This is a genomic window from Pseudomonas sp. NBRC 111139 (assembly GCF_001753955.1).
GTDB lineage: Bacteria > Pseudomonadota > Gammaproteobacteria > Pseudomonadales > Pseudomonadaceae > Aquipseudomonas > Aquipseudomonas alloputida.
On the sequence record NZ_BCBP01000045.1, the window covers coordinates 1 to 55,525 of the forward strand.

Annotated in this window: 54 protein-coding genes and 1 pseudogene (1 of these 55 cut by a window edge); 22 read left to right on the top strand and 33 right to left on the bottom strand. The window is 63.0% G+C overall.

Annotated elements, in window-relative coordinates; genetic code table 11:
• Positions 1-1,188: DUF3362 domain-containing protein (locus BJQ17_RS17965; RefSeq protein ID WP_139139794.1), on the top strand; the 1,188-nt coding region annotated here is incomplete at its 5' end.
• A 137-nt stretch (positions 1,189-1,325) separates the two neighbouring features.
• Here the strand turns inward: BJQ17_RS17965 and BJQ17_RS17970 are convergent.
• Positions 1,326-1,913 (bottom strand): TIGR00730 family Rossman fold protein, encoded by a 588-nt coding sequence (locus BJQ17_RS17970; protein WP_003249578.1) that lies wholly within the window; start codon positions 1,911-1,913, stop codon positions 1,326-1,328.
• Positions 1,914-2,263: 350 nt separating this feature from the next.
• Here BJQ17_RS17970 and azu point away from each other — a divergent pair, with 350 nt between their 5' ends.
• A complete protein-coding gene (gene azu, locus BJQ17_RS17975; RefSeq protein WP_003249580.1) occupies positions 2,264-2,713 on the top strand; it encodes an azurin in 450 nt (149 codons plus the stop codon).
• Positions 2,714-2,815: 102 nt separating this feature from the next.
• Here the strand turns inward: azu and nadE are convergent, their stop codons facing one another.
• Together nadE and pncB are read right to left on the bottom strand one after the other, a co-directional pair.
• On the bottom strand, positions 2,816-3,643 hold the full coding sequence (gene nadE / locus BJQ17_RS17980; protein ID WP_003249583.1) for an ammonia-dependent NAD(+) synthetase: 828 nt from the start codon (positions 3,641-3,643) through the stop codon (positions 2,816-2,818).
• A 3-nt stretch (positions 3,644-3,646) separates the two neighbouring features.
• A complete protein-coding gene (pncB, locus tag BJQ17_RS17985) occupies positions 3,647-4,852 on the bottom strand; it encodes a nicotinate phosphoribosyltransferase (protein ID WP_054889015.1) in 1,206 nt (401 codons plus the stop codon).
• A 512-nt stretch (positions 4,853-5,364) separates the two neighbouring features.
• Between pncB and BJQ17_RS17990 the strand changes: the two genes are divergently transcribed.
• The 5 genes from BJQ17_RS17990 to BJQ17_RS18010 all read left to right on the top strand — a co-directional run bounded on the left by BJQ17_RS17990 (position 5,365) and on the right by BJQ17_RS18010 (position 10,459).
• Positions 5,365-6,501, top strand: a complete 1,137-nt coding sequence (locus BJQ17_RS17990; protein ID WP_003249588.1) for a branched-chain amino acid ABC transporter substrate-binding protein — start codon at positions 5,365-5,367, stop codon at positions 6,499-6,501.
• 154 nt (positions 6,502-6,655) lie between these two features.
• Positions 6,656-7,570, top strand: a complete 915-nt coding sequence (locus BJQ17_RS17995; protein ID WP_003249590.1) for a branched-chain amino acid ABC transporter permease — start codon at positions 6,656-6,658, stop codon at positions 7,568-7,570.
• 2 nt (positions 7,571-7,572) lie between these two features.
• Positions 7,573-8,874 carry a high-affinity branched-chain amino acid ABC transporter permease LivM gene (livM, locus tag BJQ17_RS18000; protein ID WP_003249592.1) on the top strand — a complete coding sequence of 434 codons (1,302 nt, stop codon included), beginning with the start codon at positions 7,573-7,575 and terminating at the stop codon, positions 8,872-8,874.
• A complete protein-coding gene (locus tag BJQ17_RS18005; RefSeq protein ID WP_003249594.1) occupies positions 8,871-9,746 on the top strand; it encodes an ATP-binding cassette domain-containing protein in 876 nt (291 codons plus the stop codon). The genes livM and BJQ17_RS18005 overlap by 4 nt, the downstream gene beginning before the upstream one ends.
• A complete protein-coding gene (locus tag BJQ17_RS18010; RefSeq protein ID WP_003249595.1) occupies positions 9,743-10,459 on the top strand; it encodes an ABC transporter ATP-binding protein in 717 nt (238 codons plus the stop codon). The genes BJQ17_RS18005 and BJQ17_RS18010 overlap by 4 nt, the downstream gene beginning before the upstream one ends.
• On the opposite strand, the gene BJQ17_RS31215 is transcribed toward BJQ17_RS18010, so the two are convergent.
• Entirely contained in the window at positions 10,419-11,027 is a 609-nt protein-coding gene (locus tag BJQ17_RS31215) for a hypothetical protein (protein ID WP_139139795.1), read from the bottom strand. The two genes, BJQ17_RS18010 and BJQ17_RS31215, sit on opposite strands and share 41 nt — an antisense overlap.
• Before the next feature lie 25 nt (positions 11,028-11,052).
• Here BJQ17_RS31215 and BJQ17_RS18015 point away from each other — a divergent pair, with 25 nt between their 5' ends.
• Positions 11,053-11,817 (top strand): SDR family oxidoreductase, encoded by a 765-nt coding sequence (locus BJQ17_RS18015; protein ID WP_003249597.1) that lies wholly within the window; start codon positions 11,053-11,055, stop codon positions 11,815-11,817.
• Between the two features lie 48 nt (positions 11,818-11,865).
• Here BJQ17_RS18015 and BJQ17_RS18020 read toward each other — a convergent pair whose 3' ends face one another.
• The 4 genes from BJQ17_RS18020 to BJQ17_RS18035 form a co-directional block, all read right to left on the bottom strand.
• On the bottom strand, positions 11,866-12,114 hold the full coding sequence (locus BJQ17_RS18020; RefSeq protein ID WP_003249600.1) for a hypothetical protein: 249 nt from the start codon (positions 12,112-12,114) through the stop codon (positions 11,866-11,868).
• A gap of 105 nt (positions 12,115-12,219) precedes the next feature.
• Entirely contained in the window at positions 12,220-13,320 is a 1,101-nt protein-coding gene (locus tag BJQ17_RS18025; protein WP_003249601.1) for an AGE family epimerase/isomerase, read from the bottom strand.
• Between the two features lie 52 nt (positions 13,321-13,372).
• A complete protein-coding gene (locus tag BJQ17_RS18030) occupies positions 13,373-14,008 on the bottom strand; it encodes a TetR family transcriptional regulator (RefSeq protein ID WP_070096397.1) in 636 nt (211 codons plus the stop codon).
• 122 nt (positions 14,009-14,130) lie between these two features.
• Positions 14,131-14,583 carry a phage infection protein gene (locus BJQ17_RS18035; protein ID WP_070096398.1) on the bottom strand — a complete coding sequence of 151 codons (453 nt, stop codon included), beginning with the start codon at positions 14,581-14,583 and terminating at the stop codon, positions 14,131-14,133.
• 340 nt (positions 14,584-14,923) lie between these two features.
• Between BJQ17_RS18035 and BJQ17_RS18040 the strand changes: the two genes are divergently transcribed.
• Positions 14,924-16,990 carry an AsmA family protein gene (locus BJQ17_RS18040; protein ID WP_060545173.1) on the top strand — a complete coding sequence of 689 codons (2,067 nt, stop codon included), beginning with the start codon at positions 14,924-14,926 and terminating at the stop codon, positions 16,988-16,990.
• A 38-nt stretch (positions 16,991-17,028) separates the two neighbouring features.
• Here the strand turns inward: BJQ17_RS18040 and BJQ17_RS18045 are convergent, their stop codons facing one another.
• The gene (locus tag BJQ17_RS18045) at positions 17,029-17,559 is read right to left on the bottom strand and encodes a bacterioferritin (protein WP_004576962.1); all 531 of its coding nucleotides are present in this window, start codon (positions 17,557-17,559) and stop codon (positions 17,029-17,031) included.
• Between the two features lie 43 nt (positions 17,560-17,602).
• Positions 17,603-17,944 carry an osmotically-inducible lipoprotein OsmE gene (gene osmE, locus BJQ17_RS18050; RefSeq protein ID WP_004576961.1) on the bottom strand — a complete coding sequence of 114 codons (342 nt, stop codon included), beginning with the start codon at positions 17,942-17,944 and terminating at the stop codon, positions 17,603-17,605.
• Between the two features lie 123 nt (positions 17,945-18,067).
• Here osmE and BJQ17_RS18055 point away from each other — a divergent pair, with 123 nt between their 5' ends.
• Positions 18,068-18,958, top strand: a complete 891-nt coding sequence (locus tag BJQ17_RS18055) for a triacylglycerol lipase (protein WP_003249615.1) — start codon at positions 18,068-18,070, stop codon at positions 18,956-18,958.
• A gap of 1 nt (position 18,959) precedes the next feature.
• On the opposite strand, the gene BJQ17_RS18060 is transcribed toward BJQ17_RS18055, so the two are convergent.
• The gene (locus BJQ17_RS18060) at positions 18,960-19,841 is read right to left on the bottom strand and encodes a DMT family transporter (RefSeq protein ID WP_070096399.1); all 882 of its coding nucleotides are present in this window, start codon (positions 19,839-19,841) and stop codon (positions 18,960-18,962) included.
• Positions 19,842-20,066: 225 nt separating this feature from the next.
• Between BJQ17_RS18060 and BJQ17_RS18065 the strand changes: the two genes are divergently transcribed.
• The 3 genes from BJQ17_RS18065 (at position 20,067) to BJQ17_RS18075 (ending at position 22,283) form a co-directional block, all read left to right on the top strand.
• Positions 20,067-20,855 carry a helix-turn-helix transcriptional regulator gene (locus BJQ17_RS18065; protein ID WP_070096400.1) on the top strand — a complete coding sequence of 263 codons (789 nt, stop codon included), beginning with the start codon at positions 20,067-20,069 and terminating at the stop codon, positions 20,853-20,855.
• Positions 20,856-20,918: 63 nt separating this feature from the next.
• Positions 20,919-21,206 carry a PsiF family protein gene (locus BJQ17_RS18070; RefSeq protein WP_003249621.1) on the top strand — a complete coding sequence of 96 codons (288 nt, stop codon included), beginning with the start codon at positions 20,919-20,921 and terminating at the stop codon, positions 21,204-21,206.
• Between the two features lie 69 nt (positions 21,207-21,275).
• Positions 21,276-22,283 (top strand): AI-2E family transporter, encoded by a 1,008-nt coding sequence (locus tag BJQ17_RS18075; RefSeq protein WP_070096401.1) that lies wholly within the window; start codon positions 21,276-21,278, stop codon positions 22,281-22,283.
• A gap of 201 nt (positions 22,284-22,484) precedes the next feature.
• On the opposite strand, the gene BJQ17_RS18080 is transcribed toward BJQ17_RS18075, so the two are convergent.
• The gene (locus BJQ17_RS18080) at positions 22,485-23,756 is read right to left on the bottom strand and encodes an Hsp70 family protein (RefSeq protein WP_012053839.1); all 1,272 of its coding nucleotides are present in this window, start codon (positions 23,754-23,756) and stop codon (positions 22,485-22,487) included.
• A 164-nt stretch (positions 23,757-23,920) separates the two neighbouring features.
• Between BJQ17_RS18080 and cbpA the strand changes: the two genes are divergently transcribed.
• Entirely contained in the window at positions 23,921-24,880 is a 960-nt protein-coding gene (cbpA, locus tag BJQ17_RS18085; RefSeq protein ID WP_010955454.1) for a curved DNA-binding protein, read from the top strand.
• Positions 24,881-24,882: 2 nt separating this feature from the next.
• A complete protein-coding gene (locus tag BJQ17_RS18090) occupies positions 24,883-25,188 on the top strand; it encodes a chaperone modulator CbpM (protein ID WP_070096402.1) in 306 nt (101 codons plus the stop codon).
• Between the two features lie 143 nt (positions 25,189-25,331).
• Here the strand turns inward: BJQ17_RS18090 and BJQ17_RS18095 are convergent, their stop codons facing one another.
• From BJQ17_RS18095 to cbiE, 17 genes and pseudogenes are all read right to left on the bottom strand, one after another.
• Positions 25,332-25,847, bottom strand: coding sequence for a GNAT family N-acetyltransferase (locus tag BJQ17_RS18095; protein ID WP_070096403.1), 516 nt, complete (start codon positions 25,845-25,847; stop codon positions 25,332-25,334).
• A gap of 31 nt (positions 25,848-25,878) precedes the next feature.
• The gene (urtE, locus tag BJQ17_RS18100) at positions 25,879-26,577 is read right to left on the bottom strand and encodes an urea ABC transporter ATP-binding subunit UrtE (protein ID WP_003249634.1); all 699 of its coding nucleotides are present in this window, start codon (positions 26,575-26,577) and stop codon (positions 25,879-25,881) included.
• Positions 26,578-26,731: 154 nt separating this feature from the next.
• On the bottom strand, positions 26,732-27,589 hold the full coding sequence (gene urtD, locus BJQ17_RS18105; RefSeq protein ID WP_010955450.1) for an urea ABC transporter ATP-binding protein UrtD: 858 nt from the start codon (positions 27,587-27,589) through the stop codon (positions 26,732-26,734).
• On the bottom strand, positions 27,586-28,665 hold the full coding sequence (gene urtC, locus BJQ17_RS18110) for an urea ABC transporter permease subunit UrtC (RefSeq protein WP_070096404.1): 1,080 nt from the start codon (positions 28,663-28,665) through the stop codon (positions 27,586-27,588). The genes urtD and urtC overlap by 4 nt, the downstream gene beginning before the upstream one ends.
• Positions 28,665-30,152, bottom strand: a complete 1,488-nt coding sequence (gene urtB / locus BJQ17_RS18115) for an urea ABC transporter permease subunit UrtB (protein ID WP_070096405.1) — start codon at positions 30,150-30,152, stop codon at positions 28,665-28,667. The genes urtC and urtB overlap by 1 nt, the downstream gene beginning before the upstream one ends.
• Before the next feature lie 140 nt (positions 30,153-30,292).
• Positions 30,293-31,558, bottom strand: a complete 1,266-nt coding sequence (gene urtA, locus BJQ17_RS18120) for an urea ABC transporter substrate-binding protein (protein ID WP_003249642.1) — start codon at positions 31,556-31,558, stop codon at positions 30,293-30,295.
• Positions 31,559-31,808: 250 nt separating this feature from the next.
• Positions 31,809-32,699: pseudogene (locus tag BJQ17_RS18125) on the bottom strand (amino acid permease); the annotation flags it as partial.
• A 194-nt stretch (positions 32,700-32,893) separates the two neighbouring features.
• Positions 32,894-34,261: a PepSY domain-containing protein gene (locus BJQ17_RS18130; RefSeq protein ID WP_070096406.1), complete on the bottom strand. Its 1,368-nt coding sequence runs from the start codon at positions 34,259-34,261 to the stop codon at positions 32,894-32,896.
• Positions 34,262-34,317: 56 nt separating this feature from the next.
• Positions 34,318-36,384, bottom strand: a complete 2,067-nt coding sequence (locus BJQ17_RS18135; RefSeq protein ID WP_070096407.1) for a TonB-dependent copper receptor — start codon at positions 36,382-36,384, stop codon at positions 34,318-34,320.
• Between the two features lie 66 nt (positions 36,385-36,450).
• Positions 36,451-36,882 carry a DUF2946 domain-containing protein gene (locus BJQ17_RS18140; protein ID WP_070096408.1) on the bottom strand — a complete coding sequence of 144 codons (432 nt, stop codon included), beginning with the start codon at positions 36,880-36,882 and terminating at the stop codon, positions 36,451-36,453.
• Positions 36,883-36,904: 22 nt separating this feature from the next.
• The gene (locus tag BJQ17_RS18145) at positions 36,905-37,390 is read right to left on the bottom strand and encodes a copper chaperone PCu(A)C (RefSeq protein WP_003249653.1); all 486 of its coding nucleotides are present in this window, start codon (positions 37,388-37,390) and stop codon (positions 36,905-36,907) included.
• 47 nt (positions 37,391-37,437) lie between these two features.
• The gene (locus BJQ17_RS18150) at positions 37,438-37,827 is read right to left on the bottom strand and encodes a DUF2946 domain-containing protein (protein WP_010955443.1); all 390 of its coding nucleotides are present in this window, start codon (positions 37,825-37,827) and stop codon (positions 37,438-37,440) included.
• A gap of 222 nt (positions 37,828-38,049) precedes the next feature.
• The gene (locus tag BJQ17_RS18155) at positions 38,050-38,904 is read right to left on the bottom strand and encodes an SPFH domain-containing protein (RefSeq protein ID WP_010955442.1); all 855 of its coding nucleotides are present in this window, start codon (positions 38,902-38,904) and stop codon (positions 38,050-38,052) included.
• Positions 38,905-38,930: 26 nt separating this feature from the next.
• Positions 38,931-39,368 carry an NfeD family protein gene (locus BJQ17_RS18160; RefSeq protein ID WP_049586722.1) on the bottom strand — a complete coding sequence of 146 codons (438 nt, stop codon included), beginning with the start codon at positions 39,366-39,368 and terminating at the stop codon, positions 38,931-38,933.
• A 128-nt stretch (positions 39,369-39,496) separates the two neighbouring features.
• Positions 39,497-40,216 carry a cobalt-precorrin-6A reductase gene (locus BJQ17_RS18165; protein ID WP_070096409.1) on the bottom strand — a complete coding sequence of 240 codons (720 nt, stop codon included), beginning with the start codon at positions 40,214-40,216 and terminating at the stop codon, positions 39,497-39,499.
• Complete coding sequence (locus BJQ17_RS18170; protein WP_070096410.1) at positions 40,213-41,307, bottom strand: cobalt-precorrin-5B (C(1))-methyltransferase; 1,095 nt, start codon at positions 41,305-41,307, stop codon at positions 40,213-40,215. The genes BJQ17_RS18165 and BJQ17_RS18170 overlap by 4 nt, the downstream gene beginning before the upstream one ends.
• Positions 41,300-42,511, bottom strand: a complete 1,212-nt coding sequence (cbiE, locus tag BJQ17_RS18175) for a precorrin-6y C5,15-methyltransferase (decarboxylating) subunit CbiE (protein WP_070096411.1) — start codon at positions 42,509-42,511, stop codon at positions 41,300-41,302. Before cbiE ends, BJQ17_RS18170 begins: the two co-directional genes overlap by 8 nt.
• A 243-nt stretch (positions 42,512-42,754) precedes the next feature.
• Between cbiE and cobG the strand changes: the two genes are divergently transcribed.
• The 7 genes from cobG to BJQ17_RS18210 all read left to right on the top strand — a co-directional run bounded on the left by cobG (position 42,755) and on the right by BJQ17_RS18210 (position 49,325).
• Positions 42,755-44,098 (top strand): precorrin-3B synthase, encoded by a 1,344-nt coding sequence (gene cobG / locus BJQ17_RS18180; RefSeq protein WP_083285078.1) that lies wholly within the window; start codon positions 42,755-42,757, stop codon positions 44,096-44,098.
• Positions 44,091-44,717: a precorrin-8X methylmutase gene (locus BJQ17_RS18185; RefSeq protein ID WP_003249670.1), complete on the top strand. Its 627-nt coding sequence runs from the start codon at positions 44,091-44,093 to the stop codon at positions 44,715-44,717. The genes cobG and BJQ17_RS18185 overlap by 8 nt, the downstream gene beginning before the upstream one ends.
• Positions 44,717-45,448, top strand: coding sequence for a precorrin-2 C(20)-methyltransferase (locus BJQ17_RS18190; protein WP_026031823.1), 732 nt, complete (start codon positions 44,717-44,719; stop codon positions 45,446-45,448). The genes BJQ17_RS18185 and BJQ17_RS18190 overlap by 1 nt, the downstream gene beginning before the upstream one ends.
• Complete coding sequence (cobJ, locus tag BJQ17_RS18195; protein ID WP_070096413.1) at positions 45,436-47,133, top strand: precorrin-3B C(17)-methyltransferase; 1,698 nt, start codon at positions 45,436-45,438, stop codon at positions 47,131-47,133. Before BJQ17_RS18190 ends, cobJ begins: the two co-directional genes overlap by 13 nt.
• Before the next feature lie 118 nt (positions 47,134-47,251).
• The gene (locus BJQ17_RS18200) at positions 47,252-47,935 is read left to right on the top strand and encodes a hypothetical protein (RefSeq protein WP_003249674.1); all 684 of its coding nucleotides are present in this window, start codon (positions 47,252-47,254) and stop codon (positions 47,933-47,935) included.
• Between the two features lie 51 nt (positions 47,936-47,986).
• Complete coding sequence (locus tag BJQ17_RS18205; protein WP_070096414.1) at positions 47,987-48,676, top strand: hypothetical protein; 690 nt, start codon at positions 47,987-47,989, stop codon at positions 48,674-48,676.
• Positions 48,669-49,325, top strand: a complete 657-nt coding sequence (locus BJQ17_RS18210) for a hypothetical protein (protein ID WP_014754583.1) — start codon at positions 48,669-48,671, stop codon at positions 49,323-49,325. The genes BJQ17_RS18205 and BJQ17_RS18210 overlap by 8 nt, the downstream gene beginning before the upstream one ends.
• 10 nt (positions 49,326-49,335) lie before the next feature.
• Here BJQ17_RS18210 and BJQ17_RS18215 read toward each other — a convergent pair whose 3' ends face one another.
• From BJQ17_RS18215 to purH, 4 genes are all read right to left on the bottom strand, one after another.
• Positions 49,336-49,932, bottom strand: coding sequence for a MarC family protein (locus BJQ17_RS18215; RefSeq protein WP_014592545.1), 597 nt, complete (start codon positions 49,930-49,932; stop codon positions 49,336-49,338).
• Positions 49,933-50,007: 75 nt separating this feature from the next.
• Positions 50,008-52,779 carry a hybrid sensor histidine kinase/response regulator gene (locus BJQ17_RS18220; protein WP_070096415.1) on the bottom strand — a complete coding sequence of 924 codons (2,772 nt, stop codon included), beginning with the start codon at positions 52,777-52,779 and terminating at the stop codon, positions 50,008-50,010.
• 135 nt (positions 52,780-52,914) lie between these two features.
• The gene (gene purD, locus BJQ17_RS18225) at positions 52,915-54,210 is read right to left on the bottom strand and encodes a phosphoribosylamine--glycine ligase (RefSeq protein ID WP_070096416.1); all 1,296 of its coding nucleotides are present in this window, start codon (positions 54,208-54,210) and stop codon (positions 52,915-52,917) included.
• A gap of 146 nt (positions 54,211-54,356) precedes the next feature.
• Positions 54,357-55,525, bottom strand: the 3' portion of a protein-coding gene (gene purH / locus BJQ17_RS18230) for a bifunctional phosphoribosylaminoimidazolecarboxamide formyltransferase/IMP cyclohydrolase (protein ID WP_003249687.1). It continues 439 nt past the right edge of the window; only the last 1,169 of its 1,608 coding nucleotides appear in the window; the start codon falls outside the window, past its right edge; its stop codon occupies positions 54,357-54,359.

A 55,525-nucleotide genomic window follows, 5' to 3' on the forward strand; every position in this document is an offset into this window, starting at 1 on the left:
TACGAGATGATCCGTTTCTCGGTCAACATCATGCGTGGTTGCTTCGGTGGCTGTACCTTCTGCTCGATCACCGAACACGAAGGCCGCATCATCCAGAACCGCTCGCACGAGTCGATCCTGCACGAAATCGAAGAGATGCGTGACAAGGTGCCGGGCTTCACTGGCGTGGTCTCGGACCTTGGCGGGCCGACTGCCAACATGTACCGCATCGCCTGCAAAAGCCCCGAAATCGAGAAGCACTGCCGCAAGCCGTCGTGCGTATTCCCGGGTATCTGCGAAAACCTCAATACCGACCACAGCTCGCTGATCGAGCTGTACCGCAAGGCCCGTGCCTTGCCGGGTGTGAAAAAGATCCTGATTGCTTCCGGCCTGCGCTACGACCTGGCGGTGGAATCGCCGGAGTACGTCAAGGAACTGGTCACCCACCACGTTGGCGGCTACCTGAAGATTGCCCCGGAGCACACCGAGCGTGGCCCGCTGGACAAGATGATGAAGCCGGGTATCGGCACCTATGACCGCTTCAAGCGCATGTTCGAGAAATTCTCGAAAGAAGCGGGCAAGGAGCAGTACCTGATCCCGTACTTCATTGCCGCGCACCCCGGTACCACCGACGAAGACATGATGAACCTGGCCCTGTGGCTGAAGGGCAATGGCTTCCGTGCCGACCAGGTACAGGCGTTCTACCCGTCGCCAATGGCCTCGGCTACGGCCATGTACCACTCAGGCAAGAACCCGCTGCGCAAGGTGACCTACAAGAGCGAAGGGGTGGAGATCGTCAAGAGCGACGAGCAACGCCGTCTGCACAAGGCGTTCTTGCGCTATCACGACCCGAAGGGCTGGCCGATGCTGCGTGAAGCGCTGCAGCGTATGGGTCGCGCCGACCTGATCGGGCCGGGCAAGCACCAGCTGATTCCGGCGCACCAGCCGCAGACCGACAGCTACCAGAGCGCGCGCCGCAAGAACTCGACCCCGGCGGGGAGCCACAAGGTGGGCAAGGACCAGAAGATCCTGACCCAGCACACCGGCCTGCCGCCGCGTGGCAGCGATGGCAGCAAGCCGTGGGACAAGCGCGAGAAGGCCAAGGCCGAAGCGTTTGCGCGCAACCAGCAGGCGGCCAAGGAGCGCAAAGAGGCGAGCAAGGGCGGCAAGGGCAACAAGAAGCCGCGTCAGCCTGTCATTCCGCGTTAACTGATCGACTATTGGGGCTGCTTTGCAGCCCATCGCGACACAAGGCCGCTCCCATATTGATCGGCTGTACGCAGTGCTTTTGTGGGAGCGGCCTTGTGTCGCGAAAGGACCGCGAAGCGGTCCCAAAAGTCTCAGCTTCAATCAGGCTGCTTGTCGACCCACTTAGGCGCGACCGGCGCCACAAAGCTGTCCATCCCGTCCAGCAGCTCGTCCGGCTGCTGCCCCAGCAGTAACATCGCCCGGTGTTGCGGGCGCACGAAGCCTTCTTCGACGATATGGTCGAGGAACCCGCCCAGCTTGTCGTAGAAACCGTTCACATCCAGTAGCCCGAGTGGCTTGGCGTGATAGCCCAGTTGCCCCCAGGTCCACACTTCGAACAGTTCCTCCAGCGTACCCAGCCCTCCCGGCAAGGCAATGAAGGCATCGCTCAGCTCGGCCATGCGGGCCTTGCGCGCATGCATACCATCCACCACTTCCAGGCGGGTCAGGCCTTTGTGGCCGACTTCAGCGTCCAGCAGGCTCTGCGGAATGATCCCGACCACTTCGCCGCCGGCCGCCATGGCCGCGTCGGCCACCACGCCCATCAAGCCGACCGCGCCACCGCCATACACCAGGGTCAAGCCACGGCGGGCAATGGCCTGGCCTAGCGCGACGGCTGCTTCACGGTAGGCAGGGTTGGCGCCCATGCTGGCGCCGCAGAACACACAAACGGAACGTACGGGCATTGCTCATCTCCTGTCACTCAGGCGCACAGGGTACGGCGCATGCCCGTCGCTTCCAAGGCCGGGTTCATTCTGGTCGGGAGAATTCGCAGATGGCTCCTGTGGCGCCGTGGGCGTAGGCAGCGAGCAGGCTATTGAGGAAGTTGGAGATGGGCATTTGGTATTGCTCCTAAATGAGAGGTTGTCCCATCGTCTAATAAAAGGGCATGATGTGCCCTTAGATTGGTTGTATACAATCCATTGAACAATTCTACTGGCTGACCGCTTGACACCCCCCTTGACCCATATCAGCAAGGGGCTGAACGGTTTCAGGCAGTCTCGCAATTGATAAAACCCTGCCAAGGAGATTCATGATGTTTGCGAAAGCTGTAGCGGTATCCCTGCTGACCCTCGCCAGCGCTTCTGTCTTCGCCGCCGAGTGCTCGGTCACTGTCGACTCGACTGACCAGATGTCCTACACCAGCAAGGAATTCACTGTCGACAAGAGCTGCAAGGAATTCACCGTCAAACTGACCCACTCTGGCAACCTGCCGAAGAACGTCATGGGCCACAACCTGGTGATCAGCAAGACTGCCGACATGCAGGCCATTGCCACCGAAGGCATGAGCCAGGGTCTGGATAAGGACTACCTGAAGGCTGACAACGCCGCGATCATCGCCCACACCAAGATGATCGGCGCGCCTGAGAAAGAAACCGAAGTGAAGTTCGACACTTCCAAGCTGGAAGCCGGTGGTGACTACAGCTTCTTCTGCACCTTCCCGGGCCACATCTCGATGATGAAAGGCAAGGTCATCGTCAAGTAATCAAAGGCTGACGGCGAACCCTGTAGGAGCGGGTTCACCCGCGAATGCGTCAGTGGGTTCACCCTCGTAATCGCGGGTGAACCCGCTCCTGCAGGCCACTTATCAAGGAGCGAACGGCAGTTCGCGCTTGTGCTGGGTCTTGCGGTAGGTGGCGACGATGATGTCGAACGCTGCCTGGTCAACCGGCTGCCCATGCAGGAAGGCATCGATCTGCGCGTAGGTCACGCCATGTGACGCCTCGTCCGGCTTGCCCGGCTCCAGGTCTTCCAGGTCGGCCGTTGGCACCTTTTCCACCAGTGACTCCGGCGCACCGAAGCTGCGCGCAATCGCCCGCACCTGATTCTTCACCAGCCCACTCAACGGCGCCAGGTCGCAGGCACCATCACCAAACTTGGTAAAGAAGCCCATCACCGCCTCGGCGGCGTGGTCGGTTCCGATCACCAGACCTGCGCGGGCGCCAGCGATGGTGTACTGGGCGACCATTCGGGTACGTGCCTTGACGTTGCCAACCACGAAGTCCACCAACGTCGGCGAGCCATTCTTCAACGCCGCCACTTCAGCTGCCAATGCACGCACTGCCGGGGCGATATCCACCGTGTGAACTTCATCTGCCTTGATCACATCCAGGCATGCCTGGGCGTCATGCTCGTCATGCTGTACCTGGTACGGCAGGCGCACGGCAATGAAGGTGTAGGCCTTGTCGCCGGTCTCGGCGCGCAGCTCGTTGATGGCGCGCTGGGCGAGCAGGGCGGCAGTCAGTGAGTCGACGCCACCGCTGATGCCCAGCACCAAGGTCTTGAGTCGAGCATTGGCCAGACAGTCCTTGATGAACGCCACCCGTCGGGCGACTTCGGCCTCGAGCGCTGCCGCGTCGGCGAACGGCGGCTGTACCTTCAGCGCCTGGGCAATCTCTTGCTGAACCGCTTGCATGGGTTACTCCTTGCTGGGGACTTTGAATACGTGACGCATGTAGGCGACGAAGTTCTCGTCGCGGCACTGGGTCTTGGCGGCTTCGTCAGAGATCTTGGCCACCGGCGCGCCGTTGCAGTCGGTCATTTTAAGCACGATGCTCATGGGTGCCACACCAGGGATGTCGCAGGTCAGGTTGGTGCCGATGCCAAAGCTGACGTTGATGCGGCCGCGCAGGGCGCGGAAAATTTCCAGCGAGCGGGTCAGGTTGAGGCCGTCAGAAAACACCAGGGTCTTGGTCATCGGGTCGATACCCAGTTTCTGGTAATGGGCAATGGCCTTTTCCGCCCAGGCTACCGGCTCGCCCGAATCATGGCGCAGGCCGTCGAACAGCTTGGCGAAGTACAGGTCGAAATCGCCGAGAAAGGCATCCATGGTGATGCAGTCGGTCAGGGCGATGCCGAGCAAGCCGCGGTACTCGCGTACCCAGCAGTCCAGCGCGGCGATCTGGCTGTCGATCAGCCGGGGGCCGAGCTGCTGGTGGGCCATGATCCATTCGTGGGCCATGGTGCCCAGCGGTTTGATATCCAGTTTCCATGCCAGGTCGACGTTGCTGGTGCCGACAAAACGGCCGGGGAAGTCGTCGCGCAGCACCCTTACCACTTCCTCCTGCACGCGGCTGGAAAAGCGCCGGCGGGTGCCGAAGTCGGCCACCTGCAGTTCGGCCAGCTCGTCGTCGCTGGCATGTGCACGCAGCCAGTCAAACTTGCGGTACAACTGATCCCGCGCCTCGGCCAGGCGCATGTGCGGGTGCAGATTGCGGTTGCGTACTTCGCTGATGATGGCCAGCAGCGGCACTTCGAACAGGATCACATGCAGCCACGGACCTTTCAGGCGCAGGAACAGCTGGTCGTTTTCGATGCCGACGTGCACGTAGCGCAGGTTGAAGCGGAACAGTCGCAGAAAGCGTAAAAAGTCGGGCTTGAGGAAGCTGATGCGTTCGAGGAAGGCCAGCTGGCCATCGTCCAGGGTGAGGTCGCCAAGCTGTTCGAGCTGATTGCGAATTTCGCCGAGGTAGGGGCGCAGATCCTCACCGTTGCGGCAGCGGAATTCCCATTCGACGTCGGCGTCCGGGTAGTTGTGCAGCACTCCCTGCATCATGGTGAGTTTGTAGAAGTCGGTGTCGAGCAAGTTGTGCACGATGCGCTCGGCGAATGCGCTTTCGCTCATCAAGGGGGCTCCGGAAGCGGCGATTGGCGGCCATTGTGCCAGCCTTTTACCCCTTGTGTGGCTGTTCCGGCCTCTTCACGGGCAAGCCCGCCCCTACACGGTGCGGGGCCTTGTTCCTATTTTAGGCGCGGGCGTGCCCGCGAAGAGGCCGAAACAGCCAAAACAGAGGTGTTTTTCCGTGCACCAGCTAGCCTTGAAACGGTGCCGCCTGTAGCAGTCGCGCACCAGCGGTGTGCAGTTCGGTGACGTCCGCTGTTACAGGGCGGTTGCACGTAAACACTTGCCAGGGTTGCAATGATGGCACTCGACGGTTGCTCCTTGTCTGTACGTGTGGTGGCGCCTGCCGCGTGGCAGACGGTTGCACGCTCAATAAAGAAAAGGCCGCCCGTCGCCTACAGGCATCCTGCACAGTGTGTTTTCCCGGAAGACAAAACCGATGGCACGGCCCTTGCTCTGAGCACAGGGCTGAGTAGTTGTAGTGCCAACCAAAAAAACTCTAGGAGCACCACCTCATGTCGCAGACGTTTTACAAGAAAGGTTTCCTGGCTCTGGCCGTAGCTACGGCGCTGGGTGTTTCTTCGTATGTTCAGGCCGACGTCAAGATCGGTGTAGCGGGCCCAATGACCGGTGCCAACGCAGCGTTTGGCGAGCAGTACATGAAAGGTGCGCAGGCAGCGGCCGACAAGATCAACGCCGCCGGTGGCGTGAATGGCGAGAAAATCGTCCTGGTCAAAGGCGATGACGCCTGTGAGCCGAAGCAAGCCGTGGCCGTGGCCAACCGACTGGTCGACCAGGACAAGGTGATCGGCGTAGTGGGCCACTTCTGTTCCTCCAACACGATCCCGGCGTCCGAGGTATATGACGAGGCGGGCGTAATCGCCATCACCCCAGGCTCCACCAACCCACAGGTCACTGAGCGCGGCCTGAGCGCCATGTTCCGCATGTGCGGCCGTGACGACCAGCAGGGTATCGTCGCTGGCGACTACATCGTCGACGTGCTCAAGGGCAAGAAGGTCGCGGTGTTGCACGACAAGGACACCTACGGTCAGGGCCTGGCCGACGCGACCAAGGCGCAGCTGGAAAAACGCGGCGTGAAGCCTGTGCTGTACGAAGGCCTGACCCGTGGCGAGAAAGACTTCAGCGCTGTGGTCACCAAGATCCGCTCTACCGGTGCCGACGTGGTCTATTTCGGCGGCCTGCACCCGGAAGCCGGCCCGCTGGTACGCCAGTTGCGCGAGCAGGGCCTGAAGGACGTCAAGTTCATGTCCGATGATGGCATCGTCACCGACGAACTGGTGTCTACCGCCGGCGGCGCGCAATACGTTGACGGCGTGTACATGACCTTCGGTGCCGACCCGCGCCTGCTGCCAGACAGCAAGGCGGTGGTGGAGGAGTTCCGCAAGGCCGGCACCGAACCTGAGGGCTACACCCTGTACGCCTACGCTTCGCTGCAGGCTCTGGCTGCCGCGTTCAATGGCGCGAAGTCGAACAAGGGCGAGGACGCTGCCAAGTGGCTCAAGGCCAACCCGGTGCAGACCGTCATGGGTGAGAAGAAGTGGGACAGCAAGGGCGACCTGACCGTGTCCGACTACGTGGTCTACCAGTGGGACAAGACCGGTAAATACCACCAGCTGGAAAAACAAAAATAACAACGGCCCGCGGCCCGGGCGGTTGCTCGGGCCCAAGCCCCGCGGTACCTGTCTTTATTCGTAGATCTGCACAGTTCTGCGCTGCGAGGGCCCCGCACAGGTGGCCCGCGCCGTGGTCGGCGCTCGTGCAATCTCAATCAGGTGAGATTGCGTTATGGATGGTATTTTCCTGCAGCAACTGGTCAACGGCCTGACCCTCGGGTCGGTCTATGGCCTGATCGCCATCGGCTACACAATGGTCTATGGCATTATCGGCATGATCAACTTCGCGCACGGCGAGGTGTACATGATCTCCGCTTACCTCGCGGCGATCAGCCTGGCATTGCTGGCTTACTTCGGTGTCGAATCGTTCCCCCTGCTGATGCTGGGCACCTTGTTGTTCACCATCGTCGTCACCGGCGTTTATGGTTTCACCATCGAGCGCATCGCCTACAAACCGCTGCGTAACTCCACCCGCCTGGCACCGCTGATCAGTGCCATCGGCATTTCGCTGATCCTGCAGAACTACGCACAGATCAGCCAGGGCGCCCGCCAGCAAGGCGTGCCAACCCTGCTGGAAGGTGCTATGCGTGTCGAAGTCGGGTCCGGCTTCGTGCAACTGACTTATACCAAGATCTTCATCCTGGTGGCGGCCTTTGTCGGCATGGGCCTGCTGACCTACGTGATCAAGTACACCAAGCTCGGCCGCATGTGCCGTGCTACCCAGCAAGACCGCAAGATGGCCTCGATCCTGGGTATCAACACCGACCGGGTAATCTCCTACGTGTTCGTCATCGGTGCAGTGATGGCCGCCCTGGCCGGCGTGCTCATCACCATGAACTACGGCACCTTCGACTTCTACGCCGGCTTCATCATCGGTATCAAGGCGTTCACTGCTGCTGTGCTCGGTGGCATCGGCTCGCTGCCTGGCGCGATGCTCGGCGGGATCATCCTGGGTATTTCCGAGTCGCTGTTCTCCGGCCTGATCAACTCCGACTACAAGGACGTGTTCAGCTTCTCGCTGCTGGTGATGATCCTTATCTTCCGCCCACAAGGCCTGCTGGGTCGCCCGCTCGTGGCTAAGGTGTGAACATGTCGATTGCCAAAATTGCCTCTGCCTCTGAAACCAAAGGTTTCGATATCAAGCGCAGCCTGCTCGAGACCATCGTTGCCGGCTTGCTGGCGCTGATTGTCTTCGGCCCGATCGTCGGCGTGGTGCTCGACGGTTATACCTTCAACGCCGAACCTCGTCGGGTTGCCTGGCTGGTCGGCGGGGTGATGCTCGGGCGTTTCCTGCTCAGCCTGTACGTGCAGACCGCTGCCGGGCGGCGCATGCTCGAGGGCTTCGACAGTGGCGGCTCGGGCGTGCATGTGCGCGCGCCGAACTATGTGTCGCGGCTACGCTACATCATCCCGGCGCTGGTGGTGATTGCCATCGTCTTCCCGATTTTCGCCAACAAGTACCTGCTGACTGTGGTCATTCTTGGCCTGATCTACGTACTGCTGGGCCTGGGCCTGAACATCGTGGTGGGCCTGGCCGGCCTGCTCGACCTGGGTTATGTAGCGTTCTACGCCATCGGTGCCTACGGCCTGGCGCTGGGGTACCAATACCTTGGCCTGGGCTTCTGGAGCGTGCTGCCACTGGCGGCCATCGCGGCGGCGTTGGCGGGGTGCATCCTGGGCTTCCCGGTGCTCCGGATGCACGGTGACTACCTGGCGATCGTGACCCTGGGCTTTGGCGAAATCATTCGCCTGGTGCTGAACAACTGGCTGTCGTTCACCGGTGGCCCCAACGGCATGCCGGCGCCATCGCCAACCTTCTTCGGCCTGGAGTTCGGCCGCCGCGCCAAGGACGGTGGGGTGCCGATCCATGAGTTCTTCGGCTTCGAATACAACGCCAACCTCAAGTTCGTGTTCATCTATGCGGTGCTGTTCATGGTCGTGCTGGCGGTGCTGTACATCAAGCACCGCCTGACCCGCATGCCGGTCGGCCGGGCCTGGGAAGCGCTGCGCGAAGACGAGATCGCTTGCCGTTCGATGGGCCTGAACCACGTATTGGTCAAGCTCTCGGCGTTTACCCTTGGCGCCTCTACCGCCGGCCTGGCCGGGGTGTTCTTTGCCACCTACCAGGGTTTCGTAAACCCGTCTTCATTCACCTTCTTCGAGTCGGCGTTGATCCTCGCCATTGTCGTACTGGGGGGTATGGGCTCGACCGTGGGCGTGGTCATTGCGGCGTTCGTGCTGACCGTGGCGCCAGAGCTGCTGCGCAGCTTCTCCGAATACCGGGTGCTGCTGTTCGGCGTGCTGATGGTGCTGATGATGATCTGGCGACCGCGTGGGCTGATCCGCATCAGCCGTACCGGTGTGACCCCGCGTAAAGGAGTGGCGCCATGAGCGACGATATCATTCTCTCGGTCGACAACCTGATGATGCAGTTCGGTGGCATCAAGGCGCTCAGCGATGTCAGCCTGAAGGTCCGGCGCAACCAGATCTTCGCCCTGATCGGCCCCAATGGCGCCGGCAAGACTACGGTGTTCAACTGCCTGACCGGCTTTTACAAGGCCAGTGGCGGGCGCATCGAGCTGAACGTGCGCGGCAGCCATACCAACGTGATCCAGCTGCTCGGTGAGCGCTTCCAGCCGGCCGACTTCGTTTCGCCTGCGCGCTTTGCCAACCGCATGTACTACAAGATGTTCGGCGGTACCCATTTGGTCAACCGCGCCGGCCTGGCACGCACCTTCCAGAACATCCGGCTGTTCAAGGAAATGTCGGTGGTGGAGAACCTGCTGGTGGCGCAGCACATGTGGGTCAACCGAAACCTGCTGGCAGGTGTGTTCAACACCAAGGCCTATCGCAAGGCGGAGAGCGATGCGCTGGACCACGCCTTCTACTGGCTGGAAGTGGTCGACCTGGTCGATTGTGCCAACCGCTTGGCCGGCGAACTGTCGTACGGCCAGCAGCGCCGCCTGGAAATTGCCCGGGCCATGTGCACGCGGCCGAAGATCATCTGCCTGGACGAACCGGCGGCGGGCCTGAACCCGCAGGAAACCGAAGCACTCAGCCGCATGATCCGTGTGCTACGTGACGAGCACGACATCACTGTGGTGCTGATCGAGCACGACATGGGCATGGTCATGAGTATCTCCGACCATATCGTGGTGCTGGACCACGGCAATGTGATTGCCGAAGGTGCGCCGCAGGACATCCGCCACAACCCGACGGTGATTGCCGCCTACCTGGGTGCAGACGAAGAGGAACTGGTATGAGTGCACCCATTCTCGAGCTGAAAGACCTGGACGTGTTCTATGGGCCGATCCAGGCACTGAAGAAAGTCTCGATGCACATCAACGAGGGCGAGACGGTAAGCCTGATCGGCGCCAACGGTGCCGGCAAGTCGACCCTGCTGATGTCGATTTTCGGCCAGCCGCGGGCGGCATCCGGGCATATCGTGTACCGTGGCACCGACATTACCCGCAAATCCTCGCACTACATCGCCTCCAACGGCATTGCCCAGTCGCCGGAGGGGCGCCGGGTGTTTCCCGACATGACTGTCGAGGAAAACCTGATGATGGGTACCATCCCCATCGGCGACAAGCATGCCGACGAAGACATGCAGCGCATGTACGAGCTGTTCCCGCGGTTGAAGGAGCGGCGTAACCAGCGGGCCATGACCATGTCGGGTGGCGAGCAGCAAATGCTGGCGATTGCCCGGGCGCTGATGAGCCGGCCGAAGTTGCTGTTGCTGGACGAGCCCTCGCTGGGGCTGGCGCCGATCGTGGTCAAGCAGATTTTCTCGACCCTGCGAGAACTGGCCAAGACCGGGATGACCATCTTCCTCGTGGAACAGAACGCCAACCATGCGCTGAAACTGTCGGACCGGGCCTATGTGATGGTCAACGGGCAGATTCGCATGACCGGGACCGGGCAGGAACTGTTGGTCAATGAGGAAGTGCGTAGCGCTTATCTGGGCGGGCACTGAGTTGTATGCAGGGGCTGCAATGCAGCCCCCTTCTCAATGTGGAAAACTTGTCGTTCCCTTCTCCCGAAACACACCCATATTCCTTCGCAAGCCATTGTTTCCACAGGCCAACTCTTTTCCACGGATAGTGTGGAGCCGCCTGTGGAAAACATGGTGGCATATCGCTCAAGCCCTTGAGTATCAAGCCCTGTAGCGATTTGATCATTTTTTGTTCATATCCCCGTTGTGGATGATTTCCCCAAGCTTTCAAAATCTCTGCATGCACTTGAAGTGTTGCGATAATCCTGTGGATAACTCTGTGTAAAAACCTTGGACAGACCGCTGCAGGCGGCATGTTTGAAAGCCTTGCGCCATCACCGCCAAGATATCCACCGACCACAACCCGCTGAAAGGGTTCCGTGCGGTGGACAAGTTGCCCCCAATCCGTGGGGAAAGCCTTGTGGATAACATGCGTATACCTGGCGGCGAGCCCTCTGCCGCAAGGGTTTGCAGAATATGAACAAAAAATGAACAGCCCCTGAACGGCTTGCTGCCAAGGCCAGGCGCGGGCATGCTGCAAAGCTGCCATGACAACCTACCGTGAGGAACACAGCATGACGTCCACCGTATTCATCACTGGCGCGACTTCCGGTTTCGGCGAGGCCACTGCCCGCCGCTTCGCAGAAGCCGGCTGGAAGCTGGTACTCACTGGGCGCCGCAAAGAGCGCCTGGACGCCCTGTGCGCTGAACTGTCGGCCAAGACCGAAGTGCATGGCCTGGTGCTGGACGTGCGTGACCGCAAAGCCATGGAGCAGGCTATTGCCAATCTGCCGGCCGGCTTTGAAAAGATTCGCGGTCTGGTCAACAACGCCGGCTTGGCGCTGGGTGTGGATGCTGCGCAGAACTGCAGCCTGGACGACTGGGAAACCATGGTCGACACCAACATCAAGGGCCTGATGTACACCACTCGCCTGCTGCTGCCACGGCTCATCGCCCATGGCCGCGGCGCGTCGATCCTGAACGTCGGGTCGGTGGCGGGCAACTACCCGTACCCGGGCAGCAACGTGTATGGCGGCACCAAGGCCTTCGTCGGCCAGTTCTCGCTGAGCCTGCGTTGCGACCTGCGCGGTACCGGTGTGCGTGTGAGCAACATCGAGCCGGGTCTGTGCGAGAGCGAGTTCTCGCTGGTGCGCTTCGGGGGTGACCAGGCCAAGTACGATGCTACCTACGCGGGTGCGGAGCCGATCCAGCCACAGGATATTGCCGAGACCATCTTCTGGATCCTCAACCAGCCGGCGCACATCAATATCAACAGCCTGGAACTGATGCCGGTGAGCCAGGACTGGGCAGGGTTCTCGATCGACCGATCAAAAGGCTAAGCAAGAGGCGCGAACCGGAACGATCCGGTTCGCGAAGCAACGCATCGCTCAGTTGATATAGTAAAAGCCGGTTCTTTCTTTAGGAATGATGCCTAACGCTTGAAGGACATCGTTGATGGCGTCATGCCGGCCCATGTCCTCGGCCGTTGCTTCGCAATTGATGACACGGCGCAGGCTTAGCAGGTAGCTGAGTTTGCCATGGGAGTGCTCGTCATAGCGGTGGCCGTGATCGATTATCTTTTGTGCCGCTCGGTTGATCTGCTCTTCGACAAATGCCTTGAAGGCTTCTGCTTCCATGTTGGTTACTCCTGAACGTTCGAGAAAGGAGCACCAACATAGGCGTGGGGAGATGCTTCCGGCAGAGGGAAACGCTCACCCCTGACAGGTTCGTTGTATGGACAGTCAGAAATTCGCCTGATTCAGCCCTTCCAGGCAGGTAGCCAAGTGATAAGGCGTGGTCGATGGCATGTCATCCCTGCTCACCGCGCCGTCACCCCCTCGGCACTCATACCAGCCGGCGTCACGCAGGAACCGCGCTGAAAGGGCGCCCAACTGCCCCGCGAGCTTTGCTTCACTGCCTTCACGCAATGTAAGCGCCCGCAGGTACTCGGCCTGCGCCCAGATACGCTGGGAGGCATCAAGCACCCGGCCATCCACATTCAGCATGGCCAGTACGGCCGCATCCTTCACCCCGAATTGCTCGGCAAAGCCGAAGGCCCGGTCTATCGACGCATGCAGCGGCGTGTCACGCAGCAGCGGGGAGGTATGCAGCAGATAGAACCACTCGAACTGGTGCCCAGGCTCGAACCAGTTATCCACAGCCCCGTGTGGCTTTTCCAGCATCAGGCCATGGGCCGGTTCAATGAAATGCGCCTCGAGCGCCTGACACAATTGCAGCAGCGACTGGCGGACATGTTCGTCGCCACGCACTGCCAGTACTTGCAGGAACGCTTCGGCCAGGTGCATCTGCGGGTTCTGCAGCGGGCCACTGCCGAGGTCGGCCCAGTCTTCGCCCAGGCAGGCTTCGTACAGGCCATCGTCACGGGCGAACTGTTGGTCGATGATGTCCAGCGCGGCATTCAACGTGGACTCCACCAGGCTTTCGCGCACTTTGCCCCAGTAGTGCGCGCAGGCGAACACGATGAAGGCGTGGGTATACAGGTCCTTGCGCCGGTCCAGCGGCTTGCCTTGGGCGTCGATGCTGTAGAACCAGCCACCGTGCTCGGCATCGTGGAAGTGCTTTTGCAGCGAGCGAAACAGGGCTGCGGCACGCTCCGCAGCGCCCGGTTGCCCGATACGGCTGCTGAACACATACAGCTGGCGTGCACAGGCCATGGCGCGGTAGCGCTGCACCGGCAACGGATGGTGCTGGGCGTCCAGCGCTTCGTAGGGCAGAGCCATGTCGGCGTTCCAGCCCGGGCCTTGCCACAGCGGCACGATGCGTTCGGCGAAGTGCTGGTTGAAGCGGGCCAGTTCGGGCAGGGTGGGGCGGGGGTCGGACATTTCGGCGCTCGTCGCTGTCGGGCAGGGCGCCATGGTAGCAGAAGTGGGGTTTTCAGTAGCCTGGGTTGCCGAGCCCCTGCCAATGCCGCGCCCCGACAAAGATGAAGCGCAACTGCTGGGTGATCTTTTCCTGGGGCGTCAGGGCCTGTGGATAACCCGCTTCCGGGTTGTCGATAAGCTCGGGCAGGGTGGCGAACACGGTTTTCACCACCAGGTCGGCCATCACCGCAAGTGCGGCGCTGTCCAGGTGTCGCCAGCGCTTCATCCGAGCAAGGTCGGTGGCAAGGTCGTCGCTGATATCCTGGCGCAGGCGGGCAATGGCCTGGCGCACGGCCTGCGCACCGCCGTATTGCTCGCGGGCCAGGAACAGGAACTGCGCGCGGTGGGCGGCGACCACGTCGAGGAAGATGCGCACCGAGGCGTCGGTGATGCCGCCCAGTTCGAATTCGTTCTGGCGCACCAGGCGGATGGTCTGGCGGAAGGTGGTGTCGATTTCGGCGACAAGGGCCAGGCCCAGAGCGTCCATGTCGGAGAAATGCCGATAGAAGCCGGTCGGCACGATGCCAGCTGTCTTCGCCACTTCGCGCAGGCTGATACTGCCGAAACCACGGCCACTCTCCATGAGCAGGCAGGCGGCATCGAGCAGGGCCTGGCGGGTCTGTAGCTTCTGTTCGGCGCGCGGCAGCATGATGCGGGCTTCTGTAACGGTCAGGCTGGGCACTCTAGATAAAAAAACAAAGCCCGGTCAATGGACCGGGCCTGGAGGGGAGCAAGCGTTGTGACAGAAGTTGTTCTTTTCGGCCATGGCGATCAGCTCACACGGCTGAGTTCAACCAGGCGATCCGAGCCACCTTCGGCAACGCGGCCAGAACGTTCGATCAGGCGATCAGAGCCACCTTCGGCAACGCGGCCGGAACGTTCGATCAGGCGATCGGAGCCACCTTCGGCAACGCGGCCAGAACGTTCGATCAGGCGATCGGAGCCACCTTCGGCAACACGGCCAGAACGTTCGATCAGGCGATCGGAGCCACCTTCGGCAACACGGCCAGAACGTTCGATCAGGCGATCAGCGCCACCTTCGGCAACACGGCCGGAACGTTCGATCAGGCGATCGGAGCCGCCTTCAGCGACGGTTTTCAGCGGCTGGGCGATTTCGGCAGCGCTGGAGCGCGCTTCGGACGTCAGGTGTTGCTCGGACGCCGGCAGGGCGAAAGCGTTGGCGGCCAGAAGGGACAGGGTCAGGGTCAGCAGATGGCGTTTCATGATTTCGGTGCTCCTCTCGGGGGCTGGAAAGTGGGTACGAAGCCAATGCTACGCCGCGTAACGCCAGAGAGAAGTTCATACGGGTAATGGTAACAATCGACCATATTGATAGAGGTTTTAAGGGCGTCTATTCCGGCCATTGCAGCCATGCAGGCAACCCCCTTGCCCGGTTGGCGGTGGGTAACATGTGCAGTCTGGTAAGACAAATTTCTGAGCAAGAGGCCAGGAAAAACTTCGCTATCATGGCGCCACCGATAAAACCTCACGGGTTTTCATCAGTCGGAGTTATTGAGGCCATCGCTGCGCCTGTTTTCTGTCATGCCGCAAGGAGAAATACGCAATGACGCGTCCCGCCAGAATCCTCGTCTGGACCCTCGCCAGCCTGCTTACCGTGCTGGCGATCCTGGTGGTAGTGATTGCCACCTTCGACTGGAACCGCGTCAAGCCACTGCTCAACGAGAAGGTCTCCGAAGCCTTGCATCGGCCCTTCGCGATCAACGGCAACCTCGCCGTGCACTGGCGTACCGAGCCCGAAGAGGGCGGTTGGCGTGCCTGGGTGCCTTGGCCGCACTTTATTGCCGAAGACCTGACGCTGGGCAACCCCGAGTGGCTCAAGGAGCCGAAGATGGTCGGCCTTGAGCGCGTGGAGTTTCGCCTGGCGCCGCTACCGCTGGTGTTCCAGCAGATCAGCATACCCCGCATCAACCTCACCAAGCCCACTGCCAGCCTCACTCGCCTGGCCGATGGCCGCGCCAACTGGGTCTTCGACTTCGGCCCCAAGGATGAAAACGCTGAACCTTCCAAATGGCAGCTGGACATCGGCGCCATCGGCTTTGACCAAGGCAACGTCAGCTTCGACGACCAGACCCTCAAAACCAGCATGAAGGTGCAGATTGACCCGCTTGGCAAGCCAATCCCGTTCAGTGAGATTGTCGGCAAGGCCAGCGCCGAGAAGGCCGGCGGTGCGCAGGACTATGCCTTCGGCCTCAAGGCCCAGGGCCGCTACAAAGGCCAGCCAGTGTCCGGCACCGGCAAGATCGGCGGCCTGCTGGCCCTGCAGGACGCCAGCCAGCCGTTCCCGCTGCAGGCCGACGTGCGCATCGCCGACACCCATGTGGTGCTCGCGGGCACCCTCACCGACCCGCGCAACCTTGGTGCCCTCGACCTGCGCCTGCGTTTGTCGGGTGCCAGCCTGGGCAACCTCTACCCATTGACCGGCGTCACCTTGCCTGACACCCCGGCCTATTCCACCGACGGCCGCCTAAGCGCCAACCTGCAGGCGGCGCAAGGGGCGTCGTTCAATTACCAGGGCTTCAACGGCAAGATCGGCGACAGCGATATCCATGGGGACCTGGCCTTCGTTGCCAGCCAGCCACGGCCCAGACTGTCCGGCAACCTGGTATCGAACCAGTTGCTGTTCAAGGACCTGGCGCCGCTGATCGGTGCCGACTCCAATGCCGAACAGAAGGCCCGCGGCGGTGCCAGCAAGCAGCCTGCAGGCAAGGTGCTGCCAGTGGAGGCGTTTCGCACCGAGCGTTGGCGGGCAATGGACGCTGATGTCACCTTTGCTGGCAAGCGCATCGTGCACAGCGCGCAACTGCCGTTCACTGACCTGTCGGCCCATGTGGTGCTCGAAGACGGCCTGTTACGCCTGGAGCCCCTGCGCTTTGGCGTGGCCGGCGGCAGCCTGGCCTCCAACATCCGCCTGGACGGGCGCAGCGTGCCCTTGCAGGGGCGCGCGAAGTTGACTGCGCGTGGCTTCAAGCTCAAGCAACTGTTCCCTACCTTCGCGCCAATGCAGACCAGCTTTGGTGAGCTCAATGGCGACGCCGACATCAGCGGCCGTGGCAACTCGGTAGCTGCCTTGCTGGGTACAGCCAATGGCGACTTGCGCATGCTGATCAACGATGGCGCCATCAGCCGCAGCCTGATGGAAATTGCCGGCTTGAACGTGGGCAACTATGTGGTCGGCAAGCTGTTTGGTGATGAGGACGTGAAGATCAACTGTGCGGCGGCCGATGTGGGCATCAAGGATGGCCTGGCGACTACGCGGCTGTTCATCTTCGATACCGAGAACGCGATCATCTACATCGACGGCACGGCGAATTTCGCTTCCGAGCAACTGGATTTGAACATCACCCCGGAATCGAAAGGGCTGCGGTTGTTCTCGCTGCGTTCACCCCTGTATGTGCGCGGACCGTTTGCCAAACCGAACGCCGGTGTGCAGGCATTGCCGCTGGCGTTGCGTGGCGCAGGCATGGTTGCGCTGGGGGTGGTGGCTGGGCCGGCGGCGGGGTTGCTGGCGCTGATTGCGCCCAGCAGCGGGGATGACCCGAACCAGTGCACACCGTTGTTGCAGCAGATGAAGGCAGGCAAGGCGCCGGCAGCGGTGAAAGCGCGGAAATAGCAAGGGGCCGCAAAGCGGCCCCATGAGGGTGTCAGAAATCAAAGGCCCTGCAACAGGTCGGACATATCGTCCGCGTGCTCTTCTTCCTGCGCCAGGATGTCTTCGAAGATACGACGGGTAGTCGGGTCTTTATCCCCGATGTACTGAATGATCTCGCGGTAGCTGTCGATGGCAATCCGCTCTGCCACCAGGTCTTCCAGCACCATCTCTTTCAACGAATTGCCAGCCACGTACTGGGCATGCGAGTGCTTGGTCAGGTTGTCGGGGTTGAAGTCCGGCTCCCCGCCCAGTTGCACGATGCGTTCGGCCAGCTTGTCGGCATGTTCGGCTTCCTGGTTGGCATGTTCCAGAAACTCCTCGGCAGCCACACTGGCTTTGATGCCGCTGGCCATGAAGTAATGGCGCTTGTAGCGAAGAACACAGACCAGCTCGGTGGCCAGCGATTCATTAAGCAGGCGCAGGATCTGCTCACGGTCAGCGTGGTAACCCTCGGTCACCGCGCCCTGCTCCACATGCTGGCGTGCACGCTCGCGCAGGGTCTTCACATCGGTCAGTTCAACATTGCTCATGGGTTATCTCCAGCAGGGGTCAGGGTCAGGTTGGGGCGCAGGCTTACGCGCCATGCAGGGCGTCACTGTCCTCTTGGCGTTGCTTGCAGGTCTTGAAGCCTTTGGCATCGACATGGCCGGTGGCGTCGAAGCGCACGTAATAGGGCTGCTGCTTGCCGTCGCGGTTAAGGATGTAGTCGTTGCAGGTACCCCCATGCGGCAGGTCGATCACGTTCGACGGGCTGCCGCCAATGGCGATGACCTTCTGCATGGTCATACCGTTCTCCACCTGCTTGACCAGCGGCTCATCGCGGTAGGTGACGTAATCCACCGGGTTTTCCGGGCGGCTGCCGCAGGCGGCCAGGGTGGCGCTTGCCAGAAGGATTGCCAGGGTCTGCTTGTACATGGTCCCGCTCCTTGCAAAGGGTCTGTGTGGTTTTGAACCACAGCGCGCGCCAGGAGTTCGATTGCGATGGTCATGATGGCCGCTGTAGTGTTGGCCCGTCGTACACGCAAAGGAGCTGCGGCAATGCAGCAGGATTTGGCAACGCGATACCCGCTGGTGCTGGTGCCAGGCATGCTCGGGTTTGTCCGGATGGTGCTCTACCCCTACTGGTTCGGCATTGTGCCGGCCTTGCGCAAGGGCGGGGCGCAGGTGTTTCCGGTGCAGGTTTCGCCGCTGCATTCCAGCGAGGTGCGCGGCGAGCAGTTGCTGGCGATCATCGACGATATCTGCCAACGTACCGGCGTCGACAAGGTCAACCTCATCGGCCACAGCCAGGGCGCCCTGAGCGCGCGTTACGCAGCGGCCAAACGGCCGGAGCGGGTGGCGTCGGTCACCTCGGTGGCGGGGCCCAACCATGGCTCCGAGCTGGCCGACCACCTGGAACGCACGGCACCGGGCCATTCACCCCAGGGGCGCGTCCTCAAGGCCGTGCTGCATGGGTTTGCCGTGCTGCTGGTGTGGCTGGAAACCGGCTGGCGTCGTGATCCGCTGCCGGTAGATGTGCACGCCTCGCACCAGTCGCTGACCAGCGCCGGGGTGGCGCTGTTCAACCAGGCTTATCCACAGGGCCTGCCGCAAACCTGGGGTGGGGAAGGGGCCTATGAGGTCAATGGCGTCCGCTATTACTCCTGGTCCGGCACCTTGCAACCCGGCCTGACAGACCAGGGGCGCAACCGCTTTGACGGCAGCAGCCGCTTCTGCCGCCTGTTCGCACGCAGTTTCATCAAGGAAAAGGGCCATTGCGACGGCATGGTCGGGCGTTTCAGTTCGCACCTGGGGCAGGTGATCGGCGACGATTACCCGCTCGATCACCTGGACATCGTCAACCAGTCGCTCGGTGCCGTGGGCAAAGGCGCGGAGCCGGTGCGGCTGTTCACCGAACATGCCGCCCGGCTCAAGGCGGCGGGGCTTTAGCTCAAGTGCCTTGGCGGCGGATCGGCGTGGTCCAGCGTTCGGCCAGCACTACCCCGGCCAGGGTCAGCAGGCCGCCGACCAGGTGGTAACTGGCCAGTTGCTCATCGAGCACCACGGCGGCGATCAGCGCGGTGACCAGCGGCAGCAAGTTGAAGAACAGTGTGGTGCGGCTGGGCCCCAGGCGGTGCACGGCCTGCATCCACACCAGTGGCGCGATCATCGAGGCCAGTACGCAGGCATACAGGACCAGGCCGATGTTGTGGCTGTTCAGGCCGGTCTTGTCCGACAGCAAGAACAGCGGTAGCAACACGACGATGGCCACCAGAACCTGCAGGTACAGCAGCTGCATCGGCGGCAGGCGCAGCTGCCATTTCTTCAGCAGGAAGCTGTACAGCGCATAGGCCAATGTAGCCACCAGCATCAACAGGTCGCCGCTGTTCAGCCCATGCTGCAGCAGACTGGCGGGGTGGCCGGCACTGACCACTTCAAGCACGCCAAAGAATGACACCACCGCGCCCAGCAGGGCACCGTAGCTCAGGCGCTGGCCCAGCCAGGCGATGGACAGCGCCAGTGACATCAGCGGCATCAGCGAGAGGATGATGCCCATATTGGTGGCACTGGTGATGCCGGCGGCGAAGTAGGCCAGGCTCTGGTACATCGCCATGCCCAGCACGCCGAGCACGAACACCTGGGTCAGGTGCGGGCGGATGGCTGCGCGGTTGCGCCACACGGCGGGCAGCATGAACGGCGTGAACAGCAAGGCGGCCAGCAACCAGCGGTAGAAACCGATCTCCGCAGGGTGGATGGCGCCGGCGGACATCTTGGTGACCACGGTGTTGCCGGCCCAGATGAGGATGGCGGTGAGGGGGAACAGGTAGTTCATGCAGCAGGGTACTCGTTGGGGGCTGGATTGGGGCTGCTTTGCAGCCCTTCGCGGGTGAACCCGCTCCTACGGGGGATACACAGGCCTGGAGGCTGGCGCAGATCCTGTGGGAGCGGGGAGCCCGCGAAGGCCTGCAAGGCAGGCCCTCGATAGGCCTGTATTATCGAATGTCTGTCTACAAGCCTATACTTCTATCCAGACAACCGACCCTGCAAAGCAGACAGCATGCCGCGCAAATACCTCGATATCCCCCAGTTCACCCAACTGCCGGCCCCGGTGTACTTCCGCCACGACGAGTTCGTTGCCGACACCCACAGCGCCGTGCACCAACACGCCTGGGGCCAGCTGAACTACACCGCCCACGGCGTAATGCATCTGGATTTGGCCGGCCAGCGCTTCCTGTCGCCGCCGCACTACGCCGTTTGGGTGCCGCCCGACACCGAGCACGGCTGCTACAACCCCCAGGCCATCGTCTACCGTTCTATCTATCTCGACCGCAGCCTGTGCGCAGCGCTGCCACCGCACCCGTGCAGCCTGATGATCAGTGACATCCTCAAGGCCATCCTCGGTGACTTCGCCCGGCGCAATCTCAAGGTGGCCGAGGACGAGCGTGACCAGCGCCTGGTACAGGTACTGCTTGACCAGTTGCTGCTGGCGCCCACCTTGGCCTGCTACCTGCCGTTTGCCCACAGCGATGGCTTGCGCCAGGTGCTCGACGCGCTCAGCGCCGAGCCGGGGGACAACCGCCCGCTGGCCGACTGGGCCGCACGCGTACACGTCAGCGAACGCACCCTGGCCCGCCAGTTTCTGCGCGAGCTGGGCATCAGCTTTGGCGAATGGCGCCTGCGCCTGCGTTTTCTGCGTGCCATCGAAGCGCTGGAAGCCGGCCTGCCGATTCAGGCCATTGCCTTCGACCTTGGCTACAGCAGCGCTTCGGCGTTCATCGCCATGTTCCAGCGCCAGGCCCGGTGTACGCCCGAGCAGTACCGCCGGCAGGCGCGGGCGGGGCGCTGAACATTCTTGGCTACACTCAGCTCGATCCCCGTGCATCGGGCGCGGAGCCAAGGAGACCACTCCATGAAAGTGCTGCAAATCCCGTTACTGGCGCTGGCGGTGTTGTTCAGTGCCCAAGGTTTCGCTGCCAATACCGCGCAGCAGGAAAAGATGAAAACCTGCAACGCCGACGCCACCGCCAAGGCCCTCAAGGGCGATGAACGCAAAGCGTTCATGAGCACCTGCCTGAAAAAGGATGTGCCACAAACCCAGCAAGACAAAATGAAGACCTGCAATGCTGACGCCACCACCAAAGCCCTGAAGGGGGACGAGCGCAAGGCCTTCATGAGCGATTGCCTGAAGAAGAAATGACCTGCGCCTATGCCTGCGCCGCCAAGGCTGGCAGACTGCGGCATTCCCGCTGTCTGCCGTCGAGGCTGTATGACCTTTACTCCCCGTCAGATCACCCTGGCCAGCCTGATCATCGTCATGGCTGGGCTGCTGCTGGCTTTGCCCCTGAAGTTGCTGCCCAGCCTGCTGGCCGGTCTGCTGGTGTTCGAACTGGTCAACATGCTGACCCCGCGCCTGCAACCGCTGCTTGCTGGCCAACGCGCGCGCTGGCTGGCCGTGGCGCTGCTCGGCACGCTGGTGGTCAGCACCCTGACACTGCTGATTGCCGGTGCCTTCAGCTTCCTGCTGCACGAGGCGGAAAACCCCGGCGCCTCGCTGGACAAGTTCATGGCCTTGGTCGAGCGTGCTCGCGGTCAGCTGCCACCCTTCATCGAGGGCTACCTGCCTGCCAGTGCCGCAGAGTTCAAGGTGGCCATCGGTGACTGGATCAAGAGCCACCTGAGCGATTTGCAGCTGGTGGGCAAGGGCATGGCGCACATGTTCGTGACGATGCTCATCGGCATGATCCTCGGCGCCATCATCGCTTTGCAGCGCATTCCCGATATTTCACGGCGCAAGCCCCTGGCGGCGGCGCTGTTCGAACGTCTTAGCCTGCTGGTGAAAGCGTTTCGCAACATCGTGTTCGCGCAAATCAAGATCTCGCTGCTCAACACGATCTTCACCGGCATTTTCCTGGCCGTGGTGATGCCACTGTTCGACGTACACCTGCCGCTGACCAAGACGCTGATCGTGCTGACCTTCCTGCTGGGCTTGCTGCCGGTGATCGGCAATCTGATGTCCAACACCTTGATCACCATCGTCGGCCTGTCGCTGTCGATCTGGGTGGCGGCAGCGGCGCTGGGTTACCTGGTCGTCATCCACAAGATCGAGTACTTCCTCAACGCGCGGATCGTGGGTGGGCAGATCAGTGCCAAGGCGTGGGAATTGCTGCTGGCGATGCTGGTATTCGAGGCGGCGTTCGGGCTGCCTGGTGTCGTGGCGGGGCCCATCTACTATGCCTATCTGAAGAGCGAGCTGAAGCGGGAGGAGCTGGTCTGATCATGTAGTGGCCTGTACCGGCCCTTTCGCGGGTAAACCCGCTCCTACGACGGCCTATAGCCAATCTCCGATGTGTGTCCACCCCCGATCGGGCGTAGGAGCGGGTTTACCCGCGAATACGGTAGCGGCGGCAACGGTGAACGGCGGGTGAAGATTGGCCAGCAGCCCCAGCCCGTTCGCGGCTACAGGCTAAACGACAAATCAGGCCGCGCCGTAACGCTTGCGCGCCTCGATGGCCAGCCCGCTACCAATGCTGCCAAAGATGTTGCCTTCCACATGCCGCGCATTCGGCAGCATCGCCGAAACACTGTTGCGCAGCGCCGGAATGCCGCTTGAACCACCGGTGAAGAACACCGTATCGACCTGGTCTTCGCTTACCCCAGCCTTGGCCAGCAGTTCGGTCACGCTACCGCGCACGCGCTCCAGCAGGCCTTCGATCGCCTCTTCGAACAGCGCGCGGGTCAGTTCCGCAGTCAGCTCGGGCTCGACGCGCCGCAGGTCGATGTGGCGGCTGTCATGCTCGGTCAGCTCGATCTTGCTGGCTTCTACTTCCATCGCCAGCCAGTGCCCAGCGCGCTGCTCGATCAGTTTGAACAGGCGATCGATGCCGAAGCTGTCCTCGATGTCATAGCGCATGCTACCCAGCGCCAACTGTGATTTCTGCGAATACAAGGCGTTGATGGTGTGCCAGGTGGCCAGGTTGAGGTGGTAGCTGGTCGGCATCAGCGCACCACTCTTCATGCGGCTGCCATAGCCAAACAACGGCATCACGCCCTGAAGGCTCAGTTGCTTGTCGAAGTCGGTACCGCCAATGTGCACACCGCCGGTGGCGAGGATGTCGCTTTGGCGCTCGGCGACCAGGTGGCGCTCGGGCGACAGGCGGATCAGGGTGAAGTCCGAGGTACCACCGCCGATGTCGACGATCAGCACCAGCTCTTCGCGGCTGATGCTCGACTCATAGTCGAAGGCCGCGGCAATCGGTTCGTACTGGAACGACACGTCCTTGAAGCCGATTTTGCGCGCCACTTCGGCCAAGGTGTCCTCGGCCTCCTGGTCGGCAGCCGGGTCTTCGTCGACGAAGAACACCGGGCGGCCCAGCACCACCTGGTCGAATTCACGGCCAGCGGCCGCTTCAGCACGCTTCTTGAGCTCGCCGATGAACATGCCCAGCAGGTCCTTGAACGGCAGGGCGCTGCCCAGCACGCTGGTGTCGTGCTTGATCAGCTTCGAGCCCAGCAGGCTTTTCAGCGAGCGCATCAGGCGGCCTTCGTAGCCTTCCAGGTACTCGTGCAGCGCCAGGCGGCCATACACCGGGCGCCGCTCTTCGATATTGAAGAACACCACCGAGGGCAAGGTGATCTTGCCGTCTTCCAGGGCAATCAGCGACTCGACGCCAGGCCGGTGCCAACCGACCGTGGAGTTGGAGGTGCCAAAGTCGATGCCCAAGGCGCGGGCCGGTGATACGTCAGACATGGGAAATGGGCTTCCGGAGGCAAAACGGCCGCGCAGTGTATGCCAGTTGGCTACAGAATCAAGACCAGTCGTCTGCCTTGAGGCAAACCCAAGTCGGTCTTGAAAGGCTATGCTTGACCCCTATCTTCAGTTGCAACACGCACATTCACATTGGTGATCCACAAATGGACTTCAAAGACTATTACAAGATACTCGGCGTAGAGCCCACTGCGGACGAAAAGGCGATCAAGGCCGCGTACCGCAAACTGGCGCGCAAGTATCACCCCGATGTCAGTAAGGAGCGCGACGCCGAGGAGAAATTCAAGGAGGCCAACGAGGCCTATGAGGTGCTGGGCGACGCGCAGAAACGTGCCGAGTTCGACGAAATCCGCAAGTACGGCGGCCAGCATGGCCGGCCGTTCCAGGCACCACCGGGTTGGGAAAGCCGCGGTGGCGGCGGCGGCTTCGAAGGCGGCGACTTCTCCGACTTCTTCAGCTCGATCTTCGGTGGGCGCAGTGCGGGTGGCAACCCCTTCGGTGGCGCCCGGCAGCAGCAACGCAGTGCCGGCAGGCGGGGGCAGGACGTGGAGCTTGAACTGGCAGTGTTCCTTGAAGAGACCCTGAGCAAGGAGTCCAAGCAGATCAGCTTCCAGGTGCCGCAAACCAATGCCATGGGCCAGCGCACCGGCTTCACCACCAAGACCTTGAACGTGAGGATTCCGGCTGGGGTGACCGACGGCGAGCGCATCCGCCTCAAGGGCCAGGGCGCGCCCGGCAGCGGTGGCGGGGCCAACGGTGACCTGTTCCTGACCATCCGCATGGCACCGCACCCGCTGTTCGATGTCGAAGGTCATGACCTGATCATCACTGTGCCATTGGCACCGTGGGAGGCGGCCCTGGGCGCCAAGGTGGCGGTTCCGACCCTGGATGGCAAGATCAACCTGACCATCCGTCCTGACAGCCAGAGCGGCCAGCGCCTGCGTGTACCGGGCAAGGGCCTGGCGAACAAGCAGGGAGAGCGCGGCAACCTTTATGCGCAGCTCAAGGTGGTGATGCCGCCTGCGTCGGACGAATCTGCCCGCGAACTCTGGACCAAGCTTTCCGAGAAAGCTGCGTTCAACCCGAGGACACAATGGAGTAAGTGATCATGAGCAGCACCCTGATCGTTCAACTGGACATGCGTACCCTGTGTCAGGAAGCCGATGTCACGGCTGAATGCGTGATCGAAATCGTCGAGCACGGCATTGTCGAACCTTCCGGGCGAACGCCGGAGGACTGGCTGTTTGACGATCAGGCGCCGTTGTTGACCAAACGAGCGGTGAAGCTGCACCAGGAGCTGGAACTGGAGTGGGAAGGGGTGGCGCTGGCGCTGGAGCTGTTGCAGGAAGTGCAGCAGTTGCGCAGTGAGAACAGCATGCTGAAGCAGCGGCTGGGCCGGTTTATCCAGATGTAGGTTGCCTTGCCGGCATCTGTGGGAGCGGCCTTGTGTCGCGATGGGCTGTGCAGCAGCCCCAGCTCTTTGCTCCACCGCAAAATTGCCGGGGCTGCTTTGCAGCCCGTTCGCGACACAAGGCCGCTCCCACAATGGACCGCATTTCAGGTTGGTTCGGCGCCCGGGTTCAGCACCAGTTGCATGAAGGTCAGATCAAGCCAGCGGCCAAACTTTACGCCCACCTGCGGCATCTGGCCGGTCACCACGAAGCCCAGCCGCTCATGCAGGCGCACCGACGCTGCATTACCACGCTCGATCGCTGCCACCATCACATGCTTGCCACATCCGCGCGCGCGCTCGACCAGCGCCGCCATCAACACCGGCCCCAGCCCTTTGCCACGCTGGTCACTGCGCACGTACACCGAGTGCTCAACGGTCAGGCGAAAGCCCTCGAAAGGCCGCCAGTCGCCAAACGAGGCATACCCCAGCACGCCGGTTTCATCGACCGCCACCAGAATCGGGTAGCCCTGCTGCGCACGCGCTTCAAACCAGGCCTGGCGGTTGTCGAGGTCCACCGGGGTTTCGTTCCAGATCGCCGTGGTGTTGAGCACCGCGTCGTTGTAGATGTCGAGTATGCCTGGCACATCGGTGGGCAGGGCATCGCGGATTTCGTAGCTCATGACAGCGTCTCGCAAGGTCGTTGCTCGCAGATTAAATGGTTACCAGCCCGCGTACACCTTCGGCTTGCATGTTTTCGCCGCGGCCGCGCTGGATAATTTCGCCGCGGGCCATGACCAGGTACTGGTCAGCCAGCGCTTCGGCAAAGTCGTAGAACTGCTCTACCAGCAAAATCGCCATGTCGCCACGCTCGGCCAGGCGGCGGATGACCGCGCCGATTTCCTTGATCACCGACGGCTGGATGCCCTCGGTCGGCTCGTCGAGAATCAGCAGGCGCGGGCGGCTGGCCAGGGCGCGGCCGATGGCCAGCTGTTGCTGCTGGCCGCCAGACAGGTCGCCACCGCGGCGCTGTTTCATCTGCTCCAGCACAGGGAACAGTTCGTAGATGAAGGCCGGTACCTCGCGGGCTTCACGGGCGGGGAAGCGCGACAGGCCCATCAGCAGGTTTTCCTCGACGGTCAGGCGCGGGAAGATCTCGCGGCCCTGGGGCACGTAGGCGATTCCGGCCTGCACCCGTTGCTGTGGTTTGAACGCGGTGATCGGCTTGCCTTCCCATTCGATGCTGCCGTCGCGGGCGGGCACCAGGCCCATCAGGCAGCGCAGCAAGGTGGTCTTGCCCACGCCGTTGCGGCCCAGCAGGCAGGTCACTTCGCCGACCTTGGCTTCGAAGGACAGGCCGCGCAGGATGTGGCTGCCGCCGTAGTACTGGTGCAGGGTGTCGATCTTGAGCATGTGAGAGTTCCTGAAAGGGATGCTGTGCCTAAGCCGGCCTTTTCGCGGGCAACCCCGCTCCTACGACGGGAACCGCCCCATGGCATTACGCCCCCTGTAGGAGCGGGTTTACCCGCGAAGAGGCCGGCACAGGCGCCAAAAATTTCAAATCCGGTCACCGGCCCAGATACACCTCGACCACCCGCTCATCTGCCTGCACCTGCTCCAGCGAGCCTTCCGCCAGCACGCTCCCCTGGTGCAGCACGGTCACATGGTCGGCAATGCTGCCGACGAAGCCCATGTCATGCTCCACCACCATCAGCGAATGCTTGCCAGCCAGGCCCTTGAACAGCTCGGCGGTAAATTCGGTCTCGGCATCGGTCATGCCGGCCACCGGTTCATCGAGCAGCAGCAGTTGCGGCTCCTGCACCAGCAGCATGCCGATCTCCAGAAACTGCTTCTGCCCATGCGACAGCAAGCCGGCCTGGCGCTGGGCCAGCGGCAGCAGGCGCAAGGTGGTCAGCACGTCCTCGATACGCTGGCGCTGGTCACCGCTCAGGCGCGCGGCCAGGCTGGCCCACACCGACTTGTCGGTCTTCAGCGCCAGTTCCAGGTTCTCGAACACGGTCAGCGCTTCGAACACTGTGGGCTTCTGGAACTTGCGGCCAATGCCGGCCTGGGCGATCTGGTATTCGCTCATGCGGGTCAGGTCGAGGGTATCGCCGAAGTAAGCCGTGCCGCTGTCGGGGCGGGTCTTGCCGGTGATTACGTCCATCATCGTGGTCTTGCCGGCGCCGTTGGGGCCGATGATGCAGCGCAGCTCGCCCACCCCGATGTACAGGTTCAGCGTGTTGAGCGCCTTGAAGCCATCGAAGCTGACGCTGATGTCTTCAAGGCTCAGCACCGTACCGTGGCGGGTGTCGAGGCCGGCCTTGCGGCTTTGGCCCAGGCCGATGGCATCGCGCCCGGCGCCGAGGTTGTCGAATACCGGTTCCAGCATGAACTCCGGGTGGACTGGGGGCACGCCTCTCATGGCTGGCTCCTTTTCTTCAACAGGCCGACCACGCCCTTGGGCAGGTACAGGGTAACGAGGATGAACAACGCGCCGAGGAAGAACAGCCAGAACTCGGGGAAGGCCACGGTGAACCAGCTTTTCATGCCGTTGACCAGGCCGGCACCGAGCAGCGGGCCGATCAACGTGCCGCGCCCGCCCAAGGCTACCCAGACGGCGGCTTCGATCGAGTTGGTCGGCGACATCTCGCTGGGGTTGATGATGCCCACCTGCGGTACGTACAGCGCACCGGCCAGGCCGCACAGCACGGCGCTCAGTACCCACACCAGCAGCTTGAAGCCGCGCGGGTCGTAGCCGCAGAACATCATGCGGTTTTCAGCGTCACGCACGGCGGTGAGCAGGCGGCCGAACTTGCTGCGGGTCAGGCGCCAGCACAGGTACAGGCTGGCCAGCAGCAGGCCCACGGTCAGCAGGAACAACACCGCGCGGGTGCCCTGGGCTGCAATGTCGAAGCCGAGGATGGTGCGGAAGCTGGTGAAGCCGTTGTTGCCGCCGAAGCCGGTTTCGTTGCGGAAAAACAGCAGCATGCCGGCAAAGGTCAGGGCCTGGGTCATGATCGAGAAGTACACGCCTTTGATCCGCGAGCGGAAAGCGAACCAGCCGAACACCAGCGCCAGCAGCCCGGGCGCCAGCACCACCAGGCACAGGGCCCAGGCGAAATGCTGGGTACCGGCCCAGTACCAGGGCAGCTCGGTCCACGACAGGAAGGTCATGAACCCGGGCAGGCCGTCGCCGGCGGCCTGCCGCATCAGGTACATGCCCATGGCATAGCCGCCCAGGGCGAAGAACAGGCCATGGCCCAGTGACAGCAGCCCGGCATAGCCCCAAACCAGGTCCAGGGCCAAGGCGACGATGGCGTAACAAAGAATCTTGCCGACCAGGGTCAGGGTGTAGGCCGACACGTGCAGGGTATGGTCTGCCGGCAGCAGTGAGCACAGTGGCAAAGCCACCAGCAGCAGGACGACGACGGCACCGAGGGTAAGGGTCAGGCGTGGGCCGGCCTTTTGCGTAGCAGTGACAAGCAGTGGCTGGTTCATCAGTCGATTACCCGTCCCTTGAGGGCGAACAGGCCTTGCGGGCGTTTCTGGATGAACAGAATGATCAACGCAAGGATGAGGATCTTGCCGAGTACGGCACCGATCTGCGGCTCCAGCAGCTTGTTGGCGATGCCCAGGCCGAACGCGGCCCAGAGGCTACCGGCCAGTTGCCCGACGCCGCCGAGCACCACCACCAGGAATGAATCGATGATGTAGCTTTGGCCCAGGTCCGGGCCGACATTGCCCACCTGGCTCAAGGCCACGCCACCGAGCCCTGCGATGCCCGAGCCGAGGCCAAAGGCGAGCATGTCGACGCGCCCGGTGGACACGCCGCAGCAGGCGGCCATGTTGCGGTTCTGGGTGACTGCGCGCACGTTCAGGCCCAACCGGGTACGGTTGAGCAGCAGCCAGGTGAGCAGCACCACGGCCAGGGCGAAGCCGATGATGACCAGGCGGTTGTATGGCAGCACCAGGTTGGGCAGCAGCTGGATGCCGCCAGACAGCCAGGCTGGGTTGCTCACCTCGACGTTCTGCGCGCCGAACAGCAGGCGGATGGCCTGGATCAGGATCAGGCTGATGCCCCAGGTGGCCAGCAGGGTTTCCAGTGGCCGGCCGTACAGGTGGCGGATCACCGTGCGCTCCAGCGCCATGCCGACCCCGGCACTGACGGCGAACGCCACCGGCAGGGCAATCAGCGGGTAGAGCTCGATGGCGCCTGGGGCGAAGCGCTGCAGCAGTACCTGGACCATGTAGGTGCTGTAGGCGCCGAGCATCAACATCTCGCCATGGGCCATGTTGATCACCCCAAGCAGGCCGAAGGTGATCGCAAGGCCCAGCGCTGCCAGCAGCAGGACCGAACCCAGCGACAGGCCGCTGAAGGCCTGGCCGAGCAGTTCGCCTACCAGCAGTTTGCGCTTGACCTGGGCCAGGCTCGTTTCGGCGGCTGTACGCACGCCCGGGTCTAGTTCTGCATCGGGCTGCAGCAGGGCTTCGAGGCGGGTGCGGGCCAGCGGGTCGCCGGTTTCACCCAGCAGGCGCACGGCGGCCAGGCGCACTGCGGGCTCGCTGGCGCCCAGTTGCAGGTTGGCCAGGGCCAGGCCGAGGGCGGCCTGTACAGCGGCGTCCGGCTCGGCGGCGAAGCGCCGGTCGAGGAAGGCCATTTGCGCGGGTTGTGCGCTTTTCTGTAATTGCTGGGCCGCGGCCAGGCGGGTGTCGCTGTTGTCGCTGAGCAACTGGTGGCTGGCCAGGGCGTTGTCGATCAGGCCGCGCAGGCGGTTGTTCAGGCGCACCTTGCGGGTGTCGTCGGCAGCGATGCGGCCTTGGCGCAGGTTTTCCAGCAGCGGCAGGCGCGCAGCATCGGGTTGTGCTGCCCAACCTTCGAGCAGGCGGCCTTGCTCGGCGGGCTTGGCGGTGAGAAAGAATTCGCCCTCGCTGGCGTGGGTTGCCAAGGGCATTAGCAGGAGAAGGGTGAGCAGGAGTCTGAGCATGCGGGCAATCCTGAAAATCGGTGTTGGATTCTTCGCGGGTGAACCCGCTCCTACACAGAGACGGTGCAAGGTTTGAAACCTGCGCGGTCCTTGTAGGAGCGGGTTCACCCGCGAATGGGCTGCAAAGCAGCCCCATGCACTCAGTTACCTTTCACGGCGTAATCTGGCCGCTTGTCATTGCCCGGAATGAACGGGCTCCAAGGCTGCGCCCTTAGCGGCTGCTCGGTTTCCCACACCACGCTGAACTGGCCGTCATCCTGAATCTCGCCGATCATCACCGGCTTGTGCAGGTGGTGGTTGGTCTTGTCCATGGTCAGGGTGAAGCCCGACGGCGCCTCGAAGCTCTGCCCGGCCAGTGCTTCGCGGACCTTGTCAACGTCAGTGGACTTGGCTTTCTCGACAGCCTGGGCCCACATGTGGATGCCCACGTAGGTGGCTTCCATGGGGTCGTTGGTCACGGCCTTATCGGCACCCGGCAGGCCCTTGGCCTTGGCGTAGGCCTTCCAGTCGGCGACGAATTTCTGGTTGACCGGGTTGTCCACCGATTCGAAGTAGTTCCATGCCGCCAGGTGGCCCACCAGCGGTTTGGTATCGATGCCGCGCAGTTCCTCCTCGCCCACCGAGAAGGCCACCACCGGCACGTCGGTGGCCTTCAGGCCCTGGTTGGCCAGTTCCTTGTAGAACGGCACGTTGGAGTCACCGTTGACTGTGGATATGACAGCGGTCTTGCCGCCGGCGGAGAACTTTTTGATGCTGGCGACAATGGTCTGGTAATCAGCGTGGCCAAAGGGCGTGTAAACCTCTTCGATGTCCTTGTCGGCCACGCCTTTGCTGTGCAGGAATGCGCGCAGGATCTTGTTGGTGGTGCGCGGGTAGACGTAATCGGTGCCCAACAGGAAGAAGCGCTTGGCGCTGCCGCCGTCCTCGCTCATCAGGTATTCCACGGCCGGGATGGCCTGCTGGTTCGGGGCGGCGCCCGTGTAGAACACGTTCGGCGACATCTCTTCGCCCTCATACTGCACCGGGTAGAAAAGCAGGCCGTTGAGTTCTTCGAACACCGGTAGAACGGACTTGCGCGACACGGAGGTCCAGCAGCCGAACACCACGGCCACTTTGTCCTGGGTCAGCAGTTGGCGGCTCTTTTCAGCGAACAGCGGCCAGTTGGACGCCGGGTCGACCACCACCGGTTCCAGCATCTTGCCGTTAACGCCACCCTTGGCGTTGATCTGCTCGATGGTCATCAGCGCCATGTCCTTGAGCGATGTCTCGGAAATGGCCATGGTCCCGGAAAGCGAATGCAGGATACCGACCTTGATGGTCTCGGCGGCCTGGATACTCCAGCTCAGGCCCATCGCCGCGATCGATGCGCTGAGGGTAAGGGCCTTGATCAGACTGCGACGCTTCATGTGCTCTCTCCGCTGAGTTTTTTATGGTGTTGGGCAAGCGGGGAGGGCGTTGCAAGGGCTGTGCCTAGTGGCGAAAGGTACGGTTTAGAGGGGTTGTGCGAGGTGTTGGGGCGTTTGTTGGATCCAGGTTGGTGCCTGATGGATTTGTGTGCACAGGATTGGGGCCGCGGTGCGGCCCATCGCGACACAAGGCTGTTCCCACATCGGACGGCGTACACCGTTGCCTTCGTGGGAACAGCCCCCGAGGCGATCAGCCGTTATGCACAGCCGTGCGGGGATGGCGCCTGCTGCGTACGAGCTGGTAGGTCACCGCCAGCACGACAAACCAGATCGGTGTCACCACCAGTGCTGAACGCGTATCCGCCTCCAGGCTCAGCAACACCAGGATGAACGCAAAGAACGACAGGCACACGTAGCACATGAAGCGCCCGCCCGGCATCTTGTAGTTCGACGCCTGGTGCAGCGCCGCGCGGTCTTTGCGGTACTTCAGGTATGACAGCAGGATCAGCGTCCACACGAACATGAACAGTACCGCCGACACGGTGGTGACCAAGGTGAATGCCTCGACCACGTTCGGCACGAGGTAGATCAGCACCGCACCGAGCAACAGGCAGGTACACGAGAAATACAGGCCGTTGGCCGGCACCGAACGGCTCGACAGCTTCTCGAAGGCCTTGGGCGCGTCACCTTCCTGCGACAGGCCGTAGAGCATGCGGCTGGTGGAGAACACGCCGCTGTTGGCCGACGAAGCCGCCGAGGTCAGCACCACGAAATTGATGATGCTTGCCGCCGCCGGCAGGCCTGCCAGCACGAACAACTCAACGAACGGGCTCTTGCCTGGCACCACGTCGCGCCACGGGGTTACGGCCATGATCGCGATCAGCGCCAGCACATAGAACACGATGATACGGATCGGGATCGAATTGATCGCCCGCGGCAGGGTGCGTTCCGGGTTCTTCGCTTCGGCAGCGGTGGTACCCACCAGCTCGATGCCGACGAAGGCGAACACGGCGATCTGGAAACCGGCGAAGAAGCCCATCAGGCCATGGGGGAACATGCCGCCGTCATTCCACAGGTTGGCCAGCTGGGCGGTGCGCCCGCTGGGCGAGGTGAAGCCGGTGATGACCATGTACAGGCCAGTCTTCTTGTCAGAGGTAGCCGGCTAGGCTAACACGCGCGTTCCAGATCGGGGCGCGACAGATCGACTCTCCATTTGCAGCTCAGCATTTGGCCTGTACCGGCCTCTTCGCGGGTAAACCCGCTCCTACAAAGGCAACGCGGTCCCCTGTAGGAGCGGGTTTACCCGCGAAGAGGCCAGCACAGGCAACACAAGGCTCAAGCGCTGGCCAAGACCCGGCGGCGCCTCACCACCAAACTATCCACCCCCCACATCACCACCATCGACACCCCCACCAGCGGGAACATCACCCCCAGCACCAGCATCACTGCCACTGCCGCCTTCCAGCGTGGCAGGTCATGACGCAAAGGCGGTACGCCCAGGCCGCCTTCAGGCCGGCGCTTCCACCACATCACCAGCCCGCTCACCGAACCCAGCAGGATCATCAGGCACACCAGCAGGATGATGATCTGGTTCAGCGCCCCGAACATCTTGCCTTCGTGCAGCATCACGCCCAGCTCGGTGGCGCGGGCAACCGGGCTGTAGTCCTGCCAGCGCACATCGGCCAGAACCTTGCCGGTGTATTGGTCGACATGCAGGGTGGCGTCGTTGCGCGGGTCGTCGGCGAACACGGCAATGGTGAACACCCCGTCGGCAGTGGTGGGCAGGGTAATGCTGTAGCCCGGCTCGACCTGACGCGAAGTGGCAATGTCTTCGACTTGCTGCACGCTCACCTGGGGCGCTGCGGGCAGGTCCGACATCATGTGGTGCCCGCCGTGCTCGGCGTGTGCACCGGACTGTGGCATCGGCGTGTTTTCCATGGCCCAGGGCACGGTCTGGCGGTGTGCGCTGTTCAGCTCACGCGCCTGCTGGTCCGACGTGGGCACGTCGTTCCACATGGCTGCCGGGAAGCGGTTCCACAAATCAGCGTACTGCTTGCCCCACAAGCCGGTCCAGGTCATGCCGCTGACCAGCATCAACAACAGCAAGGCCGAACCCCAGAAACCGGTTACCGCGTGCAGGTCTCGCCAGAACAGCCGGCCGCGCGCCGACAGCCGCGGCCAAAGCACGCCAGCGCCACTGCGCCCGCGCGGCCACCACAGGTACAGGCCCGATACCACCAGCACGATGCCCCAGCCCGCCGCCAGTTCCACCAGCCGGTCACCGACCGTGCCGACCATCAGCTCGCCATGCAGGGCGCGGGCGATGGCCTGCAGGTTCTGCTTGCCGTCCTGTTCGCCGAGGACCTTGCCGCTGTATGGGTCGACGAACACGTTCAGTTCGCGCCCGCCGTCATGCACCACGAACTGCGCACTGCGCGCGGCGTTCAGTGGCGGCAAGTACTGGGCGATGTGGCCCTTTGGGTAGGCCTGGCGCACTTCAGCCAGCATCGTGTCTGCACCCTGCCGGTGCTGGCCGGCCTCGACCACCATCAGGTCGCGGTACAGCAGCGGGTCGAGCTGGGGCTTGAACAAATAGATGATCCCGGTGATTGCCAACAGGATCATGAACGGGGCCACGAACAGCCCCGCATAAAAATGCCAACGCCAGGCCAGGTTATAGAAAGAGACGCGTGTTCCTCTCATGGGAACCTCCTTTTTTGACCAGCTGAAAGGCGCAACCGAAGCTGCGCCCGTTGTTGTCAGAAGCTGAAATCGACCTTGGTCCAGAAGGTCCTGCCTGGCTCGTTGACCGGCTGTGGATCTGTAGCCGGGTAGCCGAACCCGGCGTTCCCGGCCAGGTTCAAGTGCTCGGCGTAGGTTTTGTCGAACAGGTTGTCGACCCCTGCGCTGAGCTTGAGGTTGTTGTTCACCTTGTAGGCGCCGTTCAGGGAGAACACGCCGAAGCCGGCGCTCTTGTCATAGTCCTTGCCGACGACGTTCCCTTGGTTTTCGGCAATGCGGTTCTGCGCCGCCACCAGCCGCCACAGTGCGCCGACGCTCCACACATCGCGGCTGTAGGTCAGGCCCAGGCGGCTTTCCAGGGGAGGCATTTGAGGTAGCGCCTTGCCGTCACTGCTGTTCTTGCCCCAAGCGTAGGCAAGCGTGGCGTCGGCCTTCCAGTTGTCAGTCAGCTGGTAGGCGGCGCCCAGTTCGCCACCCATGATGCGGGCGTCGATGTTCTGCGCCTGCGAGGTGCTCATGCCCATCATGCCGGTGCGGTAGTCGAACAGGATGTAGTCGCGAATCTGCCCGACATAGCCCGAAGCCCAGGCCTCCAGGCGCTCGGTGCGGTACTGGATGCCGAAGTCGAGCTGGGTGGTTTTCTCTGGCTTGATGCCGTCGAAGGCGTTGGCTGCCCCGGCGGGTGCCAGCTTGGGTGAGAACAGCTCCCAGTAGTCGGGGAAGCGCTGGGCGTGGCCGAGGCCGATGTAGGTGGTGGCTGGAATGGCTGCAAGGTCGTGCTCGTAGCGGATGAAACCGCTCGGCAAGGTGTCGGCACGGGTGTCGCCTTCGGTGGCGCTGGTTTTGCGGAAGTCACGCGCCGAGGCGCGGTCCAGACGGGCGCCGGTAATCAAGCGGTCCTCGCCGCTGACGTACCAGGTCAGTTCGCTGAAGGCGCCGTAGTTGTGGAAGTCGGCGTCCTTGGTCCAGGCCTGGCCCTTGTGTGCGTCCACACCCATACCGCCACGCTTGCGATGTTCGTTGGTTTGCGCGTCGATGCCGCTGATCAGCTGCACGTCGGCCCAGCGCCAGGTGGCCTTGATGCGTGCACCCATGGTGCGGCGGTCGACGTTGCTGACCATCGGCATGCCCATCATGCCGCTACCCGACGGCGTGCGCAGGCTGTAGTTGTCCATCACATGGTCGGCGTAGTTGTAGTAGACCTGCGCCTCGACCTTGTCGAGCACCTCGCCGAGGTTGGACTTTTCAAAGCGCAGGCCCAGGCTTTCGCGCTTGAACTGCGAACCGTCCATGTCGCGCCCGGCATAGCGGGCTTCGCCGTCACCCTTGCCGGCAGTCAGCTCCAGCAAGGTGTCCTGGTCGGGTGTCCAGCCGAGGGCGACATCGCCGTTCCACTTATCCCAGCGCGACGGCACGGTGTCGTTGTTACCATCGTGGTAGTCGTCCGAGCGTGACTGGTTGCCGACGAAGCGGGCATAGCCCTGACTGTTGCCGGCCGCAGCATCCAGCACCTTGTCGAAGCGGCCGTTGGAGCCGGCCAGCAGGCTTGCGTTGACGCGGCTGCCGAGGGTGCCGAATTTCTCCGGTTCGCGCTCGAAGAGGATGGTGCCGGCCGAGCCGCCGGGCCCCCAGATGACGCTCTGCGGGCCTTTGATCACGGTCAGGCGGTCGTAGGTTTCTGGCGAAATATAGGACGTGGGCGCGTCCATGCGATTGGGGCAGGCGCCAAGCATCAAGCCACCGTTGGTGAGGATGTTCAGGCGCGAGCCGAACATGCCGCGCAGTACCGGATCGCCGTTGGTACCGCCAGCACGGATTGCCGAGAAGCCGGGGATGGTCTTCAGGTAGTCGGCGCCGTCGCTGGCCGGCACTGGCTGGCGCGGGTCTTTCGGGTTGGTGACCACGGTCAGCGGCGAACTGGGGGCCACGGCGGTGATCACCGTCGGGCTCAACTCGGGTGCGTCGTGCACATGGTCTTCATGGCCAGGGTCGGCGGCCAGGGCCATGGGCGCGAGCAGCGAGCCGCACAGGGCGGCGATGGTCCCACGCAGGGACAAGGCAAAAACAGGGGTGCAGCCTGACATAATGATTCCAGTCGATCAGTCATGAGTTAGCGCGAAGCCTCCTGGCTTCGTGCGCAAAATGTGGTTTCAGACGTTGATCGAAGAAGGCGGGGCGCGGCTGCGCGCACCAGGGAATACAGCCTGCCGGGCATGGCCCTGGTGCGTTGGCGCAAGCAGGTGGGTGGTGGGGACGATGCTGCCGGCGCTGAGCGGGCTGAGGGCCTGGGGCAGGGCCGGGCAGTTGAACAACAGGCTGCAGTAACCGCACTTTTCCCACATCACATGCAACTGGCCATCGCCGCCGTGGCCGTGATGGGCGTCGCCGCCATGCTGATGGGCAGCCGCCATCGGTATGTCCATCGGCATGTTCATGCCCGCGTGGTGGTCCATCGGCATCGACTGGGAAATCAGCGGGCCGATGAAAATCATCCACATGGCGAACAGGCTCAGCCATCCGCCACCGGCGCGCCTGAGGTCAGGGCGGGTGGTACGGCCGATGCTGTGGCGCGGCAGGCTCATGGCGCGTGCCTGTCAGCAGGTATCAGTGCGCGTGTTCGTGGGCTTGCGGCTGGTCCGCAGGCGCCTGCTTCTGCACGGCCACTTCGACGGTGATGTCGCCGGCCTTTTCGAAGTGCAGGGTCAACGGGAAGCGTTTGCCGTCGCTGAGCAGGCTGCGGTCCTTGGGCTGCATCAGCATCACATGGTAGGCACCGGGGGCAAAGGTCAGGTCCTTGCCGGCAGGCACTACCACGCTGGGCACCTGTTGCATCTTCATGGCGCCAGTGGCGCTCATGGCATGCTCGTGCAGTTGCGCGTCATCGCTGATGGGGCTGTCGACGCTGAGCAGGCGGTCATCAGCCTGGCCATTGTTGTGCACCACGAAATACGCGGCGACGTTAGGCGCGTTGGGTGGCAACTGCAGCGACCACGGGTGAGCAATGTGCAGGTCACCCACGCTGTATTCGTGGGCATTGGCAAAGGCGCCAGGCAGCAGCAGGGCGGCCATGACGAGGGCGTGCTTGAGCATGGTGAATCTCCGTTTCCGTTCTGGTTCAGGCAGACAGCATGATGAACTCAGGCTAGCGGAGAGGCACGAGGGTTTAGCCCAGGCCAGAGCTGGCGGGGCGTGGGTGTGTACTTGGCAGGTGGCGGCAGCAGCCCGCTGAGCAGTGTCGGCGGGTTGTGCAACTGTGGCGGGTAGCCGGGCAGGGCCAGCAGCGGCACGGCACCGGAGCAGCACCAGCAGTTCATCATGCCGACGCTGTCGTCACTTTGCGGGCCTAGGTCGATCTTGGCCAGGGCCTGAACGTCGACGTTGGCCTTGTTGGCCATGCTGGAACAGAAAGCCCCCCACAGCAACTGCTCGGCCGTGCCCTTGGGCGCAGCAGAAGACAGCGGCATGGCCAGCAGGTTGAACAGCACTGCAAGGCAGGCTATCCAGGCAATGTGCCGACGTGGGGGCATGGAGAGATCCGGTCAGGAATCGTGGTGGCTATTGTACGGCGGAGTATAGGTAAAAATGCCGGGGTGCGGTGAAGTGACGCAGGTGGTCTGGTAATGGGGGCTGCTGTGCAGCCCGTCGCGACACAAGGCCGCTCCCACAGAATTGCGGCAGCCTCGAATACTGCGCTGTCCTGTGGGAGCGGCCTTGTGTCGCGATAGGGGCGCAAAGCGCCCCCGACAATCTCAAATCTTGTTGCGGCCCATCAACCCGCGCACGGTTTCTTGCAGGTCAGCCGGCAACACCACCACTTTGGCATTGCTGCTCCCCGCCAGGTTCTCCATCGCGCCCACATAGCGTTCGCCCAATAGGTACATCGCCGGTACGGTCTCGTTGCCCACCGCTTCCTTCACCAGCGAAATCGACCGCGCCGAGGCCTCGGCCAGGCTGATCTGTGCCTCGGCATCCAGCCTGGCCGCCTGCAGGCGCGCCTCTGCTTCGAGGATCGCCGCCTGCTTGGCCCCTTCGGCGCGGGTAACGTCGGCCTTGCGCTCACGCTCGGCCGCGGCCTGGCGTTCCATGGCCAGCTGCATGTTTTCCGAAGGTTTGATGTCTTGAATCTCCACCGAGCGCACGGTCACGCCCCAGTCTTCGGTCTGCTCGGACATTGCATCGCGCAGGCGGGCCTTGATTTGCTCGCGGCTGGACAGCGCCTCGTCGAGGTCCATTGCACCGACGATGGCGCGCAGCGAGGTCATGGTCAGGCTGGTGACGGCGAACGAGAAGTCCTGCACGCCATACGAGGCTTTCTGCGGGTCGACTACCTTGGCGAAACACAGGGCGTTGGCGACGATTACCGCGTTGTCCTTGGTGATGATTTCCTGCTGCTGCACATCGAGGATGATGTCCTTGGTCGGCAGGCGGTAGGCGACCACGTCCATGTAGGGGATGACAATGTTCAGGCCCGGCTTGAGGGTGCTGTGGTAGCGACCCAGGCGTTCGACGATCCACTCCTCGCCCTGGGGCACGATGCGCACCCCCTTGAACACGGTGATCAGGACGAACAGGGCGATGGCGCCGACGACGATGAGGCTGGTCATGCTGCAAAATTCCTTTTAATGCGGATTCAGGCCCGGATAACGCGGGCGGTGTTCCCCTCGATGGCGGTCAGGCGTACCCGCTCGCCGGCGGCGATCTGGCTATCGGCGACGCAGGTCCACTCTTCGTTGCCGAGGATCGGCTTCTGGAAGCGTACGCGGCCTTTCTGGAACTCCGACACGGGAGCGGTCAGCAGGCCCACTTCGCCGATCACGCTGTCGGCGGTCCAGCGCACATCCGGCTGCTTGCGCCGGAACACTTTGAACCACAGCACAGTGGTGGCCGACGACAGCAGTACCCACAGCAGGACCTGCATGTCCAGTTGCAGGCTGGGTGCGGCGAGCGAGATAAGCGAGACCAGCACGGCGCCGATGCCGAACCAGAGTATGAAGAACGTTGGGAGGACCAGTTCAAGCAGGATCAGCGCGATGCCGAAGACCAGCCAGATCCACCATTGCATTTCCATATGGGGGAAACCTTCCGGGGGAGGGGCGTCGAGTTTAAGGCAGCAGAGCGGCAACGGGCCACTGGGTTAGTTGGAAGAAAAGTCTGAAACCGTTGTAGGAGTGCCTGTGTGTGGCGAAAGGGCAGCGCCTAGAGGGCGAGTGCTGTTGCCAGGTCCGCCAGTGAGTCGAATGCCCGGTCCACCTCCGGCAGTGCCGGACGTTTCAGGACAAGCACCGGCACGCCAAGCTCCCGCGCCACGTCCAGCTTCGGCTCGGTCGCCACACTGCCGCTGTTCTTGCTGATCAGCACATCGATGTGGCGGCGCTGGAACAACGCCCGCTCATCTTCGATATGGAACGGCCCACGTGCGCCAATCACCTCACAGCGCTCGTTGCCAGGGCACGCCTCCAGCGCACGCAAGGTCCAGAACTGCTCTGGCGGAATCTCGTCCAGGTGCTGCAGCGGCTCGCGTCCTAGCGTGAACAGTGGCCTGCGGAACGGCTTCAGTGCTTCGATCAACCCTGCCCAATCCTCGACTTCTCGCCAGTCGTCCCCTGCTTGCGCCTGCCAGGCGGGACGACGCAAGGCCCAGCACGGGATGCCGGCGTTGCGTGCGGCGCTGGCGGCATTGCGGCTGATTTGCGCGGCATAGGGATGGGTGGCGTCGATCAGCAGGGTGATACCCGCCTCGCGCAGGTAACGGGTCAAGCCCTCGACACCGCCATAGCCCCCGACCCGCACCTGGCATTGCAAGCCCTGCGGCACGCGGCCGATACCGGCCAGGCTGTAGACATGTCGAGGCCCGAGTTGGCGGGCCATCGCCAGGGCTTCAGTGACCCCCCCCAGCAACAGGATGCGCGCAGTCATTGCACACCCGCCTGGCCGACGATGCCGCCTTGGCGGTCGATGGCGAACACCTCCACGTGCACCTGCGCCGGCACGACGCTACGGGCGAAGGCCAGGGCGTGGGCACACACCGCGTCACCCAGGGCAATGCCGGCCGCATGAGCCAGGGCGAGCGCTTGCTGGCTGGTGTTGGCGCCGCTGATGGCAGCCTGCAACGCCTCGTCAGCGCCAATGTCTGCGGCCCAACCTGCCAGTTGCGGCAAGTCGATGCTGGAGTGACGACTGTGCAGGTCCATGTGCCCGGCGGCCAGTTTGCTGATCTTGCCGAAGCCGCCGCACAGGGTCAGGCGCGGCACCGGTACCTTGCGCAGGTGCTTGAGCACCGCGCCGACGAAATCGCCCATTTCGATCAGGGCGATTTCCGGCAGACCGTAGACGCGGCGCATGGTGTCTTCGCTGGCGTTGCCGGTGCACGCGGCTATGTGCGTGTAGCCGTTGGTGTGGGCCACGTCGATGCCTTGGTGGATCGAGGCAATGTAGGCCGCGCAAGAGAACGGCCGGACGATGCCGCTGGTGCCGAGGATCGACAGCCCGCCGAGGATGCCCAGACGCGGGTTCATGGTTTTCAGGGCCAGTTGCTCACCACCTTGCACATTGACCGTGACCTCGAAGCCGCCAAGGTAGCCGCACGCGTCGGCCAGGCGTTGCAGGTGTTCACTGATCATGCGCCGAGGCACCGGGTTGATGGCCGGTTCACCCACCGCCAGCACCAGCCCCGGGCGTGTCACCGTGCCCACGCCGCTGCCAGCGACAAAACCAATGCCAGGTTCCGCCAGCAGGCGCACCTGGCTATAGAGCAGGGCACCGTGGGTCACGTCCGGGTCGTCACCCGCATCCTTGAGGGTGCCGGCTTCGGCGCACTCGCCGATCAGGCGGCAGAATTCCAGGCGCATCTGCACGACCTTGCCTTTGGGCAGGGTGATGTCCACCGCATCATCACGCTGCCCGGTGAGCAGCAGCTTGGCCGCTGCCAGGCTGGTGGCGGTGGCGCAGCTGCCGGTGGTAAGGCCGTTGCGCAGAGGCGCGGGCTGTTCGCGGGTTTCTTCACGCATCGGCGGGTTTCAGTACTTCCAGAAGGGTGATCGGCAGCGCCTGGCGCCAGGTGTCGAACGCACCCAAGGGCTGGGCATGAGCGACATGGATACGGGTCAGCTCACCACCGTGCTGTTCGCGAAAGTGCGCCAGGGCCAGTTCGCTTTGCAGGGTGACGGCGTTGGCCACCAGGCGGCCGCCGGGACGCAGGCTTGCCCAGCACAGGTCCAGTACACCTGCGCGGGTAACGCCGCCTCCGATGAAGATTGCATCCGGTTGTTCCAGGCCTTGCAGCGCCGCTGGCGCCTTGCCGCGAATCAGTTGCAGGCCGGGTACACCCAGTGCATCGCGGTTGTGCTCGATCAAACCCTGGCGACCTTCGTCGGCCTCGATGGCCAGGGCGCGGCATGCCGGGTGGGCGCGCATCCATTCGATGCCGATCGAGCCGCAGCCCGCACCGACATCCCACAAAAGTTCGCCGGGTTGCGGTGCCAGGCGCGCCAGGGTGATGGCGCGGACATCGCGCTTGGTCAACTGGCCATCGTGCCGGTATGCGGCGTCTGGCAGCCCGGCCAGTCGGTGCAGGCGGGGCGCATCGGGCGTAGCCAGGCATTCGATGGCGACCAGGTTGAGCGCCGCGATACCGGTGTGCGGCCAGTCCTGGGCGGTGCCGGCCAGTGCACGTTCGTCCACGCCCCCCAAGTGCTCGAACACCTGCAGGCGGCTTGGGCCGAAGCCTTGCCCGCGCAGCTGCGCGGCAATTGCCGCCGGGCTGTCGCCATCGTTGCTCAGCACCAGCAGGCGCATGCCGCTGTGCAAGTGGGCATTGAGCGCTGCCAGGGGGCGGGCCACCAGCGACACCACCTGCAGGTCCTGCAGCGGCCAGCCCAGGCGGGCGGCAGCCAGGGAGCAGGAAGAGGGCAGCGACAGCACGCGCATTTCTGCAGCAGGCACCTGGCGTGCCAGGCTGGCGCCGACGCCGTAGAACATAGGGTCACCGCTGGCCAGCACGCACACCGGCTCGCCGCGAAGGGCCAGCACCGGGGCCAGCGAGAACGGGCTGGGCCAGGCCAACTGTTCAGCGGTCACGCAACGTGGCAGCAAGGCCAGCTGGCGCGGGCTGCCGAAGACCCGCCCAGCGCCCAGCAGGGCGCGCCGGGCCTGTTTGCCCAGGCCGCTGAAGCCGTCTTCGCCGATGCCTACTACTGTCAGCCAGGGTGTCATGTATTTCGATCCGCCATTTTTGGGGCCGCTTCGCGCCCCTTCGCGGGCAAGCCCGCTCCTACAGATACAGGGCAGCCTGTGCAGCCTGCAGTGATCCTGTGGAAGCGGGCGAGCCCGCGAAGAAGGCGACGCGGTCCTGAATTTCTACTTAATCGCCGAGGATGCTCGACCACCGGCTTTTCATGCCGCCGGACAAAGCAGGCATAATACCGCGCCTTCTACACTCAAGCGCATTTTCACAGACTGCCGGATGCCCCTTTGACGCAGGCCCATGCCCCCCACGTATCGCCCCGCCCCTCGGCCTGCCCGGGGTTGTGGCGCATTGTCAGTGCCCGTGATGGCGGTATCTGCCGCATCAAGCTGCCGGGTGGCCTGCTGCTGGCCGAGCAGGCTGAAGCCGTGGCGGCGGCGGCGGAGCGTTTTGCTGGCGGCGTGATCGAGGCCACCAACCGTGGCAACCTGCAGATTCGCGGCATTGGCAGCGAGCATCGCGCTTTGGTCGAGGCACTGCTCGCAGCCGGCCTGGGACCACGCGATGCCGCGGGTGACGATGTGCGCAACGTGATGCTCAGCCCGCTGGCCGGGCATGACCCGCTCATGCTGCTGGACGCCCGGCCGCTGGCCGGGCAGATCCTCGACCTGTTGGAAGGCACCCCGCGCTTTCACCAGCTGTCGGCCAAGTTCGCTGTGCAGCTGGATGCCGGCGAGCGCCTGGCGATGCTCGAACACCCCCATGACCTGTGGCTGTCGCCCCTGCACCTGGATCAGCAGACCTGGCTGGCGTTTGGCCTGGCAGGTTGCCCGGCAGAGGGCCAGGCGCTCGGTGCGGTGCCGCTGGCGCAGGGCCTGATGCTGGTGCGCGCCGTGCTGGAGCGCTTCCTCGATCTGGCATCCCCGACGCAGACGCGCATGCGCCAGCTGCTCGAGGTGTACCCGCCAGCTGATTTTGTCGCTGGGCTCGGCCTGGACATCCGCCGCGATGCCGCCGTACTCACGTGGCGGCGTGAACAGCACCGCGCCTCGTGGTTAGGCAGGTTGCCCCAGGCGCAGGGCGTTGCCCTTGGCGTTGCCCTTGGCGTTGCCCCGCCGCAAGGCCGCCTGACCCCCGCGATGCTGCGTGGCGCCGCACGTATTGCCCGTGAACTGGGCGATGCCAGCATGCGCCTTAGCCCCTGGCAAAGCCTGGTGCTGACCAACCTGCAAACGCAGCACATCGATCAGGCCCTGGCCGAACTGTCTGCGCTGGGGTTGCTGTGCCACGACCGCGAACCCCTGGCGCGTATCAGCGCCTGCACCGGTGCCAGCGGCTGCGCCAAGGCCCTTGCCGAGACCAAGGCTGACGCCGTTGTCCTGGCCGCGCTGCTGGGCCCTGGCGTGCCGGCCAGCGTGCACCTGTCTGGCTGCCCCCGTTCCTGTGCTGTGGCCCATGTTGCCCCGGCCACCTTGCTGGCCCGTTCGCCGGGCCGTTACGACTTGTACCTGCGTGATGCGCGCCAGCCGGGTTTCGGTGCCCTGCGCGCCACCGACCTTACCTTGAATGAAGCAGGCGCCATGCTCGACCTGCCGACGGAGCACCTTGATGATTGACTACATCCGCGATGGTCAGGAGATCTATCGCAACTCCTTCCGGATCATCCGTGAGGAAGCCCGACTCGAGCGGATCCCCGCAGACCTTGAAAAGCTCGCCGTGCGTGTGATCCACGCCTGTGGCATGGTCGACGCCATCGATGGCCTGCAGTTCTCAGACGGTGCCGGCCGGGCCGGGCGCGAGGCGCTGCTCAACGGCGCGCCGATCCTCTGCGATGCGCACATGGTGGCCGAAGGGATCACCCGGGCGCGCTTGCCAGCTGACAACAAAGTCATCTGCACCCTGCGTGACCCCAGCGTGCCGGGCCTGGCCAAAGACGCCGGCAACACACGCTCCGCCGTAGCCCTGGAGCTGTGGCGCCCTTACCTGGAGGGCAGCGTGGTGGTCATCGGCAATGCCCCTACCGCGTTGTTCTACCTGTTGGAGATGCTCGATGCCGGTGCGCCCAAGCCGGCGCTGATCCTCGGGTTCCCGGTCGGTTTCGTCGGTGCTGCCGAGTCCAAGGCCATGCTCGCCGCCGACAGCCGTGGCGTGCCGTTCGTGATCATGCAAGGCCGCCTGGGCGGCAGCGCGATGGCCGCCGCGGCGGTCAACGCCCTGGCCACGGAGGTGGAATGATGGCCCCGCGCGGACGACTGCTTGGCCTGGGCGTGGGCCCTGGCGATCCTGAACTGATTACCCTCAAAGCCCTGCGCCTGTTGCGTGAGGCGCCGGTGGTCGGCTACTTCGTGGCCAAGGGCAAGCGTGGCAATGCCTTCGGCATTATCGAGGCGCACCTGCAGCCCGAGCAGACCCTGCTGCCGCTGGTCTACCCGGTCACCACCGAAGTGCTGCCGGCGCCGCTGTCCTATGAGCAAGTGATCAGCGACTTCTACGACGAAGCCAGCGTACAGGTGGCCGAGCACCTGGATGCCGGCCGCGACGTGGCGGTCATTTGCGAAGGCGACCCGTTCTTCTATGGCTCCTACATGTACTTGCATGACCGCCTGGCGCAGCGCTACGAGGCAGAAGTGATTCCCGGTGTCTGCTCCATGCTCGGTGGCGCTTCGGTGCTGGGGGCGCCGCTGGTGTACCGCAACCAGAGCCTGTCGGTGTTGTCTGGCGTGTTGCCCGCTGAAGAGCTCAAGCGCCGTCTGGCCGACGCCGATGCAGCGGTGATCATGAAACTTGGGCGCAACTTCCCCAAGGTGCGCGAAGTGCTGGCCGACCTGGGCCTGGATGGGCGTGCGCTGTATGTGGAACGGGCGACCATGGCCAACCAGAAGATCGTGCCGCTGGACCAGGTCGACCCGCAGTCGTCGCCGTACTTCTCGCTGATCATCGTGCCGGGGGAAAAATGGCAGGGCTGAACTTGCACAGGGCACCGGCCATCGTCATTCTCGGCCCGGGCAGCCTGACGACGGCGCAGCGTATCCAGGCCTGTTATCCGCAGGCCACGATCCATGGCCTCGAGGGGCGTGTCGAGGGTGCGGACCAGTCGTACGTGTCGTTCGGCGATACCCTGCGCGGGTTGTACCAGCAAGACACGCCGATCATTGCGTTGTGCGCCGCGGGTATCGTTATCCGTAGCCTGGCCGCTCTGCTCTGCGAGAAGGGCAGCGAGCCGCCGGTACTGGCCGTGGCCGAGGATGGTAGCGCGGTAGTGCCGTTGCTCGGAGGCCTCGGTGGGGTGAACGTGATGGCGCGGGAAATCGCTGATGTGCTGGGCGTTTCCGCGGCCATCACCACCAGTGGCGAGCTGCGCTTCGGTACTTGCCTGCTGAACCCGCCGCAGGGCTATGCATTGGCCGATATCGAGCAAGGCAAGCGCTTTGTATCCGACCTGCTGGCAGGTGAGTCCGTGCGTATCGAAGGAAACGCACCGTGGCTGCAGCTGGCGCAGTTGCCCGCCAGCGAAGCGGCGCAGCGCACCATCCATGTGGGGCATCAGGCGCGCCCGGCCAACCGCGACGAGCTGCTGATCCACCCGCGCCAGGTGGTCGTGGGCGTTGCAGGTGGCAATCTGCACAGTATTCGCGCAGCACTGCAGCAGGCCGGCATCGCCGAGCCCTCGGTAGCCTGCGTGCTGGCAGACGAGCGAACCATGGCCGACAGCGCGTTGCACGAAGCTGCGCAGGCCCTGGGTGTCCCTTTGCGCTTCGCCCCCCGCTCTGGCGATGTGGCCAGCATGGTCGCTGCGGCGGTGCCCGATGCCGAGTTGATAGCGCTTGAAGAAGTCGTGGTCGCGGTGGCGCCTGCCCCGGTCGACGTGGCGCAGGTCGGCCGCCGTCGCGGTCGCCTGGCGGTCATCGGCCTTGGCCCAGGTGCGGCGGAACTGATGGTGCCGGCGGTCAAGGCCGAACTTGCGCAGGCCGAAGATGTGCTCGGTTACGAAACCTACGTGCGCATGGCTGGCCCGTTCCGCGACGACCAGGTGCTGCACTGCACCGACAACCGCGAAGAGATGCAGCGCGCCCGACATGCCTTCGAACTGGCGGCCCAAGGCCGTTCGGTGGTGGTGGTGTCGTCAGGTGACCCGGGCGTTTTCGCCATGGCCGCTGCGGTGCTCGAAGCATTGCACGAATCCAGTGACCCTGCCTGGCATCGCGTCGACCTGCAGATCTTGCCGGGGGTTTCAGCCTCGCTGGCAACCGCCGCCCAGGCAGGTGCACCGCTGGGGCATGACTTCTGCGTGATGTCGCTGTCGGACAACCTCAAGCCCTGGTCGATCATTGAAAAGCGCCTGGACCTGGCTGCCCAGGCCGACCTGGTGCTGGCCTTCTACAACCCGATCTCCAAGGCCAGGCCGCACCAGCTCGGTGTCGCCCTGGAGGTTGTGCGCCGCCACCGTGACGGGAACACGCCTGTAGTCCTTGGCCGTGACATCGGTAGGCCGGGGCAGACACTGAAGGTAGTCACCCTGGCCGAACTGCTGCCAGAAATGGTCGACATGCGCACCATGGTGTTGGTTGGGTCTTCCACTACCTGCACTTTCGACCGCGCAGCGGGTGGGGTTTGGGTCTATACCCCGCGCTGGTATGGCGCAAAGCCGTAAGCGGCGGCAGCGCGGGCAGATGAGGAACTGCTTCGTGGCAGATTGAGGTAAAGGTCACAGGTAGGTTTGCGGCTGGAGCTATTTGGCTCCAACCGTACCCTTCCTGGAGACCTTTCCCATGACGACCGATAAAGAGAAGCTGCAGCTTCAGGTTCTGCCGGACAAGAATCTGTTCGTGTTCCCCGACCTGATGGGTGAGCAAAACCGCGATGCTGCAAAGGCTTGTCATGCCCTGGCCACGCAAGGTGCCAACAAGCAGCATGACCCTATCCGTGAAACGCAACTCTGGTTCAAACACTACATCTACCTGATGTCGAAGATGGGCTGGGCGCCGACCAATGTCGATGTACAGCAGGTCACTGAACGCAATATGCGCCTTGAGATCAGCAACTTGCTGGGCAAGGGCCTGCAGGCGGCATATGGCGTTTTCACTGGCGATGTGGCAACCGCCCTGGACAATCTCGGCAAAACGGTTGTTTCAGCCTTGGCCGCCAGCACCAAAAACGTCGAGTTGCTCGACCGCAAGTCGGTCGAAGATGACCGAACCGGGCTGAGCCTTGCCAAGTGCGAGCAAACGGACGGCGGCCAAGTGGCGATGCTGGTCAGTGCGATCCAGACCGACGCCAAGCCTGACAAGGCTGCCAACTATCTGCTGGTCAAGTGGGAAAGCAACGGTACTTCCAACTTTGCTTGTGGTGCGGTGTTGAATTTCGATAAGCGCCAATACGACAAAGTTCGCGCCATTGTAGAAACCAAACTTGACGACAATGCCCTGCAGGTCCTGCTGGCACTGGAACTCTGACGATGAAGTTGGCCTGTCGACACGGCGTCGACGGGCCTGGAGGGCATACTGATGCACGCCAATTACACGTTGTGGTTGAACGGCAATAGCCTGGTATTGATCGACAACAATGTCAGTGCTTCACGCGCAGAAGCACTGTTGGATGTTCAGCTGGCAGCCTACTTGACCGCTAGCAAGGGGCACGCCCTTCAGGACGCTGGGTGGCACAAGGAATATCTGCGAATTCAGGGTAACTTCGGCTGCACTGTCGCGACCTTGCATTCCAGCGCTGTGCCTGCTGCACCCGCAGTGGCCTGTGAACCGTGGAGCATGTTGCGGGCCAAGCTCTTGGCAGGTGTGCCCAGCGCCCTGCAGGGGCCGGTAGCCACATGCCTCGACGCCTATTCCGCCCAACCCGACGGTGCCATAGAACAGTTGTTATGGGCCGAATGTGTTCGGCCCCCGGACGATAAAGGCATGAGCCATGTACGTATGGAGTTGCGCCTGATACTGGCCGATTCAGGCGTCATCAGTACCGAGTTGGGCTTTAGCACAGCAGAGCATCTGGCGATGGATTGGCTGTGGCAGCCGCTGAATCTTGCAAGTGCCCATGCCGCTCAGCAGTTCGATGCCAATTATTTCACCCATGAAAAAGTGATCAGTTCAATAAGTACGGGCTTGCATGACGCTATCAAGGTCAAGCAATTGCAGTACCGCAGCCAAGTCAAACGTGCGACAACATCAGGAGTCGAAGATGAGTGAGTTCAATCAAGGTGCCGCCAGTGGCAAACTCGTCCACAGCAGCCTGCTGTCATTCTTGCCAGGTGTTAGCCGCGAAGCCCGTGACGACATCCTGTTGGCCAATGCGTTTGCCCAGCAAGTTGCCTGGGGGGACTTCAACGAAGGCCTGGAGCCGGACTGGTTCAGGAACTACTGGCGTAACCTTGCGTTTCTGGGCTTTGATGGCAAGCTCGCGCCCACGGCGACTCGACCGGGGCCGGACAGGGCCAGCCTTGCCGAGCAGGCGCTTGCCCAGATTCGGCAGAAAGGCTCCGCCGGTCATTATCAATCTGCCCAGTCGTCGCTTCAGGCACTGCGCAATGACAGCCAGGCATTGACCGCGTTTGAATCCAGGGCAGTCTCCAAAGCGGTCGGGCGCTTTCAGTTGCTGCCTTGCTCACAGCAGTCGAGCGGCTTCATCGACATGGTGTTGGTTCACATGGAAATGTCGATGAAAAAGACCTCCAAGGGCTTCTTGTTCATGCAGTTGAACAGTGAAGTAAAACTCCTGGACATGCGAGTCGAAGTGATCCACTTCAACTTGCAGGGGTTCCGCGAAGACTACCGCAAGCGGGCCCAGGCCAGTGTCGACAAGCAAAATGGCAAGGCTATCCTTGAGCTGCAGTTGTAGGCTCTGCACCCTAGGGCAGCAGGTAGCCGCGAATCCCGGTAAAGATGATCTGTGCTGCCAGGGCGCAGACGAATAGGCCCATCAGGCGGCTGACGATTTGCAAACCCTGGTCACCGAGCAGGCGCTCGATACCGTGCGATAGATACAGCACCAGCCCTACGGTAAAGCTGGCCAGGGCAATGCTGACGATGGCCAGCAGTTTTTCATCCCAGTGCGGCTGGCTCACCCCCATCACCAACAGGGCACCGATGGTACCGGGGCCAACGGTCAGCGGAATGGTCAGCGGTACGATGGTCACATCCTGCTGCACGTTGTCGGCCTGTACCGCCGGCTTGCCCTGGGCCATGCCCAGGGCCGAAATGAACAGCACGCTGCCGGCACCGATGCGGAAGGCATCGGCGGTGATGCCGAAAATTCCGAAGATCGCGCGCCCGAACAGGTAGAGCATCACGCTGGCGACCAAGGCTGCGAACGCGACCTTCCAGGCCAGTTGCTTGCGCTCCTTGCTGGAGTGGCCGCGGGTCAGGCTGATGAAACACGACAGCACGAAGAACGGGCTGTAGAGCACGAGCATTTTCAGGTAGACGCTGAACAACTCATGGAGCATGAGCAGTGTTCCTTGGGTTTATGCCGGCGCGGCCTTGTGTCGCGAGGCCGCTCCTGCAAGAGCATTGGATATCGGTCAGGACGTATGTGCCGGGTCCACCTTGGCTTCCCGGTGATTGGCCCAGTATTGAATTAGCTCACGCAACTGCGACAACTCCACCGGTTTGGCCATGTGTCCGTCCATGCCTGCCAGCCGCGCGCGCTCCTTGTGTTCGGCGAGTATGTGCGCTGTCAGTGCCACCACCGGCGTGCGCTGGCGCTGGTTTTCAGCTTCCCAGGCCCGCAACTGCTGGGTGGCCGAGAAACCGTCCAGTATCGGCATCTCGCAGTCCATCAACACCAGGTCATAATGCTGCGCTTTCATTGCCTGCAAGGCCTCTTCGCCATTGCAGGCGGTATCGGGCTTGAGGTTGAGCTTGCCGAGCATGCTGCGGATCACCTTGGTCGAGATGCTGTTGTCTTCGGCGACCAGCACGCGGAAGTCGCCTGGCAGGTCCAGCGCCTGCGGGATGCCAGGCAGGCTGGCAGGCATCGCCTGTTCGCGGCCGCGCTGGGCCAGCTCCTCGGCCAGGGTGGTCTTCAACGTATAACCGGCCACCGGCTTGGCCAGTATTCGCTTGACCCCGGCGTTGCGCGCGATGACTTTGCTCGGCGCATTGCTGATGCCGGTGAGCATCACCACCAAAATGTCGTGGTTCAGGCTCGGGTCTTCCTTGATCTTGGCGGCCAGCTGCATGCCGGTCATGCCGGGCATGTTCTGGTCCAGCAGCACCGCGTCGAAGTAGTCGCGCAGGTGCGCCTTGGTGCGCAAAAGGGCTAGAGCCTCCTTGCCTGACGGCACCGCGCTGACGTTCATGCCCCAGGCGCTGCACTGCTGTACAAGCACCTTGCGGCACGTGTCGTTGTCGTCGACCACCAGCACGCGGGCATCGCGCAGCGGGCTGTCGAGGTCCGCCGGTGGCTGTTCCAGACGCGAAGGGTCCAGCGGCAAGGTCAGCCACAAGGTGTTGCCCATGCCGGTGCTGCTCTTGATGCCGAACTCGCCCTGCATCAGACCGATCAGCTGTTTGGCGATGACCAGCCCCAGATGGCCGCCCAGCTTGTTGCTGGAAAGGAAGTGGTGGCTGTGCAACTCGGCCTGCAGCAAGGCTTCACGGTCGGCGGCGGGCAACGGCTCGCCGCTGTCCTGCACGGCGATACGCAGGCGTGGCACCTCACCGCGTTGATCCAGCGCCACCACCAGCAGGATCTCGCCCTGGTCGGTGTTTTTCAGGGCGTTTTCCAGCAGGCTCGACAAGGCCTGGCGCAGGCGCGTCGGGTCTCCGCTGATGACCCGCGGTACTTGTGGCTGGGTGAAGCTGATCAGCTCGATGTTCTGTTGCTCGGCCTTGGCGCGGAAGATGTTCAGGCAATCCTCGATCAGCGCGTTAAGGTCGAACTGCACATCATCCAGCTCGATTTGCCGGGATTCCAGCTTGGAAATGTCCAGAATTTCGTTGATCAGCGTCAGCAGCTCGTTGCCCGCGCTGTGGATGGTCTGCACATAGTCACGTTGCTTCACCGACAGCGGTGTGCCCAGCAGCAGTTCAGTCATGCCGAGCACGCCGTTCATCGGGGTGCGGATTTCGTGGCTGATCTTGGCCAGGAACTCGGCTTTGGCGTTGATTTCTGCATCGCTGGCGGCCAGTGCACGGCTGGCGCTGAAACGCTCCTCGCTTATGCGCCGCAGCCGTTCACTGACTGCCAGGTTGAGCAGCAGGCCACTGACCACGGTCAGGCCCAGCAGGATGCACAGCAGCCAGGGTGTCGAGGTGCGTGTCAGGCCCAGCAGGGCTGGCAGCAGGACCAGGCCTCCGAGGTTGAACACCACCATGGCCAGGCTGAACAGGCGTCCGGGTGCATAGCCCTTGTACCAGTGGTAGCTGCTGACCAGCAGCATGCTCACGCTGCCCAGCGCCATCAGGGCGTAGGTCATCAGGTTCAGTGGCAGGGTATCGACGAACAGCAGCACCAGGCCACTGAGCCCGACAATCAGCATCTCACCCTGCAGCAGGCGGTTAAGCCGTGGCGAATTGCACGGCGAAAAGAAATGTTGGGTGAAATACAACCCGGACAGGCCGGCCAGGACCAGCGTCAGATAGGCGGCAGGCGTTTGCGCACTGTGCCACACATGCCACCAAGGGCCGCTGAGGTTCAGCAGGATCAGGCCGCTGAGCAGCATCAGGCCGTGGTACAGCGCCAGGATCAGGGTGGTGCTGGAGCGGGTGTAGAGGAAGCGGATCAGGTTGTGCATGATCAGCATGATCAGGCCGCCGAACAGCATGCCGAACCACAGCGGCTGGCGTTGATCCGAGGCTGCCTCGGCCGCAGGTTCAAGGCTGATGGCCGGACGCAGCTGGTGCTCTGAGGCCAGGCGCAAGTAGATGTCCAGCGGTTGCCTGCTGTTGGGCAGGGGCAATACATGGTCGCTGCCACGCAGGGTCGGGCTGGCATTGCCGGCCTGGCGCCCGTGGTGCAGCTGACGCAGAAGTTGTTCGCCTTCGAGGGCGTAGAGGTCCAGGCCAGAAAGGTCCGGGGCAAATACCCGCAGCAGCTGCTCCTGGTCACCTGGTGCCAGACGATAGTGCAGCCACAAGGCCTGTCCAGCCTGGGCAGCATCAAGGTCGGCGAGAGGCAGTGGGCTGAACTGGTTGCGATAGCGCTCGGAGCGCACATCGCTCAGTTGCAGGTTGGCCTGTTCGTCGAGCAGAACGGTCCAGCCTCCGTCATGTTCGGCCGCAGCCGGAAACATGCAGAGCAGGGTCAGCAAGCTGACGATCAGAGCTGAGGCAATCCGAAGCCGACGCACTACGAAATCCCTTCTTGGCCGATGTGCCGGGTACTCACTATGCGCGGCGCGCGAAGTCGAAGGCAAGGCCCATTCCGGGCCCTGTCGACGAGCCGGATGCCGCAGGCTGAAACCGCTACGGCATACCGGTAGTACTTACTGCTGGTGCTCACCGCGCTCGCGGGCGATGGCCCGATAGCCGATGTCGGAACGGTAGAAGCTGCCGTTCCAGCTGACTTCCTTGGCCAGGCGATAAGCCTGCTGCTGCGCGTCGGCAACGGTGCTGCCCATGGCGGTGGCACACAGCACGCGCCCGCCGTTGGTGGTTACCTTGCCATCCTTGAGCGCAGTACCGGCATGGAATACCTTGCCTTCGATCTTGGCGGCAGCGTCCAGGCCGTTGATCACGTCGCCCTTGGCGTAGTCGCCCGGGTAACCGCCAGCTGCCAGGACCACGCCCAGGCTCGGGCGCGGGTCCCACTGTGCTTCGACCTTGTCCAGTGCCTTGGCGAACGCAGCTTCCACCAGCAGTACCAGGCTCGACTCCAGGCGCAGCATGACCGGCTGGGTTTCCGGGTCGCCGAAGCGGCAGTTGAACTCGATGACCTTGGGGTTGCCCGCCTTGTCGATCATCAGGCCGGCGTAGAGGAAGCCGGTGTAGACGTTGCCTTCCTCGGCCATGCCGCGCACGGTTGGCCAAATCACCTGGTCCATCACGCGCTGGTGCACCTCGGCGGTAACGACCGGGGCAGGGGAGTAGGCGCCCATGCCGCCGGTGTTCGGGCCGGTGTCCTGGTCGCCGACACGCTTGTGGTCCTGGCTGGTGGCCATGGGCAGCACATTGTGGCCGTCGACCATGACGATGAAGCTGGCTTCTTCGCCGTCGAGAAACTCTTCGATCACGACACGCGAACCTGCTTCACCGAAGGCGTTGCCAGCCAGCATGTCACGCACGGCGGCTTCGGCTTCTTCCAGCGTCATGGCGACGATCACGCCCTTGCCTGCCGCCAGGCCATCGGCCTTGATCACGATTGGCGCGCCTTTTTCCTGCAGATAGGCCAGCGCTGGCTCGATCTCGGTGAAATTCTGGTAGTCGGCGGTCGGGATCTTGTGACGTGCCAGGAAATCCTTGGTGAAGGCCTTGGAGCCTTCCAGCTGGGCCGCGCCCTTGGTTGGGCCGAAGCAGTCCAGGCCGCGGCTGCGGAACAGGTCGACCACGCCGATAACCAGCGGTGCTTCCGGACCGACGATGGTCAGGTCGACGTTTTTCTCGGCGAAGTCGGCCAGTTGCTCCAGGGCACACACGTCGATGGCGACGTTCTCGCACTTGGCTTCAATGGCGGTACCGGCGTTGCCCGGGGCAACGAAGACTTTCTCGACGCGTGGGTCCTGGGCGACTTTCCAGGCCAGGGCGTGCTCACGGCCGCCGCTGCCGATGATCAAAACTTTCATGTCAAAACCTCGATTCAAGTGATCCCGTGGCTTGCGCCGAACACTGTGGGAGCGGGCTTGCCCGCGAATGCGGCGGTGAATCCACCATCGTATTCGCGGGCAAGCCCGCTCCCACAGGATCTCGACTCGCCTCGGGATCCGCGTAATTAGTGGCGGAAGTGGCGCATGCCAGTGAAGACCATCGCGATGCCGGCCTCGTCGGCAGCAGCGATGACTTCAGCATCACGCATCGAACCACCCGGCTGGATCACGGCGCTGATACCCACTTTAGCTGCATTGTCGATGCCGTCACGGAACGGGAAGAATGCATCCGACGCCATGACCGCGCCCTGCACCTGCAGGCCAGCGTGCTCGGCCTTGATTGCAGCGATGCGGGCGGAGTTGACGCGGCTCATCTGGCCGGCGCCGACGCCGATGGTCTGGCGCTGCTTGGCGTAGACAATGGCGTTGGACTTGACGAACTTGGCCACTTTCCAGGCGAATACCAGGTCGTGGATCTCTTGCTCGGTCGGGGCACGCTTGGTGACGATCTTCAGGTCATCGGCGGTGATCATGCCGATATCGCGGCTTTGCACCAGCAGGCCACCGTTGACGCGCTTGAAGTCCCAACCGGCAGCGCGCTCGGCTGGCCACTCGCCGCACTCCAGCAGGCGTACGTTCTGTTTGGCAGCCACTACGTCGCGGGCGGCCTGGGAGATTTTCGGGGCGATGATCACTTCGACGAACTGGCGGTCGACAATGGCCTTGGCGGTTTCGCCGTCCAGTTCACGGTTGAATGCGATGATGCCGCCGAACGCCGATTCGGTGTCGGTCGCGTAAGCCAGGTCGTAGGCTTTGCGGATGCCGCCTTCGTCTTCCGGTACTACCGCCACGCCGCACGGGTTGGCGTGCTTGACGATGACGCAGGCCGGCTTGACGAAGCTCTTTACGCATTCCAGCGCGGCGTCAGTGTCGGCCACGTTGTTGAATGACAGTTCCTTGCCTTGCAGCTGGACAGCGGTGGAAATGCTGGCTTCGCCTTTCTTGGCTTCGACATAGAACGCCGCGCTCTGGTGCGGGTTCTCGCCATAACGCATTTCCTGTGCCTTGACGAACTGGCTGTTGAAGGTGCGCGGGAATTCGCTGCGCGCCTCGGTGCTCAGGGTGTCCTTGGCCTGGTCGATGGTGCCCATGTAGTTGGCGATCATGCCGTCGTAGGCGGCAGTGTGCTCGAACGCCTTGAGCATCAGATCGAAGCGCTGGGCATAGGTCAGGCCACCGGCCTTGAGGCCTTCGACGATGCCGGCGTAGTCGCTGGCGTTGACCACGATGGCCA

Excerpts from the sequence above, each read along its gene's own strand:
- BJQ17_RS17970 (WP_003249578.1), bottom strand. The coding sequence starts at position 1,913 with ATGCCCGTACGTTCCGTTTGTGTGTTCTGCGGCGCCAGCATGGGCGCC.
- azu (WP_003249580.1), top strand. The coding sequence starts at position 2,264 with ATGTTTGCGAAAGCTGTAGCGGTATCCCTGCTGACCCTCGCCAGCGCT.
- nadE (WP_003249583.1), bottom strand. The coding sequence starts at position 3,643 with ATGCAAGCGGTTCAGCAAGAGATTGCCCAGGCGCTGAAGGTACAGCCG.
- pncB (WP_054889015.1), bottom strand. The coding sequence starts at position 4,852 with ATGAGCGAAAGCGCATTCGCCGAGCGCATCGTGCACAACTTGCTCGAC.
- BJQ17_RS17990 (WP_003249588.1), top strand. The coding sequence starts at position 5,365 with ATGTCGCAGACGTTTTACAAGAAAGGTTTCCTGGCTCTGGCCGTAGCT.
- BJQ17_RS17995 (WP_003249590.1), top strand. The coding sequence starts at position 6,656 with ATGGATGGTATTTTCCTGCAGCAACTGGTCAACGGCCTGACCCTCGGG.
- livM (WP_003249592.1), top strand. The coding sequence starts at position 7,573 with ATGTCGATTGCCAAAATTGCCTCTGCCTCTGAAACCAAAGGTTTCGAT.
- BJQ17_RS18005 (WP_003249594.1), top strand. The coding sequence starts at position 8,871 with ATGAGCGACGATATCATTCTCTCGGTCGACAACCTGATGATGCAGTTC.
- BJQ17_RS18010 (WP_003249595.1), top strand. The coding sequence starts at position 9,743 with ATGAGTGCACCCATTCTCGAGCTGAAAGACCTGGACGTGTTCTATGGG.
- BJQ17_RS31215 (WP_139139795.1), bottom strand. The coding sequence starts at position 11,027 with ATGGCAGCTTTGCAGCATGCCCGCGCCTGGCCTTGGCAGCAAGCCGTT.
- BJQ17_RS18015 (WP_003249597.1), top strand. The coding sequence starts at position 11,053 with ATGACGTCCACCGTATTCATCACTGGCGCGACTTCCGGTTTCGGCGAG.
- BJQ17_RS18020 (WP_003249600.1), bottom strand. The coding sequence starts at position 12,114 with ATGGAAGCAGAAGCCTTCAAGGCATTTGTCGAAGAGCAGATCAACCGA.
- BJQ17_RS18025 (WP_003249601.1), bottom strand. The coding sequence starts at position 13,320 with ATGTCCGACCCCCGCCCCACCCTGCCCGAACTGGCCCGCTTCAACCAG.
- BJQ17_RS18030 (WP_070096397.1), bottom strand. The coding sequence starts at position 14,008 with ATGCTGCCGCGCGCCGAACAGAAGCTACAGACCCGCCAGGCCCTGCTC.
- BJQ17_RS18035 (WP_070096398.1), bottom strand. The coding sequence starts at position 14,583 with ATGAAACGCCATCTGCTGACCCTGACCCTGTCCCTTCTGGCCGCCAAC.
- BJQ17_RS18040 (WP_060545173.1), top strand. The coding sequence starts at position 14,924 with ATGACGCGTCCCGCCAGAATCCTCGTCTGGACCCTCGCCAGCCTGCTT.
- BJQ17_RS18045 (WP_004576962.1), bottom strand. The coding sequence starts at position 17,559 with ATGAGCAATGTTGAACTGACCGATGTGAAGACCCTGCGCGAGCGTGCA.
- osmE (WP_004576961.1), bottom strand. The coding sequence starts at position 17,944 with ATGTACAAGCAGACCCTGGCAATCCTTCTGGCAAGCGCCACCCTGGCC.
- BJQ17_RS18055 (WP_003249615.1), top strand. The coding sequence starts at position 18,068 with ATGCAGCAGGATTTGGCAACGCGATACCCGCTGGTGCTGGTGCCAGGC.
- BJQ17_RS18060 (WP_070096399.1), bottom strand. The coding sequence starts at position 19,841 with ATGAACTACCTGTTCCCCCTCACCGCCATCCTCATCTGGGCCGGCAAC.
- BJQ17_RS18065 (WP_070096400.1), top strand. The coding sequence starts at position 20,067 with ATGCCGCGCAAATACCTCGATATCCCCCAGTTCACCCAACTGCCGGCC.
- BJQ17_RS18070 (WP_003249621.1), top strand. The coding sequence starts at position 20,919 with ATGAAAGTGCTGCAAATCCCGTTACTGGCGCTGGCGGTGTTGTTCAGT.
- BJQ17_RS18075 (WP_070096401.1), top strand. The coding sequence starts at position 21,276 with ATGACCTTTACTCCCCGTCAGATCACCCTGGCCAGCCTGATCATCGTC.
- BJQ17_RS18080 (WP_012053839.1), bottom strand. The coding sequence starts at position 23,756 with ATGTCTGACGTATCACCGGCCCGCGCCTTGGGCATCGACTTTGGCACC.
- cbpA (WP_010955454.1), top strand. The coding sequence starts at position 23,921 with ATGGACTTCAAAGACTATTACAAGATACTCGGCGTAGAGCCCACTGCG.
- BJQ17_RS18090 (WP_070096402.1), top strand. The coding sequence starts at position 24,883 with ATGAGCAGCACCCTGATCGTTCAACTGGACATGCGTACCCTGTGTCAG.
- BJQ17_RS18095 (WP_070096403.1), bottom strand. The coding sequence starts at position 25,847 with ATGAGCTACGAAATCCGCGATGCCCTGCCCACCGATGTGCCAGGCATA.
- urtE (WP_003249634.1), bottom strand. The coding sequence starts at position 26,577 with ATGCTCAAGATCGACACCCTGCACCAGTACTACGGCGGCAGCCACATC.
- urtD (WP_010955450.1), bottom strand. The coding sequence starts at position 27,589 with ATGAGAGGCGTGCCCCCAGTCCACCCGGAGTTCATGCTGGAACCGGTA.
- urtC (WP_070096404.1), bottom strand. The coding sequence starts at position 28,665 with ATGAACCAGCCACTGCTTGTCACTGCTACGCAAAAGGCCGGCCCACGC.
- urtB (WP_070096405.1), bottom strand. The coding sequence starts at position 30,152 with ATGCTCAGACTCCTGCTCACCCTTCTCCTGCTAATGCCCTTGGCAACC.
- urtA (WP_003249642.1), bottom strand. The coding sequence starts at position 31,558 with ATGAAGCGTCGCAGTCTGATCAAGGCCCTTACCCTCAGCGCATCGATC.
- BJQ17_RS18130 (WP_070096406.1), bottom strand. The coding sequence starts at position 34,261 with ATGAGAGGAACACGCGTCTCTTTCTATAACCTGGCCTGGCGTTGGCAT.
- BJQ17_RS18135 (WP_070096407.1), bottom strand. The coding sequence starts at position 36,384 with ATGTCAGGCTGCACCCCTGTTTTTGCCTTGTCCCTGCGTGGGACCATC.
- BJQ17_RS18140 (WP_070096408.1), bottom strand. The coding sequence starts at position 36,882 with ATGAGCCTGCCGCGCCACAGCATCGGCCGTACCACCCGCCCTGACCTC.
- BJQ17_RS18145 (WP_003249653.1), bottom strand. The coding sequence starts at position 37,390 with ATGCTCAAGCACGCCCTCGTCATGGCCGCCCTGCTGCTGCCTGGCGCC.
- BJQ17_RS18150 (WP_010955443.1), bottom strand. The coding sequence starts at position 37,827 with ATGCCCCCACGTCGGCACATTGCCTGGATAGCCTGCCTTGCAGTGCTG.
- BJQ17_RS18155 (WP_010955442.1), bottom strand. The coding sequence starts at position 38,904 with ATGACCAGCCTCATCGTCGTCGGCGCCATCGCCCTGTTCGTCCTGATC.
- BJQ17_RS18160 (WP_049586722.1), bottom strand. The coding sequence starts at position 39,368 with ATGGAAATGCAATGGTGGATCTGGCTGGTCTTCGGCATCGCGCTGATC.
- BJQ17_RS18165 (WP_070096409.1), bottom strand. The coding sequence starts at position 40,216 with ATGACTGCGCGCATCCTGTTGCTGGGGGGGGTCACTGAAGCCCTGGCG.
- BJQ17_RS18170 (WP_070096410.1), bottom strand. The coding sequence starts at position 41,307 with ATGCGTGAAGAAACCCGCGAACAGCCCGCGCCTCTGCGCAACGGCCTT.
- cbiE (WP_070096411.1), bottom strand. The coding sequence starts at position 42,511 with ATGACACCCTGGCTGACAGTAGTAGGCATCGGCGAAGACGGCTTCAGC.
- BJQ17_RS18185 (WP_003249670.1), top strand. The coding sequence starts at position 44,091 with ATGATTGACTACATCCGCGATGGTCAGGAGATCTATCGCAACTCCTTC.
- BJQ17_RS18190 (WP_026031823.1), top strand. The coding sequence starts at position 44,717 with ATGGCCCCGCGCGGACGACTGCTTGGCCTGGGCGTGGGCCCTGGCGAT.
- cobJ (WP_070096413.1), top strand. The coding sequence starts at position 45,436 with ATGGCAGGGCTGAACTTGCACAGGGCACCGGCCATCGTCATTCTCGGC.
- BJQ17_RS18200 (WP_003249674.1), top strand. The coding sequence starts at position 47,252 with ATGACGACCGATAAAGAGAAGCTGCAGCTTCAGGTTCTGCCGGACAAG.
- BJQ17_RS18205 (WP_070096414.1), top strand. The coding sequence starts at position 47,987 with ATGCACGCCAATTACACGTTGTGGTTGAACGGCAATAGCCTGGTATTG.
- BJQ17_RS18210 (WP_014754583.1), top strand. The coding sequence starts at position 48,669 with ATGAGTGAGTTCAATCAAGGTGCCGCCAGTGGCAAACTCGTCCACAGC.
- BJQ17_RS18215 (WP_014592545.1), bottom strand. The coding sequence starts at position 49,932 with ATGCTCCATGAGTTGTTCAGCGTCTACCTGAAAATGCTCGTGCTCTAC.
- purD (WP_070096416.1), bottom strand. The coding sequence starts at position 54,210 with ATGAAAGTTTTGATCATCGGCAGCGGCGGCCGTGAGCACGCCCTGGCC.